We start from the raw sequence: 55,939 nt of genomic DNA, 5'->3' as shown, positions 1-55,939 counted from the left end.
CTGCCGCACAGCCGCATCCTGATTCACCAGCCGCTGGGCGGCGCCCAGGGCCAGGCCTCGGACATCTCCATCCACGCCAGGGAGATCCTGCGCATGAAGGACGAGTTGAACGGCATCCTCGCCGGCCATACCGGGCAGACTTTGGAAAAGATCACCGCGGACACCGACCGCGATTATTTCATGTCGTCCCAGGAAGCCCTCGAATACGGACTCATCGACAAGGTCATGAAGTCCAGGGCGGACGTGGACGAAAGCATCAAGGGTTAAGAGAAATGACCGACAAGAAGAACAGTTCATCCGATCTGTGCTGCTCGTTCTGCAGCAAGACCCAGGTGGAGGTCCAGAGACTGATCGCCGGGCCGGATGTATACATCTGCGACGAGTGCGTCGCGCTGTGCAACGACATCATGGCCCAGGAGACCATCAGCGAGGAGTTCGAGGACGGACGCCTCCTGCCTCCCCAGGAGATCAAGGCGCTGCTCGATCAGTACGTGATCGGCCAGGAACAGGCCAAGAAGATCCTGTCCGTGGCCGTGCACAACCACTACAAGCGCGTCTTCTACGCCGCGGCCAATGCCGGCCCCGACGAGGTGGAGATCGACAAGTCCAACATCCTGCTCATCGGCCCCACCGGGTCGGGCAAGACCCTCCTGGCCCAGACCCTGGCCCGGGTGCTCAAGGTGCCGTTCGCCATCGCCGACGCCACCACCCTGACCGAGGCGGGCTACGTGGGCGAGGACGTCGAGAACATCCTCGTGCAGCTGCTCCAGAACGCCGACTACGACATCGACGCCGCCTCGCGCGGCATCATCTACATCGACGAGATCGACAAGGTCGCCCGCAAGGGCGATTCCCCGTCCATCACCCGCGACGTGTCCGGCGAGGGCGTGCAGCAGGCCCTGCTCAAGATCATCGAGGGCACCGAGGCCAACATCCCGCCCAAGGGCGGGCGCAAGCACCCCCAGCAGGAGTTCATCCGCATGGATACCTCGAACATCCTGTTCATCCTGGGCGGCGCCTTCATCGGCCTGGACAAGATCGTGCAGCAGCGCAAGCAGGGCTCCGGCATGGGCTTCGGCGCCAAGGTCGAGGCCAAGAAGGAGGTCAGCCTGAGCGAGCTGTTCGCCCTGGCCGAGCCCATGGACCTGATCAAGTTCGGCCTGATCCCCGAGTTCGTGGGCCGCATCCCGGTGCAGACCGCCCTGGAGGAGCTCACCGAAGACGATCTGGTGCGCATCCTCACCGAGCCCCGGAACGCGCTCATCAAGCAGTACCACAAGCTGTTCGAGCTGGATAAGGTGGAGCTGACCTTCACTGAAAACGCGCTCCGGGCCATCGCCAAGAAGGCCATCGAGCGCAAGACCGGCGCGCGCGGCCTGCGCAACGTCCTGGAAAAGACCATGCTCGACATCATGTACAAGCTCCCGGCCATGCCCGAGGTGCGCGAGTGCGTGATCAACGAGGCCGTGGTCGAGAAGGACATGGAGCCGCTGCTCATGTACCATCAGGAAGTGAAGTCCGCCTAAGGGACGCCGCCGGATTGACTTTCCGTCCGCGGGCCTTACTTCACTTGCATCGACGACAACCGCTCCCGCAAGCCGGGGGCGATGTCCTATATTCAACCCTCGGAGGAGTCCATGCCGACCTTCAGCTTCGACGGCAAGAAATCCCCTGAAACCCTGACCCTCCCGATGATGTCCCTTCGGGAAGTGGTCATGTTTCCGAAATCCATCGTCCCGCTCTTCGTGGGACGCGAGGCCTCCATCAAGGCCATCGAGACCGCGGTCGCCGACTACGGCAAGCAGATATTCCTGGTCACCCAGAAGTCCCCGGAAAAGGAACATCCCGAAGCGGACGACCTGTACCGCGTGGGCACGGTGAGCAAGATTTTGCAGATGCTGCGGCTGCCCGACGGCACCATCAAGGTGCTGTTCGAGGGCGTCTCCCGGGCGTCCTGGGACCCCGCCACGGACATGATCCCCTATGCCGAGGACGAGGGCGACTACCCCAAGGCGCGGTTCGTCACGCTGCCCGAGGCCCACGCGGATTCCGCGGAGGGGCTGGCGCTGATCCGTGCCGTGCAGGAGTCCCTGGACGAGTTCGGCAAGATCAACAAGAAGGTGGCCCCGGAGGCCATCCTGGCCATGTCCACCATCAAGGATGCGGGCCAGCTCGCCGACCAGGTCATGCCGCACCTCAAGATCGATTTTTCCCGCAAGCAGGAGATCCTGGAGGAGCTCGATCCCATCCGCCGTCTTGAGCGGGTGTACGAGCTGCTGCTCGGCGAGATCGAGATCGTTTCCATCGAGAAGCGCGTCAAGGGGCGCGTCAAGGACCAGATGGAAAAGAACCAGCGCGAGTACTACCTGAACGAGCAGGTCAAGGCGATCAACAAGGAGATGGGCCGCGAGGACGATCCGCAGGCCGAGGCGCAGGAGCTGGAAGCCCAGCTGGACGCCAAGCCCATGTCCGACGAGAACCGCGAACGCGTCCGCAAGGAAATCAAGAAGATGCGGACCATGCAGTCGTCCAGTGCGGAGTACACCGTGGTCCGCAACTACATCGACTGGGTGCTCGACCTGCCGTGGGACAACATCAAGGACGACAAGGACGTGGACATCGCCAAGGCGCGGGAGATCCTCGACGAGGATCACTTCGGCCTTGAGAAGCCCAAGGAGCGCATCCTGGAGTATCTGGCCGTCCAGACCCTGGTGGAGACCATGAAGGGTCCCATCCTCTGCTTCGTCGGCCCTCCCGGCGTGGGCAAGACCTCCATCGCCCGTTCCATCGCCCGCTCCATGGACCGCGAGTTCCTGCGGCTCTCCCTTGGCGGCGTGCGCGACGAGGCGGAGATTCGCGGCCATCGCCGGACCTATGTCGGGGCCATGCCGGGCAAGATCATCCAGTCCCTCAAGCGGGTGCAGTACAACAACCCGGTCATCTGCCTGGACGAGGTGGACAAGATGTCCGCCGATTTCCGGGGCGATCCGTCGGCGGCCCTGCTCGAAGTCCTCGACCCGGAGCAGAACTACGCCTTCAACGACCATTACCTGGACCTCGATTACGACCTGTCCAAGGTCTTTTTCATCACCACGGCCAACAGCCTGGAAGGCATCCCGCTGCCGTTGCAGGACCGCATGGAGATCATCCGGCTGCCCGGCTACCTGGAGACCGAGAAGGTGGAGATCGCCAAGGGGTTCCTGCTGCCCAAGCAGATCAAGCAGCACGGGCTGAAGGAAGACAACCTCAAGGTCTCGGACAACGCCGTCCTGGACATCGTCCGCTACTACACCAAGGAAGCGGGCGTGCGTAACCTGGAGCGCGAGATCGCCTCCATCTGCCGCAAGTCCGCCATGAAGATCGTGGAGGCCGGTGACCGCGACAAGTCCATCCAGATATCCAAGCAGTCCCTGCAGAAGATGCTCGGCGTGACCAAGTACACCTACGGCGAGCGCGAGGCCGAAGCCCAGGTGGGCGTCTGCAACGGGCTGGCCTGGACCCAGCTCGGCGGCGAAATGCTGCTGGTGGAAGTGGTCCTCATGCCCGGCAAGGGCAAGGTGGAGATCACCGGCAAGCTCGGCGACGTGATGCAGGAGTCCGCGCGCGCGGCCGTGTCCTACATCCGGTCCCGGTCCGACCTGCTCGGCCTCAAGCCCGACTTCTACAAGCTCGTGGACATCCATATCCACGTCCCGGACGGCGCCACGCCCAAGGACGGCCCCTCGGCGGGCATCACCCTGACCACGGCGCTCATCTCGGCCCTGTTGAACATCCCGATTCGCAACGACCTTGCCATGACCGGCGAGATCACCCTGCGCGGTCGCGTGCTGCCCATCGGCGGACTGCGCGAGAAGCTGCTGGCCGCCCATCGCGGGCTGATCAAGACCGTGCTCATCCCGGCGGAGAACGAAAAGAACCTGCAGGACGTTCCCAAGGACATCCTCAAGGATCTCGAAGTCATCCCGGTGAAGACCATGGACGAGGTCATCGACAAGGCGTTGGCCGGCGGTCCCAAGACCGTCTGGGTTCGGCAGCACGGCGAGCCGCCCATAGCCGCCGAGCTGCTCAAGGAAGAACACCAGCGGCCCGCCCGCCAGTAGTTCCCGAAGAAATCAGCCAAAAGAAGGGCCGGACGGTTTTGCCGTCCGGCCCTTTTCGTGTATCCTGGGGGGAACCTGGAGGTTTTCATGAGCGAACCCACAATGAAGGAACGTGCCCTGGGCGCCATAGTCGGCATGTACATCGGCGACGCCCTGGGGTTGGGGCCGCACTGGTACTACGACCTGGACGAGCTGCGCGCGGACTACGGCAAATGGATCACGGACTATGCGCCGCCCAAGCCGGGCCGGTATCACGACGGATGCAGGGCAGGGGACGTGTCCCAGACCGGGCAGGTGGCCATGCTGCTGCTCCGCTCCCTGTCCGAGCGGGGCGAGTACGTGGAATCCGACTTTACCGACCGCCTGGACGCGCTGCTCTCGACCCTGGACGGCACCCCGCAGGGCGGTCGGTACACGGATATCGCCATGCGCGAGGTCTGGAAGGCCAGGCGGGAGGGCAAGCCGTGGTCCGAGGCCGCAGGGCTTTCCGACTCGGGCGAGGCCGCCGTGCGCGGGGTCATGCTCGCTGCGCGCTATGCCGACGATCCCCGCACCCTGGCCGCCCACACCATGGCCAACATCCGGCTGACCCACGCCGAGCCCTTCGTGGCGGCCCAATCCCTGGCGTTCGTGCTGTCCGTGTGCCGCCTCATTCGCGGCAAGTCCCTGGAGAAGTCCGGCAAGGCCATGACCGGATGGGCGCAGAAGGAAGTGGACAGGGGGCTGATCGAGGCCTTTCTGCAACCCGCCTTCGTGTACGATGCGGCGGTCGATCCGAACCTGGTAGTGGAGCCGCCCCAGGGTATCGCCCGCATCTACGGGCTGGCCTGTCAGCTCGGCTTCATGCTCCCGGCCGCCTACTGGCTCTCCAGCCGGTTCCCGGACTTCGAGACCGCCGTGCTCACGGCCATCAACGGCGGTGGGAACAACATGGCCCGCGCCTGCCTGACCGGGGCGCTGTCCGGAGCCATGAACGGGATAGGGGGGATTCCCGCGCGGTTCATCGACGGGTTGCGGGACCGGGACCGGATACTGGCCGAAGCCGAGGCCGTGGTCGCGGCTCTGGATTAGCCGGACGTCCCGGAGAACAGGTCCTCAAGGGCCAGGGATGTCAGCAGGGCGTTGTTTCGGAGCATCTGCATGCCCGGGTTGTCGTTCCGGGCCGTCCCGGATTTGTAGCGGTGCTTGACCTCTTCCGGGTCGATGCCCAGGCGGCAGGCCTTTTCGCGGTTCCGTTCCTCGTCCTCATCGTCTCGGCTCTTGGGCAGGTTTTTCGTGGCGGAGGCGAGGCTCGACCGGACCTTCACTCCGGTGATCTTTTCCAGCTCCTGTTCGATCTCCCGGATGCGTTCCCGCTGTTCTTCCGAGGGGTTGCCGTCGGCCATGGCCAGGGTCTGGGCAAGGAGGTTCTGGAGGAAGAGGACGCGCTGCTCCTCCTCGGGCGTGAGCTGTTTGGCGATGGGGATGGGAGAGCCGCCGATTTCGGGGGCCTCGACCTCGGCTTCCTCGCCCACCGCGGTGATGTTCCGTTCCCGCGAGACCAGCCTGGCGAGTCCGCCCGTACCGCCTGAAAAAGTATCGGTCGATATCTGCATGAATGCTCCGTGGGAAAAGAATTCCGTCTCCAGGAGCTTGCAGGAACCGTTCCGGGGCAAGGGCTGCCCACCAAAGGAAGCGGCCCGCTTGAAGCGGGCCGCCGGTGATTACTGTATCTTCGAGGTGATGTTGTGCTTGATCCAGGTCCCGTCCCACCATTCTATGGGTTGGGTCGGGATGCCGGCCACCGTGATCCCGTAGTGCAGATGGTCGCCGCCCGCCAGGCCCGTGGCCCCGGTGTGGGCGATGATCTGGCCCTTGGTGACCATGTCGCCGGGCCCGACGGCCACGGAGGACAGGTGGGCGTACAGGGATTGCAGTCCCAGGCCGTGGTCGATGACCACCACGTTGCCGTAGATGCCGAGGAAGTCCGCATAGACCACGCGTCCGTCGTTGCCCGCCGGGACAGGGGCCTGCTGGGTGGAGGCCAGGTCCAGGCCGAGGTGGGTCTGATGGTCCACCTTCTTGCCCTGATACATGTAGTCGCGGGCGTCGGCGAACCGGGCGCGGTTGGCCGCGTTGGGCAGCCTTACGAAGGTGCCGGACCAGAGCATGACCGGGCTGGTCTGGCGGCTGAACTCCACGAGCTTGGCACGGTTCTGCTTGCGGATTTCGTTGTTGATGTAGAGATACTGGTCGAGCAGGGACCCTTCGTTGGGCACCAGCCCCTGGAATTCCGGGATGGTCTTCTCCATGAATCCATCGGACAGGTTGATCCGGTCGCTGCGGAAGGCGCGGGGGTTGGTGTGGTAGTTGAAGGACCGCCTGGCGCTGTTGCCCGCCGAGTCGGCCGCGATGATGAACGGCTTGAAGTCCTGAGCCGGGACGTCCCAGGGGTGGGCGAACATACAGTAGTAGAGGAAGCGGCCTCCCGAAGCGCCGGGCTGGAGATAGGCGGGGAAGAACCGTTCGCCCAACTGGATGCCGGTCTTGGCCGCCTCTTCGCTCAGGGCGTAGATCATCAGGCCCGCGCCGCCCTGGTTCAGGTTGTTGACCGGGGATTCCACGTAGATGCGGGGCGGGGTGAGGTCGAGGGAATAACTCTTTTCGAGCTTGACCAGCCCGGCCGCTCCGAAGGGATAGAGGGAGGCGTCGCGGGCGGTGACCTCGATGGTGAATTCGCCTTCGGCCAGATTGCTCTTGGCCAGGGTGATGGTTTCCTCATCCTGCATGATGCCGCCGGGGTAGGCCTTGACGGCCAGGGGCGAGCGCTGCCCGTTCTGCACGGCGTAGATGTCCAGCGAACGCAGGCCGCTGCCCGGGTCCTGGACCGTGACGGTCACGATGGACTCCTTGCCGAGCTGCTGCGCGTCGGGGGTGATGGTCACCACCGGCGGGGTGGTGTCGCGGAAAATCATGAAGAGCCCGGCGGCGAGCGCCAGGAGGATGATGACGGCCAGAAGGCCGCCCAGGGGCAGCTTCGGGGTGCTGCGTTTCTTGTTCAGGCTGGTGTCTTTGTTCATGGGTCTTCCTGTGTGATTAATTCTAGATTATTTCTATAATACTCCATGAACGGATACAAGGGGAGATGAAAGAAACCATATCTGTGTATACAATATGCCGGAATAAAAGAAAAAAGCCGCGTGTTACCTGCGCGGCTTTCGCTGTCTCGGGCGGGAAGGGGGCTAGTCCTCGGCGTCCAACCCCTCCATGAGGTTGATGGTCAGGCGCAGGAAATCGGCCTCGGTGACGATGCCCACAAGGAGTCCGTTCTCGACCACGGGCAGGCAGCCGTACTTGTGGTTGAGCAGCAGCTGGGCCGCGTTCTTGAGCGGAGTCCCCGGCTCGACCGAGGTGAGGTCCGTGCGCATGATCTCGTGGATCGGGATGCCGGAGTCGATTTCCTTCTGGGTCTCCGGGTCCAGTCCGGCCAGCTTGGAGATGGTTGCCGAGAGGATGTCCCGGTGGGTGAGCAGCCCGGAAAAGGTGTTGTCCACGGTGACGATGGGGATGTGCCGGATGCGCTGCAGGTTCATCAGCTCGCGGGCCGTGTGCAGCGAATCGTTCTCCCTGAGGGAGAAGACCGGTGACGTCATTAGGTCCCTGACCTTCAGCATAGCTCCTCCTGTTGTCTGTAACTAATCTCCATCAAAGAAGGAAATGTGTCAACAATGGGTGCTTTATTCTCGTTATTATTTACCGGTCGTGTTGACTTGGTGGGTAAAATCTGTTCAGCATCCCGCAGGTGTTTTCCCTCATGGCGCACCGTTATTCCCAGGAGACAGAATGCTTGACCCGGTAAGGCTCAGGGAGCGCATGGTGCGTGACCAGATTCAGGCTCGCGGCGTGACCGACGAGCGCGTGCTCGACGCCATGCGCACGCTGCCGCGCCACCTCTTCGTGGAGGAGGCCCTGGCCTACAAGGCGTACGGCGACGCGCCCCTGCCCATCGGCGAGGGGCAGACCATTTCACAGCCCTACATCGTGGCGCTCATGTCCGAGCTGCTTGAAGTCGAGCCGGGCATGAAGGTCCTGGAGATCGGCACCGGCTCCGGCTACCAGGCGGCGGTCCTGGCCCGTATGGGGGCCGACGTCCACACCGTGGAGCGCATCAAGAAGCTGTTCCACGCCGCGCGCAAGCGGTTCATGGACATGCGCATGTTCTCGGTCAAGCTCAAGCTCGACGACGGGACCATGGGCTGGCCCGAGGAAGCGCCTTTCGACCGGATCATCGTCACCGCCGGAGGCCCGGAGGTTCCCGAGCCCCTGGTGGACCAGCTGGCCGACAACGGCCGCATGCTCATCCCCGTGGGCGAGTCGCGGCGCAACCAGACCCTGGTGCTCGTGGAGAAGCGCGACGGCGAGGTCATCCGCACCGACAAGGGCGGCGTGGCCTTCGTGGACCTCGTGGGCAGCCACGGCTGGTAGGAGAACGCATGCGCGGTTCCCCGTCACTCAAGGAAGCCTTCATGGCCGCTCCCGGCCCGCGTAACACGCGCGAGGCCGTGCTGCTCTGGCTCAAGGGGCTGTGCATGGGCGGGGCGGACATCATCCCCGGCGTGTCCGGCGGGACCATCGCCTTCATCACCGGCATCTACGGCGACCTGGTGGACGCCATACGGTCCTTCGACGGTCTTTTCCTGCGCCGCCTGCTGCGTCTGGACCTGGCCGGGGCGGTGGCCGAAACCCACCTGCGCTTCCTGGCCTGCCTGCTGTTCGGCATCCTGACCGCCATCGTGACCATGGCCTCGCTCATGAACCACCTGCTCAACAACCATCCGGTGGAGATCTGGTCCCTGTTCTTCGGGCTGATCGCGGCCTCCATCTTCGTGGTGGGCAAGGAAATCAAGCCCCTGAACGGCCCCAACCTGGCCCTGGTGGGGCTGGGCGCCGCGGCCAGCTATCTTTTGGTGGGGATGATCCCGGTTTCCACGCCCGAGACCCTGCCGTTCATCTTTCTGTGCGGTTCCATAGCCATCTGCGCCATGATCCTGCCGGGCATCAGCGGGGCGTTCCTGCTGCTCATGCTCGGCAAGTACGAATACGTCACCCGGACCCTCAAGAATCCCTTTATCTGGGACAACTTCGTGGTCATCGCCGCCTTCGGGGCCGGCGCGGTGGTGGGCATCGCTTTGTTTTCCAGAGTGCTCCATTTTCTGTTACAGAGATGGCACGCGGCCACGGTGTCCGTGCTGACCGGATTCATGATCGGGGCGCTCAGAAAGGTCTGGCCCTGGAAAGAAGTCTTGGAATCGGCGGTCATTCGTGGAAAGATGCATGTCCTGCGCACGCAGAACGTGCTGCCGGACGGTTTTGATTCCGGCGTGGCCCTGGCCTTGGCGCTGTGCGTCGCGGGCGTGTGCGTGGTCATCGTGTTGGAGCGGCTGTCGAGAGGCCGCGCGAAATGAATAGGGTCTCCCGCGAGGGAGAAGAGATAAAGAGAGAAATACAGCCATGAGTGAATGCAGTTCCGGTTCCTGCGGCAGCGCGGGAGGTTCTTCCTGCGGCAGCGGTGGGTCCACCAGCGCGAAGATGAAAATCCAGGACGAGATGATCAAGTCCACCCTGGAGAAGATCAAATACAAGCTGTTCATCATGAGCGGCAAGGGCGGGGTGGGCAAGAGCTCGGTTTCGGTCAACGTGGCCGCCGCCCTGGCGGCGCGGGGCTTCAAGGTCGGGCTCATGGACGTGGATATCCATGGTCCCAGCGTGCCGACCCTGCTCGGCATCTCCGGTTGCCTGGAGATCGACCGGGGGTCCCTGATCCTGCCCAAGGAATATAACGACAACCTCCACGTGGTCTCCATGGAGTCCCTGCTCAAGGACCCGGACCAGGCGGTGCTGTGGCGCGGTCCCATGAAGACCTCGGCCATCCGCCAGTTCATCTCCGACGTGCAGTGGGGCGAGCTGGACTTTCTGGTGGTCGATTCCCCTCCGGGCACCGGCGACGAGCCCATGACCGTGCTGAAGACCATTCCGGACGCCCTGTCGGTGGTGGTCACCACCCCGCAGGAGGTTTCCCTGTCCGACGTGCGCAAGTCCATCAATTTTCTTCAGTACGCCAAGGCCCCGATCCTCGGCGTGGTCGAGAACATGTCCGGGCTGGTCTGCCCGCACTGCCACCAGTCCATCGACCTGTTCAAGAAGGGCGGCGGCAGGGCGCTGGCCGAGAAGTACGGCCTCGACTTCCTGGGCGCCATCCCGCTCGATCCGGCCACGGTGGTGGCGGGCGATCTCGGCACCCCGGTGGTCCTGCTCGAAGAGGATTCCTTCGCCAAGAGCGCGTTCATCGAGCTGGCGGACACCATAGCGGAAGCGGCCCAGAAGAGCCTCGAGGCGGCCTCGACAACGAACACCTAGGCGGGAAAGATGGACAGGAAAAAGCTATTCAACCTTCCGAACTGTCTGACCATGGCCCGGATTCTGGCGGCTCCGTTCATCGTGCTGCTGCTCTATTTCGAGATGTGGTTCCAGTTCAAGTTCGGCTCCTACTTCGCCTTCGGCCTGTATTTCCTGGCCTGCGTCACGGACTACTTCGACGGCAAGATCGCGAGGGAGCAGAACGCCATCACCAACCTTGGCAAGTTCCTGGACCCCCTGGCGGACAAGCTGCTCATCGGCTCCGCGCTGATCATGCTCGTCCGGCTCGGACCGGGCTGGGGCGTACCCGCCTGGGTGGTGATCATCATCATCTGCCGCGAGCTGGCGGTCACCGGGATGCGCGCCATCGCCGCCGAGATGGGCGAGGTGGTCGCCGCGGACAAGCTGGGCAAGGCCAAGACCCTGACCCAGTCCCTGTCCCTGGGTTTCCTCATCTTCCACTATCCGCTCTTCGGCTGGGACCCCCGGCCCACGGGGATAGTGCTGTTGTACATAGCCCTGGCGCTGACCGTGGTCTCGGGCGGGAACTACCTGTACAACTTCTACAAGAAGTGGATCTCCGTCCCGGAAGGGGAGTGATTCCCCGGGGCGGCCGGACGGTTCGGGACGGGGTTCCGCGCCGGGCCGCTCTAGAAAATTTTGAGACAAAATCTGGCCCGCCCCTGTGCAGTATAGTCTAACCGTCCGTCGCCGTTGGGGAATTTCTGTGGTGACAGGGGTGTTGCAACATGCTACTTTTGCATGTGACATATCTGTACAAGATTTCGCAAAAAGGGTTAATAAACGAAGAGAGACAAATACTTCTGAGAGAGACCCCATGTCGGATTCCAACTCGGTCAAACACCTTGTCCGCATAACCAACTGCCTCCAGACCATTCTCGATCTCGAGTCCCAGCTGGAGCAGTTGGAAAACGGCCATTCCCTCCTCGATGAATTCGCCGTGCTCAAGTCCTTCCTCGAAAAGATTGACGAGGTGGAGTTGAGCGAATCGGACGTGGAGCGGATCGAGACGGCGACGTCGAATTTTCTCAGGGAACTGGAAGGACCGCTGTCGCGAAGGTCGCCCCGTGGCGGGACCAAGCGCAGGCTTCAATAGACCATGCGAGGCAGATTATTCTTCATTGCACTGCTCGTTGCCATCAACCTCTTCCTGATGATCAGGCTGATCTGGAGCGACCAGGGCATTTTCGCCTACCTGGAACTGAAGAACCGGTACGAGGTCCTGCGGGGGAAGATCGAGGCGGTTGACGGCAGGAGCCTGGATTTGAGCCAGGAGATTCGCAAACTCAAATCGGACAAGGGGTATCAGGAGAAAGTCGTTCGGGAGCGGATGAATTTTGTGAAGAAGGACGAGATCCTGTACATATTTCCCGACGAGAAAGGCCAACCCCGCGGAGAAGCACCCGATGAGCAAGAAAATTGAATGGTATCAAGAAGTTCTCTCCTTGGAACCCGGTTCACGGGTCTTTTTTCCGCTCGCCAAGCTCTTCGTCGAGAACGGCCAGCCCGAGGACGCGGTGCAGACGCTGCGCCAGGGGCTGGACCGCCACCCCGACTATCTTGAAGCCCGCATGCTCCTGGTGGAGCTCCTGACCGAACTCGGCCGCGAGGCAGAGGTCCACGAGCAACTGGAGCGGGTCATCAATCCGCTGCGCGACTATCCCGCGTTCTGGCGGGGCTGGGCCAGGAGCCTGCCCGCGGAGCAGCGCGACCTGGCCGTGTTCCTGATGCTGGTGGCCTCCAATATTTCCGGCGACACCATCAAGTGGACCGACGTGGTTTTCGAGGGCATCGGCACCCTGGCGGGCCGGCTGGTGGGCGCGCCCTTGCCGCCCCCTGGCGAATGCGTCCCGGCCTTCAGGCTCCCGGAAGTGGACATCTGCGAGGATGACGAGGCCGACAGGCCGGACTTCCGGCCCGGCGTCGGCTCCTTCCGGACCAAGACCATGGCCGACCTGCTGGCCTCCCAGGGGGACGTGGAGGGGGCACTTGAAATCTACCGCGAATTGTTGCAATCAACGATGTCCGACGAGCGTCGCTCCGAACTCAAGGAGCGGATCGTGAAACTGGAGCGGGATCGTGACGGCGGCGGACCGGGGGTGGAACTCGGCGACGCTTTCAGCGTCCACGCCAAGAACCGTCTGATCAGCACCCTCGAAACCCTGGCCTCGCGGTTCGAGGCAAGGGTACAGGGCTGAGCCAAACCTGAAAGGGACGTGATCCTCGCCGCCCGAGGCGTTGCGGGGAGTGCGTTCGCGCAAAGCGGGAATATGCGATATACATTTTTGATTCTTCTGGCCGCCGTGGCGCTGCTCGGCGGTTGCAGCGTGTGGGATTCCACCGCTGAATACACCAAGGAGACGTGGCGGACCACGAAGGACTTCGTGGACCCGCCGCCGAGGATCGATACCGACAGCTATCAGTTCACCAACCCCAACCAGGAGAAGCTGGCCAAGCTCATCTCTCCGGTTGACGGGCCGTTGACCTCGCTGATCCGGTTCGTGGACGACACGGACACCCTGCCCGACATCGAATGGCTCGACCTGCTCATGGCCCGCTTCCCGTGGGTGGACCGGGTCCTGGTCACGGACGAGGCGGGAACCATCATCTTCATGCAGCCCGAGCTGCCCGTGAAGCGCATCAGCCGGCCGCTGGTCTTCGAAGGGGTCTGGCGGGAGCTGAGCCTGATCACCGTGGTCGATTATTCGGACCTCGGGCCCGAGATGTACATCGGCCGTCCGTACTATGAGGACATCGATTTCAGCGGGTTGATCGGCGTGGGCTTCGACCCCCGGTCCCTGCTGCGGCTGTGCCCGGACCCCAAGGAGCTGGTGCTCATTCATCCCGGCAACAGGGTCTGGTCCCTGGGAGCGGACGTGGACGAAGAGGCGCTGCTGGCCATCGACTGGGAGGAGAAGCTCAAGAACGAGGTCTCCGGTCAGGTCCAGACGGGCAACCGCTATTACACATGGCTGTCCCGCTACGTGGGTCGGGACCAGTACATTTACGCGACGCAGAGCGTCGATCCCAACGCAGAGGGGAGCTGGTGGCCATTCTAGGTCCGCAAAACAATCGAGGGGGAAGGCCGATGTCGCAACAGGTAACCGTCACCGAGCACATCCTGCTGCACCAGAAGATGGTGCCGGGAGCCACGGGGCAGTTCACGCGGCTGTTCAACGAGCTCGTGCTCTCCGCCAAGATCATCACCCGTGCCGTGAACAAGGCCGGGCTGGTCGATATCCTGGGCTTCACCGGGGACGTCAACGTCCAGGGCGAGGAGGTCAAGAAGCTCGACGAGTACGCCAACCGCATCCTCATCCATCGGCTGGCGCGTTCCGGCGTGCTCTGCGCCATGGCTTCGGAGGAGAACGCCGACATCATCGAGGTGCCGGAGTCCCTGCCGCGCGGCGAATACATCATCATCTTCGACCCCCTGGACGGTTCGTCGAACATCGACGTCAATGTCAACATCGGGACCATCTTTTCGATCTTCAAGCGCAAGAGCGACCCCGACGCCGCGCTCATGTCCAGCGACGTGCTCCAGAAGGGCAGCGAGCAGGTGGCCGCGGGTTACGTGCTCTACGGCTCGTCCACCATGCTGGTCTTCACCTGCGGCGACGGGGTGCACGGCTTCACCTTGGACCCCAGCGTGGGCGAGTTCCTGCTCTCCCACCCGAACATCCGCATCCCGGAGCAGGGCAAGATCTACTCGGTCAACGAGGGGTACGAGCGGTACTGGGACCGCCACACCAAGAAGGCGCTGGCCTATTTCAAGTCGCCCAAGAACGCGCTGCGCAAGCCCTACAGCGGCCGTTACATCGGCTCCCTGGTGGCGGATTTCCACCGCAACCTGCTCTACGGCGGCATCTTCATGTATCCGGCCGACCTGCGCGACCCCAAGAAGCCCACGGGCAAGCTCCGCCTGACCTGCGAATGCAATCCCATGGCGTTCATCGTGGAACAGGCAGGCGGCATGGCCGTGGATGGCCTGAACCGGGTCATGGACATCGAGCCGGACCACCTGCACCAGCGCATTCCCTTCTTCTGCGGCTCCCGCAACGACGTCCAGATCGTGCAGGAAATCTACGAGTCGGAGACGCGGAGAAAGAAAGGCCGGTAATGCGCGTCCTGGGCATCGAGACCTCCTGCGACGAGACCGCCGTGGCCCTGGTGGCCGACGGCAGGCTTCTGGGTCACCAGCTGGCCACCCAGGTGGACATGCACGCCCTGTTCGGCGGCGTGGTCCCCGAGATCGCGTCCAGAGAGCACCTGCGCGTCCTACCCCGGCTCTACCGGGAGCTGTTGCGCGAGACCGGCCTGGCCATGGAGGACATCGACGCCGTGGCCGTGGCGCGCGGACCGGGATTGCTCGGCAGCCTGCTGGTGGGCGTCAGCTTCGCCAAGGGGCTGTGTCTGGCCTCCGGCGCGCGGCTGGTGGGGGTGAACCATCTCTGGGCGCACCTGCTGGCGCCCGGTTTGGAAGGGGAGCTGCGGTTCCCGGCCCTGGGACTGCTGGTCTCCGGCGGCCACACCCACACCTACCTGGTGCGTTCGCCCGCCGATTTCGAGCTGCTGGGGCGGACCCTGGACGACGCCGCCGGGGAGGCGTTCGACAAGACCGCGAAGATCATGAATTTCCCGTATCCCGGCGGGCGCTACATAGACGACCTGGCGCGGGAGGCGGAGCCGGATACCACCCTGTTCCCGAGGCCGTACATCGACAATCCGACCCTGGACTTCAGCTTCAGCGGGTTGAAGACCGCGGTGGCCAATCACGTGGCCGCGCACCCGGACCTGGTCTTCGAGACCATGGCCGACGCGGACGCGGTGGCGGCCCTTCCGGCGGACCGCCGGGCGGCCCTGGCGCGAGTCTGCGCGTCCTTCAACTGGAGCGTGGCCGACACCCTGCGGATCAAGGTGGAGCGCGCCCTGAAGGAGGTCGGGAAGGTCGAGAGCCTGATCGTGGCGGGCGGCGTGGCCGCCAACACGGGGGTGCGCGAGGCCATGCGCGGCGTGGCCGAAGCCCACGGGCTGGAGCTGACCCTGCCGTCCCTGTCCCTGTGTACGGACAACGGGGCCATGGTCGCCTATGCCGGATGGGAGCTGGCCAGGGCCGGGTACGGTCACGGCCTGGACCTGGAAGCAATACCCCGGGGCCGTATTGTCCCGCTGGATTGGGAGAGGGCGGATTAACGGTTCGATCAACCGTGAAAATGCCCGGACCTCCTTGACAGTAGGGTACATGCAGACCTATTTTAAATAAATTGCGAAAACAATGGCGGCATGATGCCGCGCCGGCGAGTCCGGAACACTGAAGAATAGCCTGGCCGCAGGCCGAGCAAAAAAAGGAGAACTTCATGGCCAATCAGATCACCGACGCTACTTTCGAAAAGGACGTTTTGCAGAGCGATGTCCCGGTCCTCATCGACTTCTGGGCTCCCTGGTGCGGTCCCTGCCGCGCGATGGGCCCGGTCATCGACGAGCTGGCCGAGGAATTCGACGGCCAGGTCAAGATCGTCAAGATGAACGTCGACGAGAACTCCGCCACGCCCGGCAAGTACGGCATCCGCGCCATCCCGACCCTGATCCTGTTCAAGGGCGGCGAGGTTGTGGATCAGTCCACCGGTGCCGTTTCCAAAAGCAGCATCAAGGAAATGATCACCAAGAAGGCGCTGTAATCCATGAATTCTTATGACGCCGTAGTCATAGGGGGCGGCCCGGCAGGAATGACGGCTGCCCTTTATCTTTTACGCGCCGGCGTGAAAACCGCCATGATCGAGAAGCTGTCTCCGGGCGGGCAGGTGCTCATGACCTCGGAAATCGAGAACTATCCCGGTTTCCCCAAGGGGTTGCAGGGATGGGAGCTGGCGGACAAGTTCGCCAACCATCTCGAAGAGTACGATCTGCACCGGATCAACGACGAGGTCAGCGGCATCAAGGTCGGCAACCCCTGGCACACCATCATGGTGGGCGGGGAAGAGGTGCGGGCCAAGGCGGTCATCCTCGCCACCGGGTCCCGCTACCGCAAGCTCGGAGTCCCGGGCGAAGAGCGGCTTCTCGGACGGGGGGTCTCCTACTGCGCCCTGTGCGACGGCAACTTCTTCAGGGGCCGCGACGTGGCCGTCATCGGTGGCGGCAACTCCGCCCTGGAGGAGGCCCTCTACCTGGCCCGGTTGGTGAACAAGGTATACCTCATTCACCGCCGCTCGGACTTCCGGGGCCAGCTCTGCTACCAGGACAAGTGCTTTACCCACGAGAAGATCAAGATCATGCGCAATACCGTGGTCGAAGAGATCGTCGGCGAGACCGACGTGGAACATCTCGCGCTCAAGGATGTGAATTCCGGCGAGAAATCCCAGCTGACCGTGGACGGCGCCTTCATCTTCATCGGTTTCGAGCCGATCATGGATTTCGTCTCCGACGACATTCACAAGGAGCGCAACGGCATCCTGACGGACATCGAGATGCGCACCAACGTGCCCGGCATTTTCGCCGCCGGCGACATCCGTTCCAAGATGTGCCGCCAGGTGGCCTCTGCCGTGGGCGACGGGGCGACCGCCGCCACCGCCGCCTTTTCCTACCTTGAGCAATTGGACGCCTAGGAGCCCGCATGCGTCGTTTATTGGCCCCTGTCCTTTTTGTCGTCCTCCTCGCCCTTGGCGGGTGCATCTGGATCGACAGCTATTTTCTGCCTCCGCCCGAGGATACGGCCCAGGAGCTGTATGAAGCGGGCGTGGCGGCCATGAATGAAAAGGACTACGGGGACGCCCAGGAATATTTCTCGAAACTCAAGGACCGCTTCCCGTTCAGCCCGTTCTCCCTCAAGGGCGAGCTGGCCCTCGGCGACGCCTACTTCCTGGACGGGGACTACGTCTTCGCCCTGGACGCCTACAAGGAGTTCGAGGCCCTCCATCCCAGCAACGAGAACATCCCCTACGTTCTCTACCAGATCGCCAACACGGACATGAGCATGTTCCGGACCATCGATCGCAGGCAGGAGAACGTCAAGGAGGGGCTGGAATATCTCTACCGGCTGAAGGAGACCTATCCTCAGTCGCAGTACGCCGAGGCGGCCACGGACATGATCGCCAAGGGCCGCCGCATATTGGCCGAACACGAGATATTCGTGGCCGATTTCTTCTGGCGCACGGACCAGTACGGCCCGGCCTGGCACCGCTACCAGTACGTGGTGGAGAACTTCTCCGACATCCCGGACCTGCGGGAATACGCCATCAAGCGCGCCGAATATTCCTATTTTGAGTACCAGAAAACCCTTTCCGAGGAAGAGCGCTTGCGCGTCCAGGGAAGCTGGACGCGCTGGCTCAAGCAGTGGCTTTAGGCCAACCCAACCATTCGGAGGCCGTCCGTCGTCATGCCGAAGCAGGTATTCTCTTTTCCCGACTCCCTTGACGGGTTCCTCGTGGACGACGAGCTGTTCGCCCGCGCCTATGGTGAATCCGCCGACCGCGAGCGCGCCTGGATGAAGACCTGCATCGCGCGGCTGTACGAATGGTATGGCCCGCGCAGGGACAGGGCAGGGCGGATCGCCGAAAGCTGGCGGTCCGGCCTGGAGTCCGTGCGCGCCCATGAACCGGTGGATTTCGCCGTGGTTCTGATCGGCGGCGGCTTCGCTTCGCCCGCCCGGCTGCTGGCCTCCCTGGTCCCGTCCTTGGCCTGCGGCGTGGAGCACGTCCTGGTCGTGCGCGTGGACGGCGAGGGGGACTTCCCCTCGTCGCTGCTCACCGGCATGGAGCTGGCCGGGCAGGAGCTGGTGGCGGACATGGGGAGGGACGACGTCCTTTCCCTCCTGCGCACCCTGGCCGAGGCTGGCCGCAGCGGCGCGGTCGTGGACCTCGCCGGGCTGGACGATCCCTGTCCGGAGCAGGGAAGGGTTGCCTGGTACCGGCCCGTGCTCGACGGCAAGGCCGCCGTGTTCATGGAAGACGGGGCGACCTTCGATCTTGAGGCGCTGGCGTTCTCCCACCCCGGTAGTGAATTTGTTTTGTACGGGGCCGACGTCGACCTGCCCGCCGGGTTTGTCCGCGGCGGGGGGGACGAGGCGTCGTTCCTGAACGCGGTCACGGACGTGGCCTACGCACCTTTCGCCCTAGCGGGCGAAGCCCTCGAAGCCGCCAGGCTGGTCCTGGGACCGGGCCAGGAGGGGTGCTGGGTCTGGCCCGGGCTGCATCCCGAATTCTTCCTGTTCCACCGCACCTCCTGGACCCTTGGAGACTGATCGTGAGCAAAAGCAACGCCCCGTCCGCGAAGATGCTGAGTCAGCTTCGCAATATCGGCATCATCGCCCACATCGACGCCGGAAAGACCACTCTGACCGAGCGCATCCTCTATTATTCCGGCAAGATTCATCGCATCGGCGAGGTCCACGAAGGGACCGCTACCATGGATTTCATGCCCGAGGAGCAGGAGCGCGGCATCACCATTGCCTCGGCCATGACCTCCTGCCGGTGGGACCCGTGCATGATCAACATCATCGACACGCCGGGCCATGTGGACTTCACCATCGAGGTGGAGCGCTCCCTGCGCGTTCTCGACGGGGCCGTGGGCGTGTTCTGCGGCGTCAGCGGCGTGGAGCCGCAGTCCGAAACCGTGTGGCGGCAGTCCGAGGCGTACCACGTCCCCAAGCTCGCCTTCGTCAACAAGATGGACCGGCTGGGCGCGGATTTCGACGCGGTGCTCGACTCCATGGTGCAGAAGCTCAAGGCCAATCCCGTGGCCATCCAGTACCCGGACGGTGCGGGCCAGGAGTTTGTGGGGGTCTTCGACCTGGTGACCATGGAGCGGCTGGAGTTCGACCCGTCGTCCAGCGGCGCGACCTATGCGCGCAGGCCGGTCACGGAGGAGGAGTCGGGCAGGCTCTCGCCCTGGCGCGATAAGCTGCTGGAGACCGCCGCCGAGGAGGACGAGTCCATCCTCGACCTGTACCTGTCCGGCGAGGAGGTCCCCCCGGCCCAGGTGCGCGCGGCCCTGCGCAAGGCGACCCTGGCCCGGAAGATCGTGCCCGTGCTGGTCGGCTCGGCTCTCAGGAACATCGGCGTGCAGCCGGTGCTGGACGCGGTCTGCCAGTACCTGCCCAGCCCGCTGGAGGTTCCGCCCGCAACCGGCATCGACCCGGCCACGCACAAGAAGAAACATTTCGAGGTCTCCCACAAGGAACCGCTCTCGGCCCTGGTCTTCAAGGTGGCCATGGACGATGGCCGCAAGGTGGCCATGATGCGCATCTATTCCGGCCGCGTGGACGCGGGCGGCGAGGTCTTCAACGTGACCCAGGGCCAGCCCGAGCGCGTGGCCCGGCTGTTCCGCCTGCACGCGGGCCGCAAGGAGAAGATCGACGCGGCCTTCGCGGGCGACATGGTGGCCGCGGCGGGCATGAAGTACGCCCGCACCGGCGACACCCTGTGCGACAAGGATTCGCCCATCCTGCTGGAGCAGATCGCCAACTACAAGCCTGTTATCTCCCTGGCCATCGAGCCGCGCAACAACGAGGAGGGCGAGAAGCTCGACGAGGTGCTGGAGAAGTACCTCCTGGAGGACCCGACTCTGGAGCTCAAGCGCGACGAGGACACCGGCCAGATCATCCTGTCCGGCATGGGCGAGCTGCACCTGGAAGTCATCCTGGAGCGGCTCAGGCGCGAGTACCGGCTGGAGCCGCGCGCGGGCCGTCCCCAGGTTGTCTACCAGGAGACCGTGGGTTCCAAGGCGCGAGGCCGGGGCGAGTTCAACCGCGAACTGGGCGAAGTCATGCATTTCGGAGGCGTGGAGCTTTCCGTGGAGCCGTTGGCGCGGGACAAGGAGCGGACCATCTCCTTCGAGGTGGACACCTCGGCCTGGCCCGCCGCCTGGCTCGAAGCGGTGGAGGACGGCATCAAGGACGGGTTGCAGAGCGGCGTGATCCGGGGCTACCCGGTGCAGAACGTCCGCGTGCGGGTGCTCGGCCTGGAGCGTCGGGAAGGCGAATCCAGCCCGGTGGGCTACCGCATGGCCTCGGCCATGGCCCTCAAGGAGGCCCTCTCCCTGGCCGATCCCAAGCTCATGGAGCCGATCATGTGGGTCGAGATATCGGTGCCCGAGGAGTTCGTCGGCGACGTGGTCGGCCTGCTCGGGTCCAAGGGCGCGAAGATCGAGAACATGCTCGACCGCGCGGGCCAGAAGGTTGTCCAGGCGCTGGCCCCGCTGGCCAAGTTGTTCGGCTTTTCCACCGACCTGCGTTCGGCCACCCAGGGCCGTGCGGGGTTCATGATGAAGTTTTCACGTTTTGACGTCCTGGAGTAGACTTTGAAGGATACGTCGAAACGCCGCAGGCCCGGCGCGGAGGAGTCGGGCGGCCGGTTCGCCGCATGGTGGGCGGGCAGCAAGCGCTGGTTGCGGTACTGGTACCTGCGCCTCATGCGCCAGAATTCCTCGCCCAAGAACCTGGCCGCGGCCTGTGCCCTGGGCATGTTCATCGGGGCGCTGCCGATCATTCCGTTCCAGTCCGTGGTGGTCATTGCCCTGGCCTTCGTCATGCGCGTCAACAAGCTGGCCGCATGGCTGGCTACCTGCTATTCCAACGCCGCGACCATGGTCCCGTTCTATTATTTCCTCTTTTTGGTCGGCCAGGCGGTAACTCCGTTCAAGGACGTCTCCTTCGATCCCACCCAACTGGAGATGACCCAGCTCATCCACGCGGGCTGGCGGGTCTTCATGGTCATGTTCGCGGGCGGCCTGGCCTTCGGCATACCGGCCACCATCGTCACCTACTTCCTCTCCCTGTTCGTCATCCGGCGCTACCGCGCGCGGCGGGCCATCCGCCAGCTTCGCAAGTCCAGGGGATAGAATCCGGCGTTCCCGTCCGGGCTCTTCCCGGGAGACTGGGGCCGGGCAAAACGCCAGGCCCTCTCTATAATTGCATTTGATCGCTGGAACGCGTAGCAATAGAGTGTTAAATCAGCATTCTTCCAACTGCGTCGGATACACTCAAAGGGAGCTGGTACATGCATTCAGGTGCAATGGGAAAATGGGTTCTTTCCGGTATTGTTGCGTGCGCATTGTTCGCGGCCGCGACCTACTTCGGCGGGTGGCTCCCCTACGGGGTGGCCGCTGCGGCCGTTGTGTTCCTCTGTCTGGCCCTGGGCGCGGCGGGCGAACGGGAGCGGCAGCGCGAACGGGCCGCCATGCAGGCCCTGTCCAGGGGCGACTCCCTGCCCGAAGGGGTTGGGGAGCTGGCCGGAGGGGCTTTCGGCGTCCTGCAGGAGGGGCTGGCCGACCAGCGCGCGCGAGCCGGTTTCTTCGAGGAGGCGTTCAAGGGGCTGGGCAGCCCCAGCCTGGTCTGCGACAAGTCCGGCAAGATTCTTCTGGTCACCAGCTCCATGCTCAAGATGATCCGTAAAGGGGAAGAGCAGGTGGTGGGCCGGACCGTGAGCCAGGCCCTCTACGACCGCGATTCCGTGTCGGTCACCGAGAAGACCATTTCCTCCGGCAAACCCTTTGCCGACACCCTGGACCTTCACCTGTGGGACGGTCGCTCCATACCGGTGGTCCTGTCCATCAATCTGATCAAGGGCAAGGACGGCGCGGTCGTCGGTGCGGTCAGCTCCTTCACCGACCTGACCGACGAACGGTCCCGGCAGAAGGAGGTCGAGGAACAGCGCGAGCGTATAAAGCAGGCGGGCGAGCGCATCAGCGGCCTGGCCGAGCACGTGGCCTCGGCCACCGAGCTGCTCTCCGCCTCGGCGGACGACCAGGCCCAGGGCGCGCAGAAGCAGCGCCGCCAGACCGCCGCCGTGGCCACGGCCATGGAACAGATGACCGGCACGGTGCTGGAGGTGGCGCGCAACGCCACGGCCACCAGCGAGGCCGCCGGCGAAGCCAACGACTCGGCGGCCGAGGGCGTGTCCATGGTCAGCGACGCTGTTTCGGCCATCAATCAGGTCTCCGAGTCCGCCCGGCAACTGGGCAAGGAAATCGGCGAACTGGATTCCCAGGCCGGTGCCATCGGCCAGATCATCAACGTCATCAACGACATCGCGGACCAGACCAACCTGCTGGCCCTGAACGCAGCCATCGAGGCGGCGCGGGCGGGCGATGCCGGTCGCGGCTTCGCCGTGGTCGCGGACGAGGTCCGCAAGCTGGCCGAGAAGACCATGGACGCCACCAAGGAGGTGGAGCGCGCCATCATTTCCATCCAGGCCCGCTCAAAGGACGCCACCACCTCCATGCAGGCCACGGCGGTCAAGGTGGACGAGAGCACGGCCCTGTCCAACCGCGCGGGCGAGGCGTTGCAGCGGATCATGGACAACATCCGCGACATGGTCGGCCGGGTGACCCAGATCGCCACGGCGGCCGAGGAGCAGTCCTCGGCGGCGGAGGAGATCATGCGCAGCGTGGAGGACATCGCCTCCATCGCCGAGGACGCGGACGAGGCGGCCGGGCAGGCCGCCAGCGCCACCAGGGACATGGCCGAGCTGGCCAGGGACCTGCTCAACGTGTCCAAGGAGTTCGGCACGGGCAGGCAGGGGAGCGGGGACCGCCTCCGGCGCTCGGATGGGCAGATGAAGGGCGTCCTGCCCAAGCTGGCCCAGGAATACGTGAAGAAGCAGTACGCCGACCTGTTCGAGGCCATGCAGGAGGAGCTGGGCAGCCCGGTGTTCCTGCCTGCGGACAGCTATCCGGACCAGGTGCTCAAGCAGATGGCCGAGTTCGTGGCCGGGCGCAGGAAGATGGCGGTGCGCGACTTCTTCATCGGGCTGGGCAAGTACACCGTGGTCCGCTTCAACGAGCTGTATCCCGGCTATTTCAAGAAGGAGCCGCTCAAGGAGTTCTATCTGCGCATGAACGACCTCCACGCGCAACTGACCAAGGCCCAGCCCGGCATCAAGCCGCCCAACTTCACCTATGAGGACAAGGGCGACGTGCTGTTCATGAATTACCGCTCCGCGAGGGGGCTGTTCGATTATTTCGAGGGCATCCTGCTCGGTGCCGCCGACTTCAAGAAGGAGAAGGTGGAGGTCGCGGTCAAGCCGTTCGACGCCAAGACCGCCAGGGCGGAGATCCGGTTCCTCGGGCCACGGTAACCGACCTCTTTTTCGGTAAAAATATAATGGTCCAATCCCGCTTTTCGGGGTGATATGGATTTGATGCGGCAGGAGAGGCCGTGACCGTTCGTCCTGGAAACGAAATTGGACCTGACTTGACGAGGAGAATGCCCGAATGTCTGCAGACGATCTGAACAGGCAAATATTCAAAGAGGAAGCGTATGATCTCCTGATCGAGCTGGAGGGGGCCCTGCTCGAACTCGAGGAAGCGCCCAACGACATGGACCTGGTCAATCAGATCTTCCGTGCGCTCCATACCATCAAAGGTTCCGGCTCCATGTTCGGCTTCGAGGCCATCGCGGGCTTCACCCACGAGGTGGAGACCGTTTTCGACATGGTCCGCAACGGTGATGTCGAGGCCTCGCCCCTGCTGTGCAGCCTGGCCCTGCGCTCCCGCGACCAGATTCGCGCCATGCTTGAGGCCGGGGACGACGAGCCGGTGGATTCCGAGGGCATGGAGGACATTCTCGCCGGGCTGCGCGAGTTCGTCACCGGGAGCGATGCCGGGGCGGGCGAGGAGACGGCGGACGAACCTCCCGTCGAGGTTGAAGACGGCCTGGACGAGGCCGAAGAGGACGATGCCGAGGCCGCGCCCATGCGCAGTTACGCCATCACGCTCAGACCCCTGGGCGGGGATCTGGACATCGATGGCGTGGAGACGTTTTTCGAAGAGCTGGAGCGGCTGGGCGACCTGCGCGTCGTGTCCGGCCACCGCGAGACGGGACACGGCTGGGATCTCACCCTGGAGACCGACGCCGTCCGGGACAGCGTGCTGGACGTCTTTTTCTTTCTGGACGCCAATCTCAAGATCGAGGTCAAGGAGATCGGCGAACCGGCCCCCGCCAAGAAGCCCGAGCCCGAGCCTGCGCCCGAACCGGCCAAGCCGGCGGCCCGGCCCGTGGTGACCACCTATTCCGGCGACGAAGAGGGCGCGAATGTGCCCAAGATCGGCGAGCTGCTCGTGCAGAGCGGCGACCTGACCGTGGACGACGTGGAGGAGGCCCTGTCCGCCCAGAAGAGCGGGGCGAACAAGCCCCTGGGCCAGATCCTGGCCGATTCGGGCAAGGTGGCCCAGGAACGCGTCTCCAGCGCCGTCCGCCGCCAGGCAGAGGTCAAGGAGCAGGAGGTCCACAAGAAGCGCCAGGAGGCCCTGACCAGCATCCGCGTGGCAGCGGACAAGCTCGACTACCTCGTGGACCTGGTGGGCGAGCTGGTCATTGTCCAGGCCCAGATCACCCAGGTGGTCAGCGAGCGCCACGACGCGGCCCTGACCCTGCTGGCCGAGGAGCTGGAACGGCTCTCGGACGAGCTTCGGGATTCCACGCTGGGCATCCGCATGCTGCCCATCGGCACCTCCTTCAGCAAGTTCCGCCGCCTGGTCCGCGACCTTTCCGCCGACCTCGGCAAGCAGATCTCCCTGTCCACCAGCGGTGCAGAGACCGAGCTGGACAAGACGGTCATCGAGCGGCTGGGAGACCCCCTGGTCCACCTGCTGCGCAACTCCATCGACCACGGCATCGAGAAGCCCGAGGAGCGGACGGCTCAGGGCAAGCCCGCTCAGGGCAACATCATGCTCTCGGCCGAGCATTCCGGCGGCGAGGTGCTCATCCGCATCACCGACGACGGCCGGGGCATGTCCAGCGAGATGATCCGCGAGAAGGGGGTCGAGCGCGGCCTGATCACCAAGGACGCCGAGATGACCGACAAGGAGCTGCTCAAGCTCATCTTCGAGCCGGGATTCTCCACGGCCAAGGCCGTGACCAGCGTGTCCGGACGCGGCGTGGGCATGGACGTGGTCAAGCGGGCCATCGACTCCCTGCGCGGGACCATCGACATCGACTCCAAGCCGGGTGCGGGCACGACCATCACCATCCGGCTGCCGCTGACACTGGCCATCATCGACGGTTTGCAGGTGCGGGTGGAGAACGAGTACTACGTCATCCCGCTTTCCCTGGTCGAGGAGTGCGTCGAGCTGGCGCGCAGCGACGTGGAGGAGTCCGGAACCGAACAGCGCATACTCCATCTCAGGGGCGAGATCGTGCCCTACATCCATATCCGCGAATGGTTCAACGTGGAGGGTGATAACCCGCCCATAGAACAGATCGTCATCACGGGCGTCGAGGGCAGCCGTGTGGGTATCGTGGTCGATACCGTTATCGGTGAACATCAGACCGTCATCAAGAGCCTGGGCCGCGTCTACAAGGACGTGGAGGGCATCTCCGGCGCGACCATCAAGGGAGACGGGTCCATCGCCCTGATCCTGGACGTGCCCAGCCTGGTCCGGCGTGTTATAGCTGAATCCAAGTAGTTTTCCCGCGAGGTTGCAATGCGAAAGATCAGAGTCCTAATCGTGGATGATTCGGCCGTGGTCCGGCAGACGTTGGAGGAAATCCTGTCGTCCGACCCCCAGATCGAGGTCATGGGTACCGCCGTGGACCCGTATGTAGCCGCCGAACGTCTCAAGAAGGAAGTCCCGGACGTCATCACCCTGGACATCGAGATGCCGCGCATGGACGGCCTGACCTTTCTGCGCAAGATCATGCAGCAGCGGCCCATTCCGGTGGTCATCTGCTCCTCCGTGGCCGAGAAGGGGACCACCACGGCCCTCAAGGCGCTTGAATACGGAGCGGTTGAGATCATCACCAAGCCCAAGATCGGCACCAAGAAATTTCTGGAAGAGTCCAAGATTCGACTCATCGACAAGGTCAAGGCTGCGGCCATGGCCGGAAAGAAGCCCCTTCGGGTGGCCGCTCCTGTTGAAATCAAGCCCAAACTCGACGCCGACGTGATGATTCCCAAAGGAAAACCAATGCCCGTTTCGCCGACTGAAAAGATCTGCCTTGTCGGTGCCTCGACCGGCGGCACGGAGGCGCTCCGTGTCTTCCTGGAGGCCCAGCCCGCGAATTGCCCGCCCATCGCCATCGTGCAGCACATGCCCGAGCATTTCACGGCCGCGTTCGCCAACCGGCTGAATGGCCTCTGCCGGATCAACGTCAAGGAGGCCGCGGACGGCGACGCCATGATGCGCGGGCTGGCCCTGATCGCCCCCGGCGACAAGCACATGCTCCTCAAGCGCAGCGGCGCGAGGTACTTTGTCGAGGTCAAGGAGGGGCCGCTGGTCTCGCGCCACCGCCCGTCCGTGGACGTCCTGTTCCGTTCCGGCGCGCGCTACGGCGGGTCCAACGTGGTGGCCGCGATCATGACCGGCATGGGTGACGACGGGGCCAAGGGCATGAAGGAGCTGAAGGAGGCCGGGGCGTACACCATCGCCCAGGACGAGGCCAGCTGCGTGGTCTTCGGCATGCCCCAGGAGGCCATCAAGCTCGGCGGAGTGGACAAGGTCCTGTCACTGGAAAAAATCGCGGCCGAGATCGTCCGTGCCTGCGGCTAGACGGTTTTCGAATCGGAAAAACGAAGCGTCCCGGCGAGTTGTCGCCGGGACGCTTTTTTCAGCTGTGGCGGTAGGCGATGACGTCCACCGGTTCGCGGGTGACCATGCCTTCCTTGAGCATGGCGTCGAGCTTGTCGAGGAGCGGCTCGAGCCTGTCGGGATGGTCTATGATCTCGACCACCACGGGCAGGTCTTCGGACAGGCGCAGGATTTTGCTGGTGTGGATCAGGCTGTTGGCTCCGAAGCCCATCAGGCCGCGAAACACCGTGGCCCCGGCCAGCCCCATGGAGCGCGCCTCGCGCACCACGGCTTCGGCCAGCGATTGACCGTCCAGCTTGTCGTCCTCGCCGATGTATATCCTGATCCGTTCGGCCTTTTCGAGCAATTTCATGACGAACTCCCGGAGTGGAGGGTTACAGGAGGCGGCCCAGGGCGATGCCCGCCAGGACCAGGATCAGCCCGGCCACGGACTGGCCGACCACGTTGGCCATGGCCATGGCGATCTGGCCGAACTTGACCAGGGACGCGGTCTCGAACATGTAGGTCGAGAAGGTGGTGAACGCGCCCATGAAACCGGTCAGGACCAGGAGCCGGACCCCGCTGCCGGGCAGCAGCCGGTTCTCGAAGAATCCCCAGACCGCGCCGAAGAGCAGGCAACCGGCCATGTTCACCGCAAAGGTCCCGGCCGGGAACGAACCTCCGGCCAGACGCTGGGCCACGCCGGACAGCCAGTAGCGCGAAAGGGTCCCGGCGGCCCCGCCCAGAGAAAGATAGAGAATTTTGGTCAGCATTTCGTTATCCTTGCACCCGGTATAGCAATACAAGAGGAGAATGCCAATGACGCTGGAGTGCGAATTGAAATTCCTGGACGGCGACCTCGATGCCCTTGGGGACCGGCTGCGCGGGCTCGGCGCACAGGGAACCGGACCCTATTTCGAGGCCAACACCGTCTTCGACCGCCCGGACCGCTCCCTGAAGGAGAAGGGCGTGCTGCTCAGACTCCGGGAGAAGCGGGGCGAGGCCGTGCTCACGGTCAAGCGCCCGCCCGAGAACCCCGTGCCGTCCGCGCTCAAGGTGTTCGAGGAGATCGAGACCACGGTGGGAGACGCCGAGGCCATGGCCGCCGCCCTTGCGGCCCTGGGGTTCGTCCCGGCCTTCCGCTACGAGAAGTTCCGCGAGAAGTGGCACCACATGGGGTGTACTGTCTGCCTGGACCGGTTGCCCTTCGGGGATTTCGTGGAGATCGAGGGCGCGGAGCCGGACGTCATGGCCTGCGCCGAAGCCTTGGGATTGGACCCGAACCTGACCACCAAGGCGACCTACCACGGCCTCAACCTCCGGTATCGGTTGGAGAAGGGGCTGGAGGCTGACGAGAATTTCGTGTTCGAGCCCGTCCGGCGGGATTCCCTCGCGGCCCAACTTGAGAAACTTTGACCTGCGGCCCTCGACAGGCGGGTAAAAGGAATTTATATTGGGAGCTAGGAAATACAAAGGATTGGTGGAGTCCAACTGATATGAGCGACCCTGTTACCGGCGACCGGACCGACTTCCAGCTCCGCGACGAACGCGAAGTCAAGGAACCGAAAAAGTATAAGGTCCTGCTGCATAATGACGATTATACGACCATGGACTTCGTGGTCGAGATACTGGTTCGCGTCTTCCACAAGTCGGAAGCGCAGGCCACGGCCATCATGCTCTCCGTGCACAACCAGGGGTACGGAGTGTGCGGCACCTACACCGCTGAAGTGGCCGAGACAAAGGTAGACCTGGTGCACAAGCTGGCGAAGAGCGCGGGCTTTCCGCTGAAGTGCAGCATGGAAGGTGAATAGATTATGACGATGCTCAGCAAGGAACTGGAAAGCGCGTTGACCTCCGCGGTCAACGAGGTGAAGCGGCGCAATCATGAATTTTTGACGCTGGAGCACCTGTTGTACGCCATCTCCATCGAAGAGCAGGGCGAGGAGATCCTCGAAGCCTGCGGCGCGGAGATGGAGCGGCTCAGGGACCAGCTCGGGCGCTTCTTCGTCGAGAACATGGAACCCCTGCCCGAAGGCACGGAGTCCGAGGTCATCCAGACCCTGGGCGTGCGCCGCGTGTTGCAGCGCGCCGTGTGGCAGAAAAAGGCGTCGGGCAAGTCCACCGTGGAGGTGGGCGACGTGCTGGCGGCCATGTTCGACGAGGAGGATTCCTACGCCGTCTACTTCCTGCGCACCCACGACGTGTCCCGCCTCGACATCCTGGAGTTCATCTCCCACGGCATGTCCATGCGCGAGGACTGGAACGACCTTGGCGACGAGCCGGCCCGCAAGGGCGACTCCCTGGACGACCGATCGGGCGAGAAGAAGAGCCCGCTGGAGGAGTTCACCGTCAACCTCACCGACCGCGCGGCCCAGGGGCTCATCGATCCGCTCATCGGGCGCGCCGCCGAGCTGGAGCGCACGGTCCAGGTCCTGGCCCGCCGCCGCAAGAACAACCCCATCTTCGTGGGTGATCCCGGCGTGGGCAAGACCGCCATGGCCGAGGGCCTGGCCCTGATGATCGTCGAGGGCAACGTGCCCAAGGAATTCGTCAACGCCGAGGTCTACGGCCTGGACATGGGCGCGCTCCTGGCGGGCACCAAGTACCGGGGCGATTTCGAGGCGCGTCTCAAGGGCGTGCTGGCCGAGCTGAAGAAGAACCGCGACGCCATCCTGTTCGTGGACGAGATCCACACCATCGTGGGCGCGGGGTCCGTCAGCGGCGGCTCCATGGACGCTTCCAACATCCTCAAGCCGCTCCTCCAGTCCGGCGAGATCCGCTGCATCGGGTCCACCACGTTCGAGGAGTACAAGAACCATTTCGAAAAGGACCGCGCCCTGTCGCGTCGGTTCCAGAAGATCGAGATCGCCGAGCCGACCGTGGAGGAGACCATCGCCATCCTCAAGGGGCTGCAACCCCACTACGAGGAGTTCCACGGGGTCAACTACACCCATTTCGCGCTCAAGGCCGCGGCCGAGCTGTCCGAGCGGCACATCACGGACCGCTTCCTGCCCGACAAGGCCATCGACGTCATGGACGAGGCCGGGGCGCTCTACAAGCTCTCCGGCAGGCCGCGCAAGGGCGACCGCATCAAGGTGGCCGACGTGGAAAAGGTCGTGGCCCGCATGGCGCGCATCCCGGCCCGCCGGCTGACCATGTCCGACCGCGAGCGGCTCAAGAGCCTGGAAGGGGACCTCAAGTCCGTGGTCTTCGGCCAGGACGACGCCGTGGCCGCGCTGGCCAAGTCCATCAAGCGCTCCCGCGCGGGCATGCGCCAGGCCGGGCGTCCCGTGGGCAGCTTCCTGCTCACCGGCCCCACCGGCGTGGGCAAGACCGAGCTGGCCCGCCAGCTGGCCCAGGTGCTGGGCATCGGCTTCCTGCGCTTCGACATGTCCGAGTACATGGAGAAGCACGCCGTGGCCCGGCTCATCGGCGCGCCTCCTGGCTACGTCGGCTTCGACCAGGGCGGCCTGCTCACCGAGGGCGTGCGCAAGAAGCCGCACTGCGTGGTCCTGTTCGACGAGATCGAGAAGGCCCACCCGGACGTCTTCAACATCCTGCTCCAGGTCATGGACTACGCCACCCTGACCGACAACAACGGGCGCAAGGCGGATTTCCGGCACGTCATCCTGTTGATGACCTCCAACGCGGGGGCCAGGGAGATGGCCAAGGGGGCCATCGGCTTCAAGCGCGACGAGGACGCCGACCGCAAGGGCGACGCGCTCAAGGCGCTGGAGAAGCTGTTCAGCCCCGAGTTCCGCAACCGACTCGACTCCATCGTCACCTTCCGCGCCCTGGAACAGCCGGTCATGGAGCAGATCGTGGACAAGTTCATCAAGGAGCTGAACGATCAGCTCCAGGACCGCCGCGTGGTGGTTGCCCTGACCGGGAAGGCCCGCGCGAGGCTGGCCGAGCTGGGTTACGACACCGCCATGGGCGCGCGTCCCATGGGCCGGGTCATCCAGACCGAGATCAAGGACGTCATCGCGGACGAGCTGCTCTTCGGCGAGCTGACCAAGGGCGGCGTGGTCACCGTGGACGTGGCCAAGAAGTCCGGCCGGTCCGGCAAGAAGAAGGGCGGGGACAAGGAAAGGGAGTTCTCCTTCTCCTACGAGACCACGGGTCCCAAGCAATAGCCATCATCGAAGGGGCGGCCCGGCCGCCCCTTCGCCGTATCCCCCATGACCATCTACCGCCTGTTCGAAGAGCCCGTCTTTCCCGACCCGGAAGAAGCCGATCCCGACGGGCTGCTCGCCGTGGGCGGCGACCTCTGCCCCGAGCGGCTGCTCACGGCCTATTCGAACGGCATCTTTCCCTGGTACGCCGAGAACTCACCGATCCTGTGGTGGTCCACCAATCCCCGGCTGGCGCTGGTCCCGGAGGAGCTGCACGTGCCGCGCAGCCTGCGCCGGGTGCTGAACAAGGGGACCTTCTCCTTCACCATGGACACCCGGTTCGAGGCGGTCATCCGGCGCTGCGCCTTCTGCCCCCGGCCGGAGCAGGAGGGCACCTGGATCGTGGACGACATGATCCAGGCGTACATCCTGCTGCACCGGCTGGGCTACGCGCACAGCGTGGAGGCGTGGCGGGACGGGGACCTGGTGGGCGGGTTGTACGGCGTGTCCCTTGGCTCGATCTTCTATGGGGAGTCCATGTTCTACCACGTGCCGGACGCGTCCAAGGCGGCGTTCGCCGTGTTCGTGGAACAGGTCCGCAAGTGGGGATTCACCCTCATCGACTGCCAGCAGACCACGCGGCACCTCCTGCGCTTCGGGGCGCGGGAGTTCCAGCGGTTCCGGTTCCTGCACCTGATCCGCGAGGGCATGAAGACGCCCACCCGCGAGGGGAAGTGGCGGTTCGACGGCCAGCCGTGAGCGGCTATTCCTCGTCCGTCAGGGGCGGGTGCAGGCTCAGGTCATAGTAGCCCATGAGCGGGAACTCAAGGGGATAGCTCGGGATTTTCTCGAACTCGATGAAGCCCGCGTCCTTGCCCGGCTGGATCTCGGTGAACCCGGCCAGACCCTCGGGAACCGGGAAGGAGAGCGGGTTGGAGGCGATGGCCGTAAGCCTTGTGGAATACTGCTCTTTCAGGTAATTGACGATGAGGTCGCGTTCCGCCGCCGTAAAGGATTCCAGGATCACCGAGCGGCTGCCCGAACCGGACCGGACCAGGGCGGCGAAATCCGTGTCCGCCTCTTCGTCCGGGGTCCAGCGGGAGCGGAAGAGGTGAACGTCCACGTCGCGCCTGCCCTTGAAGCTCCTGATGACCATGGACAGGGAAAAGGCGCGTTCACAGGGCAGCGGGGAAGCAGGGGCGTTGATGGCGATTTCCATTGGCTTACTCCGGGTCGCGGTTGCGGTCTTTTCTTGATCTTTACTTGTTTTGCCGGGCTATCTCAAGCCCATGGTTGAGCGTACATGCCGGAATTCAGACTCGTCAGCGAATACACCCTCAAGGGGGACCAGCCCCAGGCCGTGGCCGAGCTCACCGCCGGACTCTCCGCCGGGGTGCGCGATCAGGTCCTGCTCGGCGCCACCGGCACGGGCAAGACCTTCACCATGGCCAACGTGGTCGCGCAGCTCAACCGCCCGGCCCTGGTCCTGGCCCCGAACAAGACCCTGGCCGCACAGCTCTACACCGAGTTCCGGGGGTTGTTCCCGGACAATGCGGTGGAATATTTCGTCAGTTATTACGACTATTACCAGCCGGAAGCCTACCTGCCGCACTCGGACGTCTACATCGAGAAGGATTCGTCCATCAACGACGACATCGACAAGCTGCGCCACGCGGCCACCCACGCGCTGCTGACCCGCAAGGACGTGCTCATCGTGGCCTCGGTCTCCTGCATCTACGGCCTCGGCTCGCCGGAGTTCTACGCCAAGATGGTCATCCCGGTGGAGGAGGGCCAGACCCTGGCCATGGAGTCCCTGCTCGGCAGGCTGGTGGAAATCCATTACGAGCGCAACGACTACGATTTCCATCGCGGCACCTTCCGGGTGCGCGGCGACGTGGTCGAGATCATTCCGGCCTACAGCCGCGAGAAGGCGCTGCGCATCGAATTCTTCGGCGACGAGATCGACTCCATCTCCGAGACCGATCCCCTGACCGGCGAGGTCAAGGACCGGCTGCGCAAGACGGTCATCTATCCCGGCTCCCACTTCGTGTCCGACCGCGACAACCTTGACCGGGCCGTGAGCGACATCCGCGACGAGCTGCAGCACCGGCTGGCCTACCTCAAGCGCAATAACAAGCTGGTCGAGGCCCAGCGGCTGGAGCAGCGCACCCAGTACGACCTGGAGACCATCGAGGAGCTGGGCTACTGTAACGGCATCGAGAACTACTCGCGCCACCTGGACGGGCGCGTGGAGGGCCAGCCGCCGTCGACCCTGCTCGACTATTTCCCCGACGACTTCATTCTCTTCGTGGACGAATCGCACATCGCGCTGCCCCAGGTGGGCGGCATGTACCGGGGCGACCGTTCGCGCAAGACCACCCTGGTGGACTTCGGCTTCCGGCTGCCCTCGGCCCTGGACAACAGGCCGCTGAACTACGAGGAGTTCCAGGAGCGCGTGCTCCAGGCGGTCTACGTCTCGGCCACCCCCGGCCCCCTGGAGCTGGACCTGGCCCAGGGCGTGGTGGTGGAGCAGATCATCCGGCCCACCGGCCTGGTGGACCCGCAGATAGAGGTCCGAAAAACCAAGGGCCAGATTGACGATTTGCTGGCGGAGTGTAAGAAAAGGCAGGCAAGGGACGAGCGGGTCCTGGTGACCACGCTGACCAAGCGCATGGCCGAGGACCTGAACGACTACCTGAACCAGATGGGCGTCCAGGCCAAGTACCTGCATTCGGACATCGACACCCTGGAGCGCATGGCCATCATCCAGGCGCTGCGTGCGGGCGAATTCTTCGTCCTGGTGGGCATCAACCTGCTGCGCGAGGGGCTCGATATCCCGGAGGTCTCCCTGGTGGCCATCCTGGACGGCGACAAGGAGGGATTCCTGCGCTCCGCGCGGTCGCTCATCCAGACCTTCGGCCGGGCGGCCCGGAACTCGGAAGGGCGGGTTATTCTCTACGCCGACAAGGTCACGGATTCCATGGCCGCGGCCATGGACGAGACCGAGCGCAGGCGCGCCAGGCAGCAGGAATACAACCTGGAGCACGGCATCACGCCGGAAACCATCCGCAAGAAGGTGGACAACCTCTTCGGGGAGCTGGGCCGGGGCGCGCCGGGGACCGGGAACGTGGCCCTGGCCGCAGAGGAGGGCGAGGACTACTCGCTCGATCCCAAGGCGCTGAACAAGACCGTCAAGCGGTTGGAGCGCGAGATGCGCGAGGCCGCCAAGGAACTGGAATTCGAGCGGGCGGCGGAACTTCGGGACCGCATCGCCCGGTTGCGCGAGCGAATGCTGGAGCTGGGGTAAGGAATGAAAGGGAATTTCCATCGACGGATGTTGCGGCTGCGCGCCAGGCTGGGCTCCTTCTGGAGCATCCTGCTGGGCGTGAGCTACCTGTGCGTGATCTTCCTGCTCGGGATCGGTTTCTACATGGTCTACGAGCATTGGGACCTGGCCAGTTCCTTCTACATGGTGGTCATCACCCTCTCCACCGTGGGATTCATGGAAGTGAACCAGCTTTCGCCGGAGGGGCGTGTCTTCACGGCCGTCCTGATCATGCTCGGCGTGGGCGGTTTCGTGTACATCGCGGGTGCGTTCGCCCAGGTGCTCATAGACGGGCGTCTGCAAATCATGTGGGGTAAGCACAGAATGATGAAGATGATCGAGAAGCTGAGAAACCATTTCATCGTCTGCGGCCACGGCCGTATCGGCAGCATCGTGGTGCAGGAGATCATGGCCGAGGGCCACGACGTGGTGGTCATCGAGAACGACTCCGCACTCATCGACAAGATGGAGCAGGACGGCATTTTGTGTATCGAGGGCGACGCCACCAGCGACCAGGTGCTCCTGTCCGCCGGGCTGCTGCACGCCAAGTCCCTGATCTCCGCCGTGACCAGCGAGCTGGCCAACGTCTACGTCACCCTGACCGCCCGGCAGCTCAACCCCAAGATCGACATCGTGGCCCGCGCCGGGGACAAGTCGCACATCTCGCGCCTGGAGCGGGCGGGAGCGAACAGGGTGGTCCTGCCGCACTTCATCGGCGGCCTGCGCATGGCCCAGAACGTCCTGCGCCCCACGGTGACCAACTTTCTCGAACTGGCGGTGCGCGGCAACATCGACCTCCAGATGGAGGAGCTGCTGGTCTCTCCCGAGTCCGAGCTGGTGAACAAGGACCTCATCGAATCCAAGATCCGGGCCAACTACAATCTCATCGTCATCGCCATCCAGAAGGAATCCGGGGAGATGGTCTTCAATCCCGGCCCCAAGGAAGTCATCCAGGCCAACGACACCCTGCTGGCCGTGGGCATGAAGAAGAATCTGGCTGAACTCAAAGAAATTTTGTAATAATATCAGGTAGACGGAGCGTATGGTCCCCTTGAGCGTCAAAGAACGCGCGGCATTGCTGCGCGAAAAAATCGAGTATCACAACCACCGTTACTACGTCCTGGACGATCCGGAGATTTCGGACGCCGAGTACGACGTCCTGTTCCGCGAGCTGGCGGCCCTGGAGGCCGAGCACCCGGAGCTGGACGACCCCAACTCGCCCACCAGGCGGGTGGGCGGCGAGCCCGCCGCCGGGTTCGCCACCTACGAGCACGCCCTGCGCATGTACTCCCTGGACAACGGCATGAACGTGGACGAGTGGCGCGCCTTTGCCGAAAGGGTGGCCAAGGGGCTCGGCACCGGCGACGTCGCCTACTGGACCGACCCCAAGATGGACGGGCTGGCCCTGGAGGTCATCTACGAGAACGGGCGGTTCGTGCGCGCGGCCACGCGCGGCGACGGCATGGTCGGCGAGGACGTGACCCACAACATGCGCACGGTCATGAACCTGCCCCTGACCCTGCGCGGCGGGACCGTTCCGCAGCTCCTGGAGGTGCGCGGCGAGGTGGTCATGGCCAACAAGGATTTCGCGGCCCTCAACGAGCGTCAGCGGGAGAAGGGCGAGAAGGTCTTCGCCAATCCGCGCAACGCCGCGGCCGGGTCCATCCGCCAGCTCGACCCCAAGGTGGCCGCCTCGCGCCCCCTGCGGTTCCTGGCCTACGGGGTGGGGAGGGTGCAATGGGCCGACCAGGCCGAGAACTGGCCCACCCAGCAACGGCTCATGGAAGGGCTGCGCACGCTCGGCTTCGCCATTCCGCCCGAGGTCCGGCTCTGCCAATCCGCCGCCGAGGTAGCCGACTATTTCCTGGAACTGATGGAACGCCGCGCCACGCTGCCCTTCGAGATCGACGGGGTGGTGGCCAAGGTCAACGACCGCGAGATGCAGGACGCGCTGGGCTACACCTCCCGGGCGCCGCGCTGGGCTCTGGCGCTCAAGTTCCCGGCCCACCAGACCAAGACCCGGCTGCACGACATCCGCATCCAGGTGGGACGCACCGGCGTGCTCACCCCGGTGGCCGAGCTGGACCCGGTTGAGCTGGCCGGGGTGGTCGTCTCCAACGCCACGCTGCACAACAAGGGGTACATCGCCGAGCGCGACTTCCGCATCGGGGACACGGTCCTCATCCAGCGCGCGGGCGACGTCATCCCCCAGGTGCTGTCCGTGGACCTGGAGCAGCGTCCGGCAGACGCCGCGCCCTTTGTCTTTCCCATGACCTGCCCGGTCTGCGAAAGCCCGGCCGTGGAGGACGGGGAGCGGGTGGTCTGCACCAACCCGGCCTGTCCGGCCAAGACCGTGCAGCGGCTCATCCACTTCGTGTCCAAGGCGGGGCTGGACATGGAGGGCGTGGGCAAGCAGTGGGTCCGCAAGCTGGCCGAGGACGGGGTCCTGAACACTCCGGCGGACCTCTTCACCCTGGACAAGACCGACCTGCTCAAATACGAGCGCATGGGTGACAAGTCCGCGGAAAACTTCGTCAAGGCAATCAGGAAAGCCAAGGAGACGGCCCCGCTGTGGCGGCTCGTCGCCGGACTCGGCATCCGCCACATCGGCGAGCAGGCCGCGCGCGCCCTGGCCGCCCGGTTCGAGGACCTGGACGCGCTCTTCGCCGCGACCATCGAGGACCTGACCGCCCTGGACGGCATCGGCGGGATCATGGCCGAGTCGGTCCTGGACTTCAAAGTGGATGAGGGCAATCGGGCCATGGTCGAGAAATTCAAGAACGTCGGCCTCTGGCCCAAGGGCGGATCGCCGGAAGCACAACCCTCCGGGGACGCGCCGCTGGCCGGAAAGACATTCCTGTTCACCGGGACCCTGCCCGTGAAGCGGGACGAGGCCCATGCCATGGTCGAGGCCAACGGCGGCATGCCGGTCAAGACCATCTCCAAAAAGGTGGATTACCTGGTGGCCGGGGAAAAGGCCGGGTCCAAGGTGGCCAAGGCCCAAACCCTCGGAGTGGAAGTCATTGACTACGACGGGTTCCTGGCATTACTCCAGGGCAAGACCGAGACAAAGCCGAAGTCCCTGCTGGACTTCTAGACATACCAACTTTTCAACACGTTACAAGGAGCGTCTCATGACTGTGGACATCGTCATCCTCGGGGCCAAGGGCCGCATGGGGAACATGCTGGTCAACCAGACCCTGGCCGACGAGGGGCTGAACCTGGTGGGCGCGTGCGAGCGCAAGGGCAATGCGGACGGCATGCACTACGAGGACTGCGAAATTTCCGATTGCCTGGAAGACCTGCTGCCCAAGGTGCCGGGCGCGGTGATCATCGACTTCACTGCCCCGGAATCCTCCGTGGCCATGGCCAAGATCGCCGCCAAGAACGGCAACCCGGCGGTCATCGGGACCACCGGCCTCAACCCGGATCAGCAGGCCGAGCTGGCCGAGTCCGCCAAACAGGTGCCCCTCTTCTGGGCGCCGAACATGTCCGTGGGCATCAACGTGCTGCTCAAGATCATGCCCATGCTCGTCCACGCCCTGGGCGAAAATTACGACATGGAAATCGTCGAGACCCATCACAAGATGAAAAAGGACTCGCCCAGCGGCACCGCCCTCAAACTCGCCCAGGTCCTGGCCGAGGCGCGCGGCTGGATATACGACGACGTCAAGAAGCACTGCCGCGACGGCATCATCGGCGAGCGCCCCAAAAACGAGATCGGCGTCCAGACCCTGCGCGGCGGCGACGTGGTCGGCGAACACACCATGTTCTTCTTCGGCCCGGGCGAACGCATCGAGGTCACCCACCGCGCCCACTCGCGCGAAACCTTTGCCGCCGGTGCCCTGCGCGCCGCCAAATGGCTCGCCAACCAAAAGCCCGGCAAACTTTACAACATGGCCGATATCTTCTAGTCGCCTGTGCTGAGACCAAATACAAAGGGTGGCGCATCCTGCGGATGCGCCACCCTTTTTTTGCCTCCGGCGGCCAGGGGGGAAGGGGAAGAGGGAAACCCTTTGAGAAAAGGGTTTCCCTCTTCCCCTTCCCCCCTGGACCCCCCAACCCCATCTCCCTTCCGAAACTTTTTGGGTCGCTGCGCGAGGTTTGTGGGGGATGGGAAGACGTGCTTCTTGTCGTTTGTTCTTATTGATTAATCGGGCACGCTCTCCGGCGCTCGTACGGACCTGCCGAAGGCACACGAAAAGTTTGGAAGGGGGGAGTCCAGAGGGGGGAAACTTTTTCAAAAGTTTCCCCCCTCTGGCCGCCGGAGGCATTTCTTCCCCCGGCATTACAAAATGGGTGACAGGAGGCGGGCGAAGCGGATGACGGTTTGGTAGACGAGGTTCTTGCGGTCGTATTCGTCGGGTTCGGTTTCCACGCAGTGATCGAAGTCGGTGAGGAACATCTGTTCGATTTCCCGGCAGAAGGTCTTGTCTTCGGCGATCATGGTCAGTTCGAAATTGAGCCGGAAGGAGCGGTTGTCGAGGTTGGCGGTGCCCACGCCCGCGAGCCTGTCGTCGGACAGGAAGACCTTCTGGTGCAGGAATCCGTCGTCGTAGCGGAAGACGCGCACGCCGGGCAGGGCGAGTTCCTTGAGGCAGGAGAACCCGGCCAGGTAGACCAGCAGGTGGTCCGGTTTCATGGGCAGCATGAGGCGCACGTCCACGCCGCGCATGGCGGCCATCTGGAGCGCTTTCATGACCGAGCTGTCCGGCACGAAATAGGGGCTGGCGATCCAGAACCGGTCGCGTGCGGATTCGATGGCCTGGATGAACATGAGCGAGCAGTTCTCCAGGGCGTCTTCGGGGCCGGTGGGCAGGGCGATCAACTCCACGTCGCCGCAGGCGTCGGGCATGGACAGGTCGATATCTGGGATGGTGCTCGTGGCCCAGTACCAGTCCTTGCCGAAGCAGACCTGGACCTGGAGCAGGGCCGGGCCGCAGATGCGGATGTGGGTATCGCGCCAGCCGCCGTAGCCGTTGTCCTTGCCGCCCAGGTATTCGTCGCCCACGTTGTGGCCGCCCACGAACCCGACGCGGCCGTCCACGACCACGATCTTGCGGTGGTTGCGGAAATTGAGCTGGAACCGGTTGCCCGGCCCCTTGGTGGTGTGGAAGGGGTGGGCCTCGATGCCCGCGTCCTCCAGGGCTTTCCAGTAGGCGGCCGGGGTATGGTAGCTGCCCACCTCGTCGTAGAGGAGCCTGATGCGGACGCCCTGCGCCGCCTTGCGGATGAGCAGTTCCTTCAGCCGGTTGCCCAGTCCGTCGTCGTGGATGATGTAGAACTGGATGAGGATGTACTTTTCCGCCGTCTCGATGGCCTGGAAGATGGCTTGGAAGGTGGGTTCGCCGTTGATCAGCAGCTTCACGTCGTTGCCGCCCTGGAACGGTGCCCGGGCCAGGGTCTCGAAGAGGGTCCGGGGGGCGTGGGGGCTTTTGCGATCGTGCAGCGGACGCACCGGCGGCACCGAGTGCCGGTCGCCGATGAGCCGGGCGAATTCCTCGCGGCCCGCGCGCATGGCCTCGACGTAGCCGTTGAACTTGGATTTGCCGAATATCCAGTAGAGCGGGAGGGAGAACAGGGGGAAGGTGACCAGGGAGATGGCCCAGGCGATGGCCCCCTGCGGGGTGCGCGTCTCCCGGACCGCGATGATGGCGGTGATGATGCCCGTGATCTCCATGGCGGTGTAGAAGAGGCTGGCCAGGCCGAGCAGAAGGGAAGTTTCCAGGTTCTCCATGGGGTTGAGATAGCAGAATATGACGGGAATTGGAAAGCATCTCTTGTCATTGCGCCCCCATTGTGTTCAGGAATTCCTTGTCAGGAGGATACGCCGTGCGGGATCAAGCCGTCGGGCCGTTGAAACAGCATCCCTTTCTCGGGAAACCCAACCGGACCCTTGTGGGCATGGCGGTCCCGGTCCTGTTCTCCCTGGTGGCCGAGCCGCTGACCGGCCTGGCCGACACCGCCTTCGTGGCCCGGCTGCCCGGTTCCGAGCCGGTGGCGGCGCTGGGCGTGGGCACGGTCGCCTTCACGTCCATCTTCTGGGCGTTCACCTTTCTCGGCATCGGCACCCAGACCGAAGTGGCCCACGCAGAGGGCGGGAACGACCACGAGCGCGCGGTCAAGTTGGTCTCCCTGGCCTGTTTCCTGGCCGGTTGCATCGGGGTGGCCATCATGTTCGCGTCCATCGGCTTCCTCGCGCCCATTGCCGGGCTGTTCGGGGCCGAGGGGCAGGTCAACGATCTGGCCTGCGACTACATGTATTATCGGTTGCTCGGCGCGCCCGCGGTGCTGGTCACCCTGGCCTGTTTCGGCGGGTTGCGCGGGGTCCAGGACATGCGCACCCCCCTGTACGTGGCCGTGGGCGTCAACGTGGTCAACGTGTTTCTCGACTGGGCGTTGATCTTTGGCAATCCGCTGGTCGCGCCCATGGGCGTGGCGGGCGCGGCCATCGCCAGCACGATCAGCCAGTGGATCGGCGCGGTCTGGTGCCTGGAGGCGGTGCGCCGTTCCCTGGGGTTGACCTGGCGCATGCGCGGCGCGGGGTTGGCCCGGCTGATGCGCGTGGGCGGGGATCTGTTCGTGCGCACGGGCGCGGTGCTGGTCTTCCTGGCCCTGTGCACCCGCGTCGCCAACCGGTTCGGCTCGGACCAGGGCGCGGCCTTTCAGGCCATCCGCCAGTTCTTCATCTTTTCGGCCCTGTTCCTGGACGCCTTCGCCATCACCGGCCAGTCGCTGGTGGGCTGGTTTTTGGGGGCGGGCGATCGGGCCAACGCCCGCCGCGTGGCCAGTGCCGTGTGCTGGTGGAGCTTCGGCACGGGCGTGGCTTTATGCGTGCTCATGCTGCTCGGTTCGGACGTGGTGGCCTGGCTGCTGGTGCCGCCCTCGGCCCACGCCGTGTTCGGGCCTGGCTGGATCGTGGTCGCCCTGAGCCAGCCCATAGGGTCCCTGTCCTTTGCCACGGACGGCATCCATTGGGGGGCCGGCGACTTCGGCTATTTGCGCAACGTCATGCTGGCGGCATCCATCGTGGCCGGGGCGTGCGTGCTGGCCGTGGAACTGTACCATCCTCCGCAGGTGCTGGTCTTCATCTGGCTGGCCACGGCCCTGTGGACCTTCATCCGCGCCGGATTCGGCCTGGTCCGCATCTGGCCCGGGGTGGGCCGCGCCCCGCTCAATCCCTAGTCTCACGAGCGCAAAAAAAGCCCCCCGGACCGCCGGAGGGCTTGCATGCGTACCGATCGCGCCGGTCTAGTGTTCGGCCAGGTATTTGAACATGAAGGCATAGGCGCGGCGAATCTCCAGCTCAAGCTTGTCCATGAGCTCCGCCGCCTTTTCCAGATCGCCCGCCTTGGAGGCGTTTTCCATCTCCAGGCAGCAGGCGCGCACCCGCTCCACGCCGATGGTGGCGGCCCCGCCCTTGAGGGAGTGGACCAGATGCCGCAACCGTTCCTGGTCGCGGTCGTTCAGCGCGTTGCGGATGTCCTGAATCCGTTTGGGCTCCTGCGAGATGAACACGGTGAACATCCGCTTCATGAACGGACGGCGCTTTGCCATGGATTCCAAAAACTTGCTGTCTACTACTTCGCTTTCCATCAGGACACCGCCTTGGTCTTCGGCTAGGGATTCAGCCGAGCATGGGAGAGTATAAGCCGCTGTCCGTCTTTGGGCAACCCGTTTGCAGGGAAAAGAGGGGTCTTCGTCAGGCCGGATGGTAGAAAAAGCGACCCAACCCCACTGTGAAGACGATGCACCCGTAGGCCGCGTGCTCCAGCGCGGCCAGGGTCAGGGAGCCGGTGTCGCGGTAGGTCCGCGTGAAGACGTACCCTGCCGGGATGGTCAGCACCACGGCCACCGGGTTCCCGAACACGACGTGCAGGAAGGCGAAGCTCAGGACGCTGGCCAGGGTCAGGGCGGCGGGCGTGCGCAGGATGGGAGGATAGCGCGCGAACAGGAAAGCCCGGTAGAGGAGTTCCTGGGGCAGGGCGGACAGGATGGGGTAGAGCCCCATCACCGCCAGCCAGAGCAGAGGGCGCGACCGGGGAAAGGCGAACAGCTCGGATGGGGTGAGAACGGCCACCGCGGCCACGGAAAAGGCGGTCACGGCAAGACAACGGAGAATTATTGGCCGAATGTAGGGCTTGATTTCTCTGAATTGGATGAAAACAGCTGATTTCGGCAGATTTTTTGTCTTGATGAGATAGGCGAGGGCCACGCCGGAAACCGTCAGGAGCAGGGGGATTTTCGGCAGCGGCAGCCACCCGATGGCGTAGCAGAGCGGAATGACACCGAACAGGACCGCAAATTCCATCCATAGGCGTATTTGGACCATTATTCATGTATACGCGAGGGTTCCGGCCGGGTCCATCGGGATGCGGCGTTGTCTTGCAATCGTAACAAGCGTGTTCCGGTTTTGTTTTAAACAACGATTCCGGATAACCGCGTTCGTTTCCGGAGAGTTGTTAAGAAGCTGTTGATAACGACGGAAAATCCTGCTTATTGCTATTTTCCAGGCTGCGGTTTTTCAGTATTGAAAGGAAATTACCTATTGTTTCAAAAGGGTTGTGGATAGGAGTATATTTGAATATATCGTTAAGAAATATAATTGGTTGCGCACTGCTTCTTGTGGTTGTCGTCCTGGGAGCGACCTTGTCGGTCGGAGCCGGTGATTCGATTACCTTCGCCTTGTTCACGCGGGGTTGGCCGCCGTTCGAGATGGTCGTGGAAGGTGAGCCCCAGGGCGCGGCCCTGGACATATTCCGGGCCTCCATGCCCGACGGGGTGGAGCCCGTGGTGAGCATGAAGCCTGCGGCCCGCAGCGCCCTCCGCGAGCGGGGCGATACCCTGTACACCCGGCTGGAATGCATCGACTGGATGGACGACGCGGAAAATTTCCTGTGGAGCGAGCCGGTGATGACCCTTGAGACCGTGCTTTATTCCACCAGCGCGCATCCCGTGGAGTACAGGGGCGAGAGCTCCCTGTACGGCCTGACCATCGGTTGCATCAAGGGGTTCAACTATCCCGAGGTTGAAACGCTCTTCGAGTCGGGCAAGGCCAACCGCTACAACGTCAACAGCGATCTGGTGCTGCTCAGGATGCTCAAGGCCGGGCGGGTGGACGTAGCCTTGTTCGACAGGGCCACGGTGAACTGGCTCATCCGCAACTCGATCGAGCTGCGCCCGGAGGATTATCACGTCGCAGCCGACCCCCTGGGCCGTTCGCAGTTGCGTTTCGCCTTCAGCAAGAGCCCGGAGATGATCCCGCTGCTCAAGTCGATCAACGAGCGGATCCGGGTGAACCGGGAGCAGGGTGTCTACGACCGGATCATGGAGCAGTACCGCTAGGTCCGTTTCGAGCGCGAAAAAAGGGTGGGGGCCATGGCCTCCACCCTTTTTGTTTGCGCGGGGTATCGTCCGGTTACATGCAGCAGAGCTTGTCGCCGGGGATGATGGTGATGTTGTTCTTCTGGAGGAGTTCGATGCCCTGGTCGGTGCGGTCGAAGCGGAAGATCAGCACGGCGGAGTCGCCGGACTGCTGCACGAAGGCGTACATGTATTCCACGTTGATGCCCGCTTCCTGGAGCATGCCCAGGATGGCGTTCAGGCCGCCGGGCTGGTCATTGACCTCAACGGCCACCACCGAGGTGCGGCCCACGGTGAAGCCCGCTTCCTTGAGCTTGTCCTTGGCCTTGTCGAAGTCGGACACGATCAGGCGCAGGATGCCGAAGTCCGAGGTGTCGGCCAGGGACAGGGCACGAATGTTCACGCCCGCTTCGGACAGGATGCGGGTGACTTCGGCCAGGCGACCGGCCCGGTTTTCCAGAAATATGGAGAGTTGATCGGCTTTCATGGTGTTCTCCTTGGTGTATCGGCTGGTTTAGCCCTTGTTGCGGTTGTCGATGATCCGCTTGGCCTTGCCCATGGAGCGCTCGATGGACTTGGGCTCGACCAGTTTGACCCTGGCGGTGACGCCGAGGAATTCCTTGATGTTCTTCGTTACCTTTGATTCCACACGCTGTAAACTCTTGATCTCGTCGGAGAACAGGGATTCGTTGACCTCCACCTGGACCTCCAGGGTGTCGAGGTTGCCCTGGCGCTCCACGATGAGCTGGTAGTGCGGGGTGAGGCCTTCGGTCTCGATGAGGATGGACTCGATCTGGGACGGGAACACGTTGACGCCCCGGATGATGAGCATGTCGTCGGAGCGGCCGGTGACGCGCTTCATGCGGGCCGTGGTGCGGCCGCATTTGCACGGGGTGGTGTTCAGGGTGGTCAGGTCGCGGGTCCGGTAGCGGATGAGCGGGATGCCTTCCTGGTCAGGGGATGCACTGGTCTCAGTCGCGCTGTGCTCGCGGGTGCGGTCAGCATCCGGTAGCGGATGAGCGGGATGCCTTCCTTGGTCAGGGTGGTGAAGACCAGCTCGCCTTCCTCGCCCGGGCCGACGGGTTCGCCGCTCACCGGGTCGATGGTCTCGGCCAGGAAGTGGTCCTCCTGGATGTGCAGGCCGTCCTGGGCCTCGGCGCACTCGATGGCCACGCCGGGTCCCATGACCTCGGACAGGCCGTAGATGTCGATGGCCGTGATGCCGAGCTTCTTCTCGATCTCCAGCCGCATCTCGTTGGTCCACGGCTCGGCCCCGAAGATGCCGATGCGCAAGGGCAGATCGCGGATGTCGATGCCCATCTCCAGGCCGGTCTCGGCCAGGAACAGGGCGTAGGAGGGAGTGCAGCAGATGACGTCCGGCGCGAAGTCCTTGAGCAGGATGACCTGCCTGCGGGTGGCGCCGCCGGAGATGGGCACCACGGTCGCGCCCAGGGCCTCGGCCCCGTAGTGCGCGCCCAGGCCGCCGGTGAACAGGCCGTACCCGTAGGCGTTGTGCACGGTGTCGGCGGCGGAGGCGCCTGCGGCCATGAAGCAGCGGGCCATGAGCTGGCCCCAGTTTTCGATGTCGCGGGCGGTGTAGCCGACCACGGTGGCGGTGCCGGTGGTGCCGGAGGAGGAGTGGATGCGGACGATCTGGTCCTTGGGGACGGCGAACAGGCCGAAGGGATACTGGTCGCGCAGGTCCTGCTTGACGGTGAAGGGCAGCAGGGTGATGTCCTTCAGGCTCTTGATGTCTTGGGGCTTGACCCCTTTCTCGTCAAATTTCTTTTTGTAGAACGGGACGTTGGCGTAAACCCGTTCACACAGCGCCTTGAGCCTGCGCAGCTGGATCGCCTCCAGCTCCTCCCTGGGCAGGGTTTCGTTCTTCACGTCGTAGATCATCCTTCAACCTCCTTGGGCGGCCTGTAATCAGCCATGGTGTGCATATGAAAAAACCACGGTTCCGTAAGCCCGTGGTCTCCTTAAAGGCATCATTCCTGCGCCATGAATCTTCCACGAGCCTCCTACAGAGAGCCCGTAAACCAGGAAAAGCGCGAGGATAGGTATTGTTGCATAGACGAAAGACTGCCCCATGTTCCAGGGAGCGTCAAGGGGTTTGTGCCCGGCAACCGGCTGGTCGCGCCCCTTCGGCCGTGTTGCGGACCGGTCCAAAGTGCATTACACAATGAGCGATCGGCAACTAACAATGGAGTGAACATGACGCTAAGGGAATTGGTTGAGCAAAACAGGACGCGGCGTAAATTCGATCAGTCGAAATCCATCCCGGCCGGCGATCTCGTGGAGCTGGTCGACATGGCCCGGTTCGTGCCCACGGGCATGAACAAGCAGCCGCTCAAATACCTGGTGACCACCGACCCGGAACAGTGCGCGCAGATATTTCCGCTGCTCGGCTGGGCGGGATATCTCAAGGATTGGGCCGGCCCGGACGAAGGGCAGCGGCCCACGGGCTACATCGTCATCGTCCTGGACAAGGAGATCGCCGAGACGCCCGGCTGCGACCACGGCATCGCCGCCCAGACCATCATGCTCGGTGCGGTGGAAAAGGGGCTCGGCGGGTGCATCATCGCCACGGTCAACCGGGGCAAGCTGGGCCGCATCTTCAACCTGCCGGGCCGGTTCGAGATCCTGCTGGTCCTGGCTTTGGGCATTCCGGCCCAGGAAGTGGTCGTGGAACCGCTTCCCTCCGACGGCAGTATCAAGTATTGGACCGGCGAGGACGGCAGACACCACGTGCCCAAGCGTGGGCTCGACGAGGTGCTCCTGGCTCGTTACCCCGAAGAATAATTTCGATTCATCACCAAAAACAAGGAAGTAATTTGCTAAATAAGGAAAAGAAATTCAAAGAGATGGAGAGCCCTGAAAAGGCCCGTCTCGTGGCCGGTTGGTTGGATGACAAGCAGGCGGAACGGATCTGCGCCATGAACGTGGCCGGGATGACTTCGGTCACCGACGTGGTCATCGTGGTCTCGGCGCGCGGCGTGAAGCATGCCCAGGCCCTGGCCAGCCATGTGCTGGAGATGGCCTCCGAGGAGAACGTCGAGTTTTTGAGCATGGAAGGTCACAAGACCGGCGAGTGGGTGCTCCTCGACCTGAACGACGTGATCGTGCATGTCTTCCTCGACGAGCTGCGCGAATTCTACAACATCGAAGGGATGTGGACCGAGGCGCCCCGCATCGAACTCGACGCCTGATGGACGACAGACACATGGCCGAACCCAAGAAGACCCTGTTGCTGATTCTCGACGGCTGGGGCATCGCCCCGGACGGCGCGGGCAACTGCGTACGCAACGCCGCCACCCCCCATCTCGACCGGTTCCTGGCCGACTATCCCTCCACCCGGCTGACCTGTTCGGGCCGCGCCGTGGGGCTGCCCGACGGATTCATGGGCAACTCCGAGGTGGGCCACATGAACATCGGCGGCGGGCGGATCATCTACCAGGACATGACCCGCATCGACATGGCCATCGAGGACGGCTCCCTCAAGGAGAATCCCGCCCTGGTGAAGCTCATGGACCGGACCGTGGCCGGTTCGGGACGGCTGCATTTCATGGGGTTGATCTCGGACGGCGGGGTGCACAGCCATCTCAACCATCTCTTCGCGCTGCTCGAAATGGCCAAGGCCCGGAACATCCCCGAGGTCTTCGTGCACGTCTTCCTGGACGGGCGCGACACCGGCCCCACCAGCGGACTGGGCTACGTCGGGCAGCTGGCCGACAAGCTGGCCGAACTGGGCGTGGGGCGCATCGCCACGGTCAGCGGCCGGTTCTGGGCCATGGACCGGGACAAGCGTTTCGAGCGCGTGGAAGTGGCCTACCGGGCGCTGGTGGACGGCGACGGCGTGGTCATCGACGATCCTCTGGCCGCCATCCGGGCGTCCTACGACGCGGGTGAGAACGACGAGTTCGTCAAGCCCTCCGTGGTCAGCGGCGTGGACGGGCGGCTCAAGGACGGCGACGGCCTGTTCTTCTTCAATTTCCGGGCGGACCGCGCCCGGGAGATCAGCCGGGCCGTCTTCGATAAGAATTTTAAAGAGTTTTCGCGCAGCCGCGTGCCGGACCTGGCCGGATTTGCGACCATGACCCGGTACGAGTCCTCCTTCCCCATGGAAACCGCCTTTCCGTCCGAGAGCTACGACAACACCCTGGGCGAATTCGTCTCCGCAAGGGGCATGAACCAGCTGCGCATCGCCGAGACCGAGAAATACGCCCATGTGACCTACTTTCTCAACTGCGGGCGCGAGGAGCCGTTCCCCGGCGAGGACCGGGTGATGATCCCGTCCCCGCGCGAGGTGGCCACCTACGACCTCAAGCCGCAGATGTCCGCCGACGAGGTGGCCGACACCCTGATCGCCAAGTGGGGCGAATACGACCTCTGCGTCTGCAACCTGGCCAATCTCGACATGGTCGGCCACACCGGGATCATGGGCGCGGCCGAACAGGCGTGCGTGACCGTGGACGGCTGCGTGGGCCGCATCGTGGACAAGGTCCTGGCCGACGGCGGGCGCGTGCTGCTGACCGCCGATCACGGCAACGCGGAGCAGATGCTCGCCGCCGACGGCACCCCGCACACGGCCCACTCCACCAATCCGGTGCCCCTTGTGTATATCGAGAAAGGGTGCGAAGGTGCGGTCCTCGAAGAGGGCATCCTCGGCGACATCGCCCCGACCGTCATCTCCCTGTGGGGGCTTGAGCCGCCTGCGGAGATGACCGGCAAGAATCTGATAACAAAGGGAAAATGATGGCGGAAAGCAAAAAACCCCTGACTCCGGTCAAGCCTGCGGCCATGGAGATGATCTTCCTCTACCCCTGCCCGCATTGCAGCCGCGAGGTGCCGCTCATCGCGCCCTCCCGGCCCGCCATGGCCCAATGCGACGCCTGCCGCGAGAACTTCCCCATCGTCCCGGTGGACGACCGGACCATCCGCTATCTCAAGCTCATCCTGGCCGGGGGCAAGGCAGGCATCGATCCCGACTTTCTGTAGACCGGATACATAATTGACTGCGAAGGTCGGTTGCGGTGGGATCGCCCCTCGCGACCGGCCTTTTTCTTGTTCGCACCCCGGCATCCGGTCCAGGGACGTGCGGAAATCGGTTCGCCCGTCAATGGTGGCCCGGCTTTTGCTAAATTCACAGCTCCGGTTTTCAAGTAAATATGGGGAACAAGTGAAACCATGAAGGAAAAGTTCAACTATCTGGCGGTGATTTTTAGCGTCCCAATGGTCTTGGGCGCGTTTGTGGCCTTGACGCCGTCCGTGGCGGCGGCGGGTGAGGTGACAATTCTGTCAGCCCTTGGTGACGTCGGACCGTTGGGTCTGGGGTTGCTGGCCCTGGTTCTGGCAGGGGCGTGCTGGGGCTGCTGGTTTCTGACCGCCCGCACTATCCATAACAAATATAGCACGTTGACGAATCTCTGCAGGCTGGCCGCATCGGGCAGGAGGGATTTGGAATTCCCCATGGCGGGAAGTGACAATTATGGCAAGCTTTCTGAAAGTCTGAACCTGATTGTCAATTACATTGGCGAGTTAGAAAATCGAGCCGAAAAGGCCGAAAGTGTAGCCGCCGAGGCCAAGGCCCAGAGCGCCGAGGCCCGCAAGCAGGCGGAGCAGGCGCGCAGGCAGGGCGAGGCCGCCCGTTGCGAGGGGCTGCTCTCCGCCGCCGGGACCCTGGAGCACTCGGTGCAGTCCATCCGCAGCCATTCGTCCGTTCTGGACGCGGCCTCGGCCAAGGCGCGCGACGGAGCCGCCGAGCAGCAGCGGTTCATCTCCGAGGCCGCCTCGGCCATGGAGGAGATGAACGCCGCGGTCAGCGAGACCGCCGCCAGCGCCAGCGCCGCCGCCGAGGACGCCGAACAGGTCATGTCCCTGGCCGAATCCGGTTCGGCCGTGGTCACCCGGACCCAGGAGTCCATCAGTGCGGTGTCCCGCAACTCGCAGTCCCTGGTGGAGTCCGTGGCCGGTCTGGGGGCCCAGGCCCAGGGCGTGGGCGCCATCATGGGCGTCATCTCGGACATTGCCGATCAGACCAACCTCCTGGCCCTGAACGCGGCCATCGAGGCGGCCCGCGCGGGCGAGGCCGGGCGCGGTTTCGCCGTGGTCGCCGACGAGGTGCGCAAGCTGGCCGAGAAGACCATGGACGCCACCCGAGACGTGGGCGTGGCCATCGAGGGCATCCAGGCCCAGGTCTCCCGGACCATCGACGGGGTCAAGGACATGGCCGGGCTGGCCGACGAAGCCGCCGGGCTGGCCCGCGAATCCGGTGCCGCCCTGGAGGAGATCGTGACCCATTCCGGCACCAGTTCCCAGCGCATCAGCGCAATCGCCGCCGCGTCCACCCAGCAGTCCGTGTCCTCCGAGGAGGTCACCCGGACCATCTCCGCCGTGCACTCCATCTCCTTCGAGACCGACAAGGGCATGGCCGAGGCCGCCGAGGCCGTGGTCGAGCTGTCCGCGCGCGTGGAGGAGCTGGCCCTGATGACCGGCGTGTTCCGCACCGTGGGCAGCGGCAAGGTCCAGGAGATCATCGGCCGCATGGCCGGGGCCGCCGGGGTCCAGTCGGGCGAGCGGTCCCGACAGGAGGAGATCATGCGCAGGGCGCTCAAGGAGAACGACTTTCTGGAGCTGCTCTACATCACCGACGCCCGAGGCGTGCAGACGGTCAGCAACATCGGCGGCAAGGTGTCGGGCTATGCCGAGGACGCCTCGGCCTACGGTTCCGAGTGGGGCGCACGCCCCTGGTTCCGGGGGGCCATCGACAACCGGACCTTCTACGTCTCCGACGTCTACACCTCGTCCGCGTCCGGGCGGGAGTGCATCACCGTGTCCGGTCCGTTCTTTTCGCCTTCCGGCGAGGTCCTCGGCGTCATCGCCGCCGATGTGAGCGTGACCACGGGGGGAGGCACGGCCTAGGCCGAGGGATTTCAATGGGCCATGCGCGGTTGCGACCGGGGTGTAAGGGTGGTAGGTCATTGGTCCCATCCAAAGCCAACCACGAGGTCTGATCATGATCACCACCAAGAGCGGGAAAGCGAATTTCCTGACGGAATTCACGGACGGCACCCATACGGGCGTGTGCGACGCTCCCGAGTCCAAGGGCGGCGGAGATGCCGGGTTCACGCCGCTGGGGTTGCTGGAGGCGTCCCTGGCCGCATGCCTGAACATGACGCTGCGGGTCTACGCCCAGGCGCACGATATCGAACTCGGGTCCGTGGAGACGTTGGCGACGCTCACCCCGGGCGAGACCGGCTCGACCTTCGAGTACAGCGTGAAACTGCCCGATACCCTGAGCGACCGGGACCGGAAGCGGGTGCTCGCGGCCCTCAAAGGCTGCCCCATTCACGGCCTGCTCAACAAGCCCATCACCTTTGCCTTGAAGGACTGATTTCGATTCCCCGTCCCTTTGGGCGGCGGAGAACGGCGCGCGGCTTCGGCCTGCGCGCCTTTTTTCGTCCGGGGGGCGGGTCAGCGCTTTTGGGGGCCGTACTGCATGAGGAGGTTGCCGCCGATGATGAAGGCCAGGCCCGCCACGGTGGCGGGGTGGATGGTCTCGCCGACCAGGAAGTGGATGAAGACCAGGGAGAGGAAGGGCGAGAGGAAGATCAGGTTGGCCACGCGGGCGGTGCCCCCGCCGTCGGGCTGGGCCGCGTATTTCATGGCCGTGAGCCACAGGGCGAAGGTGATGCCCATCTCGAACAGCCCGACGTAGGTGGCGGAGAGCAGGGGCGCGGGTTCCAGGGGCGGCAGCTCCGAGAAGAGCAGGGTGGCCGCCAGGATGAGCGGGAAGCCGGTCAGGAAGCTCAGGAGCAGCCCGGCCATGGGGTGCGCCTTGCTGCGGGTGTTGAATATCCAGTAGAGCGCCCAGATCACGGTGCTGCCGAGCGCCAGGCCCACGCCCTTCAGGCTGGAGAACTCCATGCCGAGCAGGTTGCCGTGGGTGGAGATGACCACCACGCCGAAGTAGCTCAGCAGGATTGCGCCGAGGTCCCTGAGGGAGAGCTTCTGGCCCAGCAGGGGCACGGAGAGCAGGGACAGGGTCACGGCCCAGGTGTAGTTGATGGGCTGGGCCTCCTGCGCGGGCAGCAGGTCGTAGGCCTGGAACAGGATCACGTAGTACAGGAACGGATTGATCGCGCCGAGTCCGGCGCAGCGCAGGGTCTCCTTCCGTCCCATGCGGGTGATCTCGCCGAGCTTGCCCCGGGCTGCGAGGATGGCGGTCAGGGCGAGGATGGAGACCCCGCAGGCGACCAGCAGCAGTTGCAGGGGGTCCAGGGTGCGCAGGGCGATCTTGAAGGCCGAGGCCACGGTGGACCAGATGGCCACCGTGGCCAGGCCGAAAAGAAGCGCTTTGCGGCGGTTGTTCACGGGATTAGACGATGACGTGCTTCTTGATGTGGCTGACGACCTGGGCGATGTCGTCGGTGACGATGAACAGGTCCAGATCTTCGGCCTTGCAGAACTTGTTGGTCACCATCTGGTCGCGGAACCAGTCCACCAGTCCGCCCCAGAACTTGGTGCCGAAGAGCACGATGGGGAACGGCTTGATGCGGTGGGTCTGGATCAGCACCAGCGCCTCGGACAGCTCGTCCAGGGTGCCGTAGCCGCCGGGCAGGGCCACGTAGGCCAGCGCGTACTTGATGAACATCAGCTTGCGGATGAAGAAGTAGCGGAACTCGCTCTTCACGTTCATGTACGGGTTGTTCTGCTGCTCCATGGGCAGGTGGATGTGCAGGCCGATGGACTCGCCGCCGTTCTCGAAGGCGCCCTTGTTGCCCGCCTCCATGAGGCCGGGGCCGCCGCCGGTGATGATCGAGAAGCCCGCGTCGGACAACGCCTTGGACAGCTCCACGGTCTGCTCGTAGAGCGCTTCGCCGGGCTGGACGCGCGCCGAGCCGAACATGGACACGGCCGGTCCGATCTCCGAGAGATTCTCGAAACCGTCCACGATCTCGGACATGATCTTGAAGAGCCGCCAGGACTCGTGGATGGAAAGGTCGTCTATGAGGTACTGCTTGGAACGGTGAATCATTGGTTCTCCTGTCTTGCTTGTGATAAGGCAGAGGTTGCCTGAGCCCGGTTTATGGGGCATGTAGTCGTGGCGGCGGATGCAGGTATTCCGCCGACTGCTTCAATACACTGATTTCTTTCCTTCCGAAAGCGGATTCTGCCCGCGGCCGGAGCGGAACCCAACGCGAGGACACTGTATGAAAATCACCTTCATGGGCGCGGCCCGCACCGTCAGCGGGTCCTGTTACATCCTGGAGTGCGGCGGCAAGCGGTTCGCCGTGGATTGCGGCATGCACCAGGGCAACAGGGAAATCGAGAAACGAAACCGGAACATCGACGACTACAACCCCAAGAAGATAGACTTTATCCTGATCACCCACGCCCATATCGATCACTCGGGCCTGCTGCCCGCGCTGGTGGCCAAGGGATACAAGAATCCCATCTACTGCACCGCCCCGACCCGCGACCTCATGGAGATCATGCTCCTCGATTCCGCGCACATCCAGGAAATGGAAGCGGAATGGTCCAACCGCAAGCAGAGCCGTACCGGCGGGGCCATGGTCAAGCCGCTGTACACCATCGCCGACGCCGAGAACACCGTGCCGCTCCTGGCGACCGTCGAATACTCCAAGACCTTCGAGCCCGCGCCGGGCATCCGCGTGACCTACAAGGACGCCGGGCACATCCTCGGCTCGGCCTTCATCGAGATAGACTACGAGCAGGACGGCAAGGTCACCAAGGCCGTGTTCTCCGGCGACCTGGGCCGCCCGGAGCAGCTCATCGTCAAGGACCCGGTGGACATGGAGCACGCGGATTACCTCTTCCTGGAGTCCACCTACGGCAACCGCAACCATGTGGACGAGAAGGGCAGCCTGGACGAGCTGGCCGAGGCCATCGCCTACAGCTACGGCAACGGCGAGAAGGTGGTCATCCCGGCCTTTGCCGTGGAGCGCTCCCAGCAGATCATCTACTCCCTGTTCCTGCTCAGGAAGCAGGGCAAGCTGCCCGAAGACATGCCCGTGTACCTGGACAGCCCGCTGGCCATCCGGGCGACGGAGATTTTCCGCAAGCATCCGGAATATTTCGATGAGGCCACCCAGGAGCTGATCCGCAACGGCGAGAATCCCCTGGACCTGCCCAACCTGCACTTCACCGAGTCCCGCGAACAGTCCCAGGCCATCAACGAGACCCACGGCCCGGCCATCGTCATCTCGGCCAGCGGCATGGCCAACGCGGGCCGCATCAAGCACCACCTGCGCCACAACCTGTGGCGTCCGGGGGCGAGCGTGATCTTCGTGGGCTGGCAGGGCGTGGGCACGCCCGGCCGCAAGATCGTCAACGGGGCCAAGAAGATCACCATCTTCGGCGAAGAGGTGCTGGTCAAGGCCAAGGTCTTCACCATCAACGGCTTTTCCGGCCACGCCGGGCGCGACGAACTGCTCGACTGGCTCGGCACCATGCAGGGCCGTCCCACCAAGATCCTCCTGGTCCACGGCGAGGCCGAGGTCCAGCAGGAGTTCGCCAAGCTCATCAAGGAGCGGTTCGGCTTCGATGTCCACATCCCCGAATACCAGGAGGTATTGGAGCTGGAGCCGGGCAAGGAGCTGGAGCCCGTGGTCGATATGGAGGTCGCCCGTCCGCGCGTGGACTGGGATTTCCTGTTGGCCGATTCAGAGAACCTTTACGACGAGCTGAAGCGCCGCGTCGTGGACGTGGAGCGCCGTCCCTGGGTGGACCAGGCAGAGCTGCGCGACAAGCTGCTCGACATCAACCGGCAGATCGTGGAGCTGGTCTCCGAGATGTAGCCCATGCGGATCGTCGGAGGACAATACAAGGGCCGCAGGATCCTGACCAGCGAAGGCCCCGGCTACCGGCCCGCCACCATGAAGGTGCGCGAATCGATCTTCTCCATGCTCACGGCGCGGGGCGTGGTCTTTGCCGACATCCGGGTCATCGACATGTTCGCCGGTTCCGGCTCCCTGGCCCTGGAATGCCTCAGCCGGGGGACCGAGACCGCGTGGTTCGTGGAGAAGAGCGCCAAGGCCGCGGCCCTCATCCGCCGCAATCTGGCCGACCTCAAGGTGGACAAGCGGTACGCCAGGGTGGTCTCCAAGGACCTTTTTGGTGTATTGTCCAATCGTCCGGACCAGCCGTTCGATCTGGTGTTCATCGATCCGCCCTACGGAAAGGACCTGCTGGTCCCGGCGCTGACAAAGGCGCTCGAGAACGGATGGATCGCGCAGGGCGGGCTGGTCCTGGCCGAGGTGGAGACCTCGGTGACCGCCCCGGAGGACGGGCCCATCGCGAAAATGGAATTGCTAACTGACCGGGAATACGGTCAAACCAGGATATTGTTATGGCGAAATTGAACCCCAGGCTGGCGGTCTATCCCGGCACCTTCGACCCCCTGACCATGGGCCACGTCGGTCTGGCCCGCCGGGGACTGAACGTCTTCGATACCGTCATTCTGGCCGTTGCCCAGAGCACGCCCAAGAAGACCCTGCTCACCGTGGGCGAGCGCGTGGCCCTGGCCAAGGAAGTATTCCGCGACGAACCGAGGGTCCTGGTCGAGCCGTTCGACTGCCTGCTCATCGACTACGTGGAGAGCCGGGGGGCCGGGACCATCATGCGCGGCCTGCGCGCGGTCTCGGACTTCGAGTACGAGTTCCAGATGGCGCTCATGAACCGCAAGCTCAAGCGCGAGATCGAAACCGTGTTCATGATGACCGACTTCAAGTGGATGTATCTCAGCTCCACCATAGTCAAGGAAGTGGCCCGCTACGGCGGCGACATCCGGGGGCTGGTCCCCGGCCCGGTGGTCACGGCCCTGTCCGTGAAGTACGGCGTTTCTCCCGACGAATGGGGCTTCAACCACGCCCTATGAGCGCACGGCCTCCCATAGTCTGTCTGGTCGGTCCCACCGGCACGGGCAAGACCGCTGCGGCCATCGCCGTGGCGGAGCGTTTGCCCGCCGCGGTGGTCAACTTCGACTCCCGCCAGGTCTACCGCGACTTTCCGGTCATCACGGCCCAGCCCGACGAGGAGGAGCGCGCGGCCTGCCCGCATCATCTCTACGGCTTCCTGCCCACCGAGGAGAAAAT

54 protein-coding genes and 2 pseudogenes (2 of these 56 only partly in view) are annotated in these 55,939 nt (G+C 64.0%); 43 read left to right on the top strand and 13 right to left on the bottom strand.

All coding sequences use genetic code 11. The features are described from left to right. The 4 genes from clpP to AWY79_RS13140 all read left to right on the top strand — a co-directional run. On the top strand, positions 1 to 267 hold the 3' portion of the coding sequence (clpP, locus tag AWY79_RS13155) for an ATP-dependent Clp endopeptidase proteolytic subunit ClpP (protein WP_066804788.1). Its footprint begins 342 nt before the window's first position; 267 of the gene's 609 nt are visible here — the last part of the coding sequence; its start codon lies off the left edge, out of view; it ends in the stop codon at positions 265 to 267. A gap of 5 nt (positions 268 to 272) precedes the next feature. Next, positions 273 to 1,526 (top strand): ATP-dependent Clp protease ATP-binding subunit ClpX, encoded by a 1,254-nt coding sequence (gene clpX, locus AWY79_RS13150; protein ID WP_066804786.1) that lies wholly within the window; start codon positions 273 to 275, stop codon positions 1,524 to 1,526. A gap of 111 nt (positions 1,527 to 1,637) precedes the next feature. After that, on the top strand, positions 1,638 to 4,100 hold the full coding sequence (lon, locus tag AWY79_RS13145; protein ID WP_066804784.1) for an endopeptidase La: 2,463 nt from the start codon (positions 1,638 to 1,640) through the stop codon (positions 4,098 to 4,100). Between the two features lie 87 nt (positions 4,101 to 4,187). Continuing rightward, complete coding sequence (locus tag AWY79_RS13140; RefSeq protein ID WP_066804781.1) at positions 4,188 to 5,171, top strand: ADP-ribosylglycohydrolase family protein; 984 nt, start codon at positions 4,188 to 4,190, stop codon at positions 5,169 to 5,171. On the opposite strand, the gene AWY79_RS13135 is transcribed toward AWY79_RS13140, so the two are convergent. The 3 genes from AWY79_RS13135 to AWY79_RS13125 form a co-directional block, all read right to left on the bottom strand. Continuing rightward, positions 5,168 to 5,695, bottom strand: coding sequence for a hypothetical protein (locus tag AWY79_RS13135; RefSeq protein ID WP_133987361.1), 528 nt, complete (start codon positions 5,693 to 5,695; stop codon positions 5,168 to 5,170). The two genes, AWY79_RS13140 and AWY79_RS13135, sit on opposite strands and share 4 nt — an antisense overlap. A 108-nt stretch (positions 5,696 to 5,803) precedes the next feature. After that, entirely contained in the window at positions 5,804 to 7,159 is a 1,356-nt protein-coding gene (locus AWY79_RS13130) for a M23 family metallopeptidase (protein ID WP_078063777.1), read from the bottom strand. A gap of 162 nt (positions 7,160 to 7,321) precedes the next feature. After that, positions 7,322 to 7,753 carry a CBS domain-containing protein gene (locus AWY79_RS13125; RefSeq protein WP_066804775.1) on the bottom strand — a complete coding sequence of 144 codons (432 nt, stop codon included), beginning with the start codon at positions 7,751 to 7,753 and terminating at the stop codon, positions 7,322 to 7,324. Positions 7,754 to 7,922: 169 nt separating this feature from the next. Between AWY79_RS13125 and AWY79_RS13120 the strand changes: the two genes are divergently transcribed. From AWY79_RS13120 to AWY79_RS13030, 19 genes are all read left to right on the top strand, one after another. Further along, a complete protein-coding gene (locus AWY79_RS13120; protein ID WP_066804772.1) occupies positions 7,923 to 8,564 on the top strand; it encodes a protein-L-isoaspartate(D-aspartate) O-methyltransferase in 642 nt (213 codons plus the stop codon). 8 nt (positions 8,565 to 8,572) lie between these two features. Next, a complete protein-coding gene (locus AWY79_RS13115) occupies positions 8,573 to 9,544 on the top strand; it encodes a DUF368 domain-containing protein (RefSeq protein WP_066804769.1) in 972 nt (323 codons plus the stop codon). 46 nt (positions 9,545 to 9,590) lie between these two features. Then, complete coding sequence (locus AWY79_RS13110; RefSeq protein ID WP_078063776.1) at positions 9,591 to 10,496, top strand: Mrp/NBP35 family ATP-binding protein; 906 nt, start codon at positions 9,591 to 9,593, stop codon at positions 10,494 to 10,496. Between the two features lie 9 nt (positions 10,497 to 10,505). Next, positions 10,506 to 11,096: a CDP-diacylglycerol--glycerol-3-phosphate 3-phosphatidyltransferase gene (gene pgsA, locus AWY79_RS13105; RefSeq protein WP_066804763.1), complete on the top strand. Its 591-nt coding sequence runs from the start codon at positions 10,506 to 10,508 to the stop codon at positions 11,094 to 11,096. 238 nt (positions 11,097 to 11,334) lie between these two features. Next, the gene (locus tag AWY79_RS13100) at positions 11,335 to 11,613 is read left to right on the top strand and encodes a hypothetical protein (RefSeq protein ID WP_066804754.1); all 279 of its coding nucleotides are present in this window, start codon (positions 11,335 to 11,337) and stop codon (positions 11,611 to 11,613) included. 3 nt (positions 11,614 to 11,616) lie between these two features. Beyond that, positions 11,617 to 11,940, top strand: coding sequence for an FtsB family cell division protein (locus tag AWY79_RS13095; RefSeq protein WP_066804751.1), 324 nt, complete (start codon positions 11,617 to 11,619; stop codon positions 11,938 to 11,940). Beyond that, complete coding sequence (locus AWY79_RS13090) at positions 11,924 to 12,715, top strand: tetratricopeptide repeat protein (RefSeq protein WP_066804748.1); 792 nt, start codon at positions 11,924 to 11,926, stop codon at positions 12,713 to 12,715. The genes AWY79_RS13095 and AWY79_RS13090 overlap by 17 nt, the downstream gene beginning before the upstream one ends. 72 nt (positions 12,716 to 12,787) lie before the next feature. Further along, positions 12,788 to 13,576 carry a hypothetical protein gene (locus AWY79_RS13085; RefSeq protein ID WP_066804739.1) on the top strand — a complete coding sequence of 263 codons (789 nt, stop codon included), beginning with the start codon at positions 12,788 to 12,790 and terminating at the stop codon, positions 13,574 to 13,576. Between the two features lie 29 nt (positions 13,577 to 13,605). Continuing rightward, positions 13,606 to 14,637: a class 1 fructose-bisphosphatase gene (gene fbp, locus AWY79_RS13080; protein WP_066804737.1), complete on the top strand. Its 1,032-nt coding sequence runs from the start codon at positions 13,606 to 13,608 to the stop codon at positions 14,635 to 14,637. Further along, a complete protein-coding gene (gene tsaD, locus AWY79_RS13075; RefSeq protein ID WP_066804735.1) occupies positions 14,637 to 15,710 on the top strand; it encodes a tRNA (adenosine(37)-N6)-threonylcarbamoyltransferase complex transferase subunit TsaD in 1,074 nt (357 codons plus the stop codon). The genes fbp and tsaD overlap by 1 nt, the downstream gene beginning before the upstream one ends. 164 nt (positions 15,711 to 15,874) lie before the next feature. Next, positions 15,875 to 16,195 carry a thioredoxin gene (gene trxA / locus AWY79_RS13070; RefSeq protein WP_066804733.1) on the top strand — a complete coding sequence of 107 codons (321 nt, stop codon included), beginning with the start codon at positions 15,875 to 15,877 and terminating at the stop codon, positions 16,193 to 16,195. Between the two features lie 3 nt (positions 16,196 to 16,198). Then, positions 16,199 to 17,119 carry a thioredoxin-disulfide reductase gene (gene trxB, locus AWY79_RS13065; RefSeq protein WP_066804731.1) on the top strand — a complete coding sequence of 307 codons (921 nt, stop codon included), beginning with the start codon at positions 16,199 to 16,201 and terminating at the stop codon, positions 17,117 to 17,119. 8 nt (positions 17,120 to 17,127) lie between these two features. After that, complete coding sequence (locus AWY79_RS13060; protein WP_066804730.1) at positions 17,128 to 17,856, top strand: outer membrane protein assembly factor BamD; 729 nt, start codon at positions 17,128 to 17,130, stop codon at positions 17,854 to 17,856. Between the two features lie 33 nt (positions 17,857 to 17,889). Beyond that, on the top strand, positions 17,890 to 18,753 hold the full coding sequence (locus tag AWY79_RS13055; RefSeq protein ID WP_066804728.1) for a hypothetical protein: 864 nt from the start codon (positions 17,890 to 17,892) through the stop codon (positions 18,751 to 18,753). 2 nt (positions 18,754 to 18,755) lie between these two features. Continuing rightward, entirely contained in the window at positions 18,756 to 20,807 is a 2,052-nt protein-coding gene (gene fusA, locus AWY79_RS13050) for an elongation factor G (protein WP_418055030.1), read from the top strand. A gap of 3 nt (positions 20,808 to 20,810) precedes the next feature. Further along, a complete protein-coding gene (locus tag AWY79_RS13045; protein ID WP_078063775.1) occupies positions 20,811 to 21,350 on the top strand; it encodes a DUF2062 domain-containing protein in 540 nt (179 codons plus the stop codon). A 173-nt stretch (positions 21,351 to 21,523) separates the two neighbouring features. Beyond that, positions 21,524 to 23,587 carry a methyl-accepting chemotaxis protein gene (locus tag AWY79_RS13040; RefSeq protein ID WP_233490924.1) on the top strand — a complete coding sequence of 688 codons (2,064 nt, stop codon included), beginning with the start codon at positions 21,524 to 21,526 and terminating at the stop codon, positions 23,585 to 23,587. Positions 23,588 to 23,723: 136 nt separating this feature from the next. Beyond that, the gene (locus AWY79_RS13035; RefSeq protein ID WP_066804722.1) at positions 23,724 to 25,916 is read left to right on the top strand and encodes a chemotaxis protein CheA; all 2,193 of its coding nucleotides are present in this window, start codon (positions 23,724 to 23,726) and stop codon (positions 25,914 to 25,916) included. Positions 25,917 to 25,934: 18 nt separating this feature from the next. Beyond that, complete coding sequence (locus tag AWY79_RS13030) at positions 25,935 to 26,999, top strand: protein-glutamate methylesterase/protein-glutamine glutaminase (protein ID WP_066804719.1); 1,065 nt, start codon at positions 25,935 to 25,937, stop codon at positions 26,997 to 26,999. A gap of 58 nt (positions 27,000 to 27,057) precedes the next feature. On the opposite strand, the gene AWY79_RS13025 is transcribed toward AWY79_RS13030, so the two are convergent. Together AWY79_RS13025 and crcB are read right to left on the bottom strand one after the other, a co-directional pair. Continuing rightward, complete coding sequence (locus AWY79_RS13025) at positions 27,058 to 27,390, bottom strand: DUF190 domain-containing protein (protein ID WP_066804717.1); 333 nt, start codon at positions 27,388 to 27,390, stop codon at positions 27,058 to 27,060. A gap of 22 nt (positions 27,391 to 27,412) precedes the next feature. Beyond that, the gene (crcB, locus tag AWY79_RS13020; protein ID WP_078063774.1) at positions 27,413 to 27,790 is read right to left on the bottom strand and encodes a fluoride efflux transporter CrcB; all 378 of its coding nucleotides are present in this window, start codon (positions 27,788 to 27,790) and stop codon (positions 27,413 to 27,415) included. Between the two features lie 46 nt (positions 27,791 to 27,836). On the opposite strand from crcB, the gene AWY79_RS13015 reads away from it, so the two are divergent. The 4 genes from AWY79_RS13015 (at position 27,837) to aat (ending at position 31,891) form a co-directional block, all read left to right on the top strand. Continuing rightward, a complete protein-coding gene (locus AWY79_RS13015) occupies positions 27,837 to 28,433 on the top strand; it encodes a class IV adenylate cyclase (protein WP_066804714.1) in 597 nt (198 codons plus the stop codon). Between the two features lie 80 nt (positions 28,434 to 28,513). Next, positions 28,514 to 28,828, top strand: a complete 315-nt coding sequence (gene clpS, locus AWY79_RS13010; protein WP_066804711.1) for an ATP-dependent Clp protease adapter ClpS — start codon at positions 28,514 to 28,516, stop codon at positions 28,826 to 28,828. 3 nt (positions 28,829 to 28,831) lie between these two features. Continuing rightward, positions 28,832 to 31,153, top strand: coding sequence for an ATP-dependent Clp protease ATP-binding subunit ClpA (gene clpA, locus AWY79_RS13005; RefSeq protein WP_066804708.1), 2,322 nt, complete (start codon positions 28,832 to 28,834; stop codon positions 31,151 to 31,153). 45 nt (positions 31,154 to 31,198) lie between these two features. Next, entirely contained in the window at positions 31,199 to 31,891 is a 693-nt protein-coding gene (gene aat / locus AWY79_RS13000; RefSeq protein WP_066804705.1) for a leucyl/phenylalanyl-tRNA--protein transferase, read from the top strand. A 4-nt stretch (positions 31,892 to 31,895) separates the two neighbouring features. Here aat and AWY79_RS12995 read toward each other — a convergent pair whose 3' ends face one another. Continuing rightward, a complete protein-coding gene (locus AWY79_RS12995) occupies positions 31,896 to 32,351 on the bottom strand; it encodes a hypothetical protein (RefSeq protein WP_066804702.1) in 456 nt (151 codons plus the stop codon). An 84-nt stretch (positions 32,352 to 32,435) separates the two neighbouring features. Here AWY79_RS12995 and uvrB point away from each other — a divergent pair, with 84 nt between their 5' ends. From uvrB to dapB, 4 genes are read left to right on the top strand one after another with little or no spacing between them, the layout of a single operon-like run. Next, positions 32,436 to 34,439, top strand: coding sequence for an excinuclease ABC subunit UvrB (uvrB, locus tag AWY79_RS12990; protein WP_066804694.1), 2,004 nt, complete (start codon positions 32,436 to 32,438; stop codon positions 34,437 to 34,439). A gap of 3 nt (positions 34,440 to 34,442) precedes the next feature. After that, complete coding sequence (locus AWY79_RS12985; protein WP_066804690.1) at positions 34,443 to 35,477, top strand: potassium channel family protein; 1,035 nt, start codon at positions 34,443 to 34,445, stop codon at positions 35,475 to 35,477. 22 nt (positions 35,478 to 35,499) lie between these two features. Continuing rightward, positions 35,500 to 37,554: an NAD-dependent DNA ligase LigA gene (gene ligA, locus AWY79_RS12980; protein WP_066804687.1), complete on the top strand. Its 2,055-nt coding sequence runs from the start codon at positions 35,500 to 35,502 to the stop codon at positions 37,552 to 37,554. A gap of 37 nt (positions 37,555 to 37,591) precedes the next feature. Further along, a complete protein-coding gene (dapB, locus tag AWY79_RS12975; RefSeq protein WP_066804686.1) occupies positions 37,592 to 38,371 on the top strand; it encodes a 4-hydroxy-tetrahydrodipicolinate reductase in 780 nt (259 codons plus the stop codon). A 374-nt stretch (positions 38,372 to 38,745) separates the two neighbouring features. On the opposite strand, the gene cls is transcribed toward dapB, so the two are convergent. Continuing rightward, entirely contained in the window at positions 38,746 to 40,194 is a 1,449-nt protein-coding gene (gene cls / locus AWY79_RS12970; RefSeq protein ID WP_078063773.1) for a cardiolipin synthase, read from the bottom strand. A gap of 95 nt (positions 40,195 to 40,289) precedes the next feature. On the opposite strand from cls, the gene AWY79_RS12965 reads away from it, so the two are divergent. Continuing rightward, on the top strand, positions 40,290 to 41,642 hold the full coding sequence (locus AWY79_RS12965; RefSeq protein ID WP_066804684.1) for an MATE family efflux transporter: 1,353 nt from the start codon (positions 40,290 to 40,292) through the stop codon (positions 41,640 to 41,642). Positions 41,643 to 41,708: 66 nt separating this feature from the next. On the opposite strand, the gene AWY79_RS12960 is transcribed toward AWY79_RS12965, so the two are convergent. Continuing rightward, positions 41,709 to 42,053: an Hpt domain-containing protein gene (locus tag AWY79_RS12960; RefSeq protein ID WP_066804681.1), complete on the bottom strand. Its 345-nt coding sequence runs from the start codon at positions 42,051 to 42,053 to the stop codon at positions 41,709 to 41,711. Positions 42,054 to 42,159: 106 nt separating this feature from the next. Further along, on the bottom strand, positions 42,160 to 42,768 hold the full coding sequence (locus AWY79_RS12955) for a CPBP family intramembrane glutamic endopeptidase (protein ID WP_233490923.1): 609 nt from the start codon (positions 42,766 to 42,768) through the stop codon (positions 42,160 to 42,162). 338 nt (positions 42,769 to 43,106) lie between these two features. Between AWY79_RS12955 and AWY79_RS12950 the strand changes: the two genes are divergently transcribed. Further along, a complete protein-coding gene (locus AWY79_RS12950) occupies positions 43,107 to 43,802 on the top strand; it encodes a substrate-binding periplasmic protein (RefSeq protein WP_133987359.1) in 696 nt (231 codons plus the stop codon). Positions 43,803 to 43,875: 73 nt separating this feature from the next. On the opposite strand, the gene AWY79_RS12945 is transcribed toward AWY79_RS12950, so the two are convergent. After that, positions 43,876 to 44,307 carry an ACT domain-containing protein gene (locus AWY79_RS12945; RefSeq protein WP_066804671.1) on the bottom strand — a complete coding sequence of 144 codons (432 nt, stop codon included), beginning with the start codon at positions 44,305 to 44,307 and terminating at the stop codon, positions 43,876 to 43,878. Positions 44,308 to 44,334: 27 nt separating this feature from the next. Continuing rightward, positions 44,335 to 45,722: pseudogene (locus AWY79_RS12940) on the bottom strand (phenylacetate--CoA ligase family protein). 315 nt (positions 45,723 to 46,037) lie between these two features. Here AWY79_RS12940 and AWY79_RS12935 point away from each other — a divergent pair. The 6 genes from AWY79_RS12935 to AWY79_RS12910 all read left to right on the top strand — a co-directional run bounded on the left by AWY79_RS12935 (position 46,038) and on the right by AWY79_RS12910 (position 51,216). Beyond that, positions 46,038 to 46,625, top strand: coding sequence for a nitroreductase family protein (locus AWY79_RS12935; protein WP_066804669.1), 588 nt, complete (start codon positions 46,038 to 46,040; stop codon positions 46,623 to 46,625). Positions 46,626 to 46,657: 32 nt separating this feature from the next. Next, positions 46,658 to 47,032 (top strand): ribosome silencing factor, encoded by a 375-nt coding sequence (rsfS, locus tag AWY79_RS12930; protein WP_078063772.1) that lies wholly within the window; start codon positions 46,658 to 46,660, stop codon positions 47,030 to 47,032. Positions 47,033 to 47,046: 14 nt separating this feature from the next. Further along, positions 47,047 to 48,579 carry a 2,3-bisphosphoglycerate-independent phosphoglycerate mutase gene (gene gpmI, locus AWY79_RS12925; protein ID WP_066807227.1) on the top strand — a complete coding sequence of 511 codons (1,533 nt, stop codon included), beginning with the start codon at positions 47,047 to 47,049 and terminating at the stop codon, positions 48,577 to 48,579. Then, complete coding sequence (locus AWY79_RS12920; protein WP_199533819.1) at positions 48,579 to 48,821, top strand: hypothetical protein; 243 nt, start codon at positions 48,579 to 48,581, stop codon at positions 48,819 to 48,821. Before gpmI ends, AWY79_RS12920 begins: the two co-directional genes overlap by 1 nt. Before the next feature lie 471 nt (positions 48,822 to 49,292). Continuing rightward, positions 49,293 to 50,744 carry a methyl-accepting chemotaxis protein gene (locus AWY79_RS12915; RefSeq protein ID WP_233490922.1) on the top strand — a complete coding sequence of 484 codons (1,452 nt, stop codon included), beginning with the start codon at positions 49,293 to 49,295 and terminating at the stop codon, positions 50,742 to 50,744. Positions 50,745 to 50,838: 94 nt separating this feature from the next. Next, the gene (locus AWY79_RS12910) at positions 50,839 to 51,216 is read left to right on the top strand and encodes an OsmC family protein (RefSeq protein ID WP_066804654.1); all 378 of its coding nucleotides are present in this window, start codon (positions 50,839 to 50,841) and stop codon (positions 51,214 to 51,216) included. An 80-nt stretch (positions 51,217 to 51,296) separates the two neighbouring features. Here the strand turns inward: AWY79_RS12910 and AWY79_RS12905 are convergent, their stop codons facing one another. Together AWY79_RS12905 and AWY79_RS12900 are read right to left on the bottom strand one after the other, a co-directional pair. Further along, complete coding sequence (locus AWY79_RS12905) at positions 51,297 to 52,196, bottom strand: DMT family transporter (protein WP_066804648.1); 900 nt, start codon at positions 52,194 to 52,196, stop codon at positions 51,297 to 51,299. A gap of 4 nt (positions 52,197 to 52,200) precedes the next feature. Beyond that, a complete protein-coding gene (locus AWY79_RS12900; RefSeq protein ID WP_066804647.1) occupies positions 52,201 to 52,860 on the bottom strand; it encodes an LOG family protein in 660 nt (219 codons plus the stop codon). Positions 52,861 to 53,035: 175 nt separating this feature from the next. Here AWY79_RS12900 and AWY79_RS12895 point away from each other — a divergent pair, with 175 nt between their 5' ends. The 4 genes and pseudogenes from AWY79_RS12895 to miaA all read left to right on the top strand — a co-directional run. After that, positions 53,036 to 54,643, top strand: a complete 1,608-nt coding sequence (locus tag AWY79_RS12895; protein WP_066804645.1) for an MBL fold metallo-hydrolase RNA specificity domain-containing protein — start codon at positions 53,036 to 53,038, stop codon at positions 54,641 to 54,643. 3 nt (positions 54,644 to 54,646) lie between these two features. After that, positions 54,647 to 55,207, top strand: coding sequence for a 16S rRNA (guanine(966)-N(2))-methyltransferase RsmD (gene rsmD / locus AWY79_RS12890; protein ID WP_066804641.1), 561 nt, complete (start codon positions 54,647 to 54,649; stop codon positions 55,205 to 55,207). After that, complete coding sequence (gene coaD, locus AWY79_RS12885; RefSeq protein WP_066804638.1) at positions 55,195 to 55,722, top strand: pantetheine-phosphate adenylyltransferase; 528 nt, start codon at positions 55,195 to 55,197, stop codon at positions 55,720 to 55,722. Before rsmD ends, coaD begins: the two co-directional genes overlap by 13 nt. Continuing rightward, positions 55,719 to 55,939 (top strand): annotated as a pseudogene (gene miaA, locus AWY79_RS12880) (tRNA (adenosine(37)-N6)-dimethylallyltransferase MiaA); it runs 708 nt beyond the window's last position. The gene coaD and the pseudogene miaA overlap by 4 nt, the downstream one beginning before the upstream one ends.

Origin of the sequence: Pseudodesulfovibrio indicus, from assembly GCF_001563225.1 — a bacterium.
GTDB classification, from domain to species: Bacteria; Desulfobacterota; Desulfovibrionia; order Desulfovibrionales; family Desulfovibrionaceae; genus Pseudodesulfovibrio; species Pseudodesulfovibrio indicus.
Note: the sequence above shows the minus strand (reverse complement) of the source record. Positions and strands in the feature narration are given on the sequence as shown.

Excerpts from the sequence above, each read along its gene's own strand:
- clpX (WP_066804786.1), top strand. The coding sequence starts at position 273 with ATGACCGACAAGAAGAACAGTTCATCCGATCTGTGCTGCTCGTTCTGC.
- lon (WP_066804784.1), top strand. The coding sequence starts at position 1,638 with ATGCCGACCTTCAGCTTCGACGGCAAGAAATCCCCTGAAACCCTGACC.
- AWY79_RS13140 (WP_066804781.1), top strand. The coding sequence starts at position 4,188 with ATGAGCGAACCCACAATGAAGGAACGTGCCCTGGGCGCCATAGTCGGC.
- AWY79_RS13135 (WP_133987361.1), bottom strand. The coding sequence starts at position 5,695 with ATGCAGATATCGACCGATACTTTTTCAGGCGGTACGGGCGGACTCGCC.
- AWY79_RS13130 (WP_078063777.1), bottom strand. The coding sequence starts at position 7,159 with ATGAACAAAGACACCAGCCTGAACAAGAAACGCAGCACCCCGAAGCTG.
- AWY79_RS13125 (WP_066804775.1), bottom strand. The coding sequence starts at position 7,753 with ATGCTGAAGGTCAGGGACCTAATGACGTCACCGGTCTTCTCCCTCAGG.
- AWY79_RS13120 (WP_066804772.1), top strand. The coding sequence starts at position 7,923 with ATGCTTGACCCGGTAAGGCTCAGGGAGCGCATGGTGCGTGACCAGATT.
- AWY79_RS13115 (WP_066804769.1), top strand. The coding sequence starts at position 8,573 with ATGCGCGGTTCCCCGTCACTCAAGGAAGCCTTCATGGCCGCTCCCGGC.
- AWY79_RS13110 (WP_078063776.1), top strand. The coding sequence starts at position 9,591 with ATGAGTGAATGCAGTTCCGGTTCCTGCGGCAGCGCGGGAGGTTCTTCC.
- pgsA (WP_066804763.1), top strand. The coding sequence starts at position 10,506 with ATGGACAGGAAAAAGCTATTCAACCTTCCGAACTGTCTGACCATGGCC.
- AWY79_RS13100 (WP_066804754.1), top strand. The coding sequence starts at position 11,335 with ATGTCGGATTCCAACTCGGTCAAACACCTTGTCCGCATAACCAACTGC.
- AWY79_RS13095 (WP_066804751.1), top strand. The coding sequence starts at position 11,617 with ATGCGAGGCAGATTATTCTTCATTGCACTGCTCGTTGCCATCAACCTC.
- AWY79_RS13090 (WP_066804748.1), top strand. The coding sequence starts at position 11,924 with ATGAGCAAGAAAATTGAATGGTATCAAGAAGTTCTCTCCTTGGAACCC.
- AWY79_RS13085 (WP_066804739.1), top strand. The coding sequence starts at position 12,788 with ATGCGATATACATTTTTGATTCTTCTGGCCGCCGTGGCGCTGCTCGGC.
- fbp (WP_066804737.1), top strand. The coding sequence starts at position 13,606 with ATGTCGCAACAGGTAACCGTCACCGAGCACATCCTGCTGCACCAGAAG.
- tsaD (WP_066804735.1), top strand. The coding sequence starts at position 14,637 with ATGCGCGTCCTGGGCATCGAGACCTCCTGCGACGAGACCGCCGTGGCC.
- trxA (WP_066804733.1), top strand. The coding sequence starts at position 15,875 with ATGGCCAATCAGATCACCGACGCTACTTTCGAAAAGGACGTTTTGCAG.
- trxB (WP_066804731.1), top strand. The coding sequence starts at position 16,199 with ATGAATTCTTATGACGCCGTAGTCATAGGGGGCGGCCCGGCAGGAATG.
- AWY79_RS13060 (WP_066804730.1), top strand. The coding sequence starts at position 17,128 with ATGCGTCGTTTATTGGCCCCTGTCCTTTTTGTCGTCCTCCTCGCCCTT.
- AWY79_RS13055 (WP_066804728.1), top strand. The coding sequence starts at position 17,890 with ATGCCGAAGCAGGTATTCTCTTTTCCCGACTCCCTTGACGGGTTCCTC.
- AWY79_RS13040 (WP_233490924.1), top strand. The coding sequence starts at position 21,524 with ATGGGAAAATGGGTTCTTTCCGGTATTGTTGCGTGCGCATTGTTCGCG.
- AWY79_RS13035 (WP_066804722.1), top strand. The coding sequence starts at position 23,724 with ATGTCTGCAGACGATCTGAACAGGCAAATATTCAAAGAGGAAGCGTAT.
- AWY79_RS13030 (WP_066804719.1), top strand. The coding sequence starts at position 25,935 with ATGCGAAAGATCAGAGTCCTAATCGTGGATGATTCGGCCGTGGTCCGG.
- AWY79_RS13025 (WP_066804717.1), bottom strand. The coding sequence starts at position 27,390 with ATGAAATTGCTCGAAAAGGCCGAACGGATCAGGATATACATCGGCGAG.
- crcB (WP_078063774.1), bottom strand. The coding sequence starts at position 27,790 with ATGCTGACCAAAATTCTCTATCTTTCTCTGGGCGGGGCCGCCGGGACC.
- AWY79_RS13015 (WP_066804714.1), top strand. The coding sequence starts at position 27,837 with ATGACGCTGGAGTGCGAATTGAAATTCCTGGACGGCGACCTCGATGCC.
- clpS (WP_066804711.1), top strand. The coding sequence starts at position 28,514 with ATGAGCGACCCTGTTACCGGCGACCGGACCGACTTCCAGCTCCGCGAC.
- clpA (WP_066804708.1), top strand. The coding sequence starts at position 28,832 with ATGACGATGCTCAGCAAGGAACTGGAAAGCGCGTTGACCTCCGCGGTC.
- aat (WP_066804705.1), top strand. The coding sequence starts at position 31,199 with ATGACCATCTACCGCCTGTTCGAAGAGCCCGTCTTTCCCGACCCGGAA.
- AWY79_RS12995 (WP_066804702.1), bottom strand. The coding sequence starts at position 32,351 with ATGGAAATCGCCATCAACGCCCCTGCTTCCCCGCTGCCCTGTGAACGC.
- uvrB (WP_066804694.1), top strand. The coding sequence starts at position 32,436 with ATGCCGGAATTCAGACTCGTCAGCGAATACACCCTCAAGGGGGACCAG.
- AWY79_RS12985 (WP_066804690.1), top strand. The coding sequence starts at position 34,443 with ATGAAAGGGAATTTCCATCGACGGATGTTGCGGCTGCGCGCCAGGCTG.
- ligA (WP_066804687.1), top strand. The coding sequence starts at position 35,500 with ATGGTCCCCTTGAGCGTCAAAGAACGCGCGGCATTGCTGCGCGAAAAA.
- dapB (WP_066804686.1), top strand. The coding sequence starts at position 37,592 with ATGACTGTGGACATCGTCATCCTCGGGGCCAAGGGCCGCATGGGGAAC.
- cls (WP_078063773.1), bottom strand. The coding sequence starts at position 40,194 with ATGGAGAACCTGGAAACTTCCCTTCTGCTCGGCCTGGCCAGCCTCTTC.
- AWY79_RS12960 (WP_066804681.1), bottom strand. The coding sequence starts at position 42,053 with ATGGAAAGCGAAGTAGTAGACAGCAAGTTTTTGGAATCCATGGCAAAG.
- AWY79_RS12955 (WP_233490923.1), bottom strand. The coding sequence starts at position 42,768 with ATGGAATTTGCGGTCCTGTTCGGTGTCATTCCGCTCTGCTACGCCATC.
- AWY79_RS12945 (WP_066804671.1), bottom strand. The coding sequence starts at position 44,307 with ATGAAAGCCGATCAACTCTCCATATTTCTGGAAAACCGGGCCGGTCGC.
- AWY79_RS12935 (WP_066804669.1), top strand. The coding sequence starts at position 46,038 with ATGACGCTAAGGGAATTGGTTGAGCAAAACAGGACGCGGCGTAAATTC.
- gpmI (WP_066807227.1), top strand. The coding sequence starts at position 47,047 with ATGGCCGAACCCAAGAAGACCCTGTTGCTGATTCTCGACGGCTGGGGC.
- AWY79_RS12920 (WP_199533819.1), top strand. The coding sequence starts at position 48,579 with ATGGCGGAAAGCAAAAAACCCCTGACTCCGGTCAAGCCTGCGGCCATG.
- AWY79_RS12915 (WP_233490922.1), top strand. The coding sequence starts at position 49,293 with ATGGCGGGAAGTGACAATTATGGCAAGCTTTCTGAAAGTCTGAACCTG.
- AWY79_RS12910 (WP_066804654.1), top strand. The coding sequence starts at position 50,839 with ATGATCACCACCAAGAGCGGGAAAGCGAATTTCCTGACGGAATTCACG.
- AWY79_RS12900 (WP_066804647.1), bottom strand. The coding sequence starts at position 52,860 with ATGATTCACCGTTCCAAGCAGTACCTCATAGACGACCTTTCCATCCAC.
- AWY79_RS12895 (WP_066804645.1), top strand. The coding sequence starts at position 53,036 with ATGAAAATCACCTTCATGGGCGCGGCCCGCACCGTCAGCGGGTCCTGT.
- rsmD (WP_066804641.1), top strand. The coding sequence starts at position 54,647 with ATGCGGATCGTCGGAGGACAATACAAGGGCCGCAGGATCCTGACCAGC.
- coaD (WP_066804638.1), top strand. The coding sequence starts at position 55,195 with ATGGCGAAATTGAACCCCAGGCTGGCGGTCTATCCCGGCACCTTCGAC.